This window comes from Hoylesella marshii DSM 16973 = JCM 13450 (assembly GCF_000146675.1).
GTDB classification, from domain to species: domain Bacteria; phylum Bacteroidota; class Bacteroidia; order Bacteroidales; family Bacteroidaceae; genus Prevotella; species Prevotella marshii.
In genome coordinates, this window is the sequence record NZ_GL397214.1 from 542234 (window position 1) to 599904 (window position 57671).

Here is a 57671-nt window from a genome sequence, read left to right on the forward strand (position 1 = left end):
CACTTCGATATCTCGATTTGTCGAACTATCGAATTATCGATAAAACAACAAAATAATAAAAGGAAAGAGCCGGCACCTCATCTCATTACCGCAATAACACAGATGGATCTCCTTTGGTCTTTTCTCTTGTTTTCTCTCTATTTCCCTGCTTTTCCTCATTTCTTGCAGCGGTGCTTCCGAGGGTTTACTTTTGCACTCGATAAGTACGGCAATGGACTGCATAACAGTTTGTTTGCCGAGTAACAATAAAGTAATCAAAACAAAATCAAGGCAATGAAACTCATTATCATCGACCGCAAAGCGTGGGAGCGACACCACTCCGAATTTGCAGACTTTATCCACAGTATCGAACAACTCATCGGCAATCCGCCCGAAACGGACGAATGGCTTGACAACGAAGCCGTGTGCAAGCGTTTGGGCATCAGCAAACGTACCCTGCAATCATACAGAGATACGGGGAAAATCCCTTTCTCAATGATTGGACACAAGTGCTATTACAAGGAGAGCGACATCACGGAGTTACTGAACGCAAACAATGAATGAACTATGACAGAGAACGAAATCATTACACAGCAAGCCCCTCAGATGCAGATGTTTGCACAACTGATGGAGGGCATCTTAAAGAAACTGGAGCGTTATTGCGCTACCGCCCGTCCGATGCTGGGCGGAGAGGTTTACCTCACTGGCGAGGAGGTTTGCAGCCAATTACGGCTCAGCACACGCACGCTCCAAGAGTACAGAAACTTAGGAACACTTCCTTTCTACAAAATCGGAGGGAAGATACTTTACAAACAGAGCGACATACAAACAATGCTTGAAAGGCATTATAACGCAATACCCAAGAAATTATGGCAAGAATAGATGAACAAAGGAAACAGCGTCTGGAACAAGCCCTTCGAGATATGGGCAATTATGGCGTTAAGCTCCGCAAGCCAGAAGAGTTGCCCGATTTTGATCAGCCCATAGATTATGAAGAGGAAAAGAAAAGATTTGAGCCTGTTAAAGTTGAGGAACAAAATGACAAGGAGAGTCACAAGGACTATTCTCAACCGTCCAATCAAGAAACAGAGTTGTCACCAAAGGAAAGGGCTACTTCTACTGAAGAGAATCATCAACGAATGGGAAAAACAAGGGACAGGAAGCAATTATCCGAGTTTCAGGGGAAATATCTCCAGCCCTTTCGCAACAGCCACCGCAAAGCCGTGTATGTATCAGAGGAAACTCAACGAAAGTTGGACTTCGTGGTGAGGAAAATCGGTGAACAGGGAGCAAGCGTTTCAGGATATGTGGAGCAGGTGCTTCGAGAACATCTCGACCAATACAAAGATGATGTGGAAAGATGGCGGAAACTCTGAAGTACTGCATTCCTCGAATGCAAGCCTACGCTGAGTTACTGTATTCAGTGAATGCAGTAACACGGCATGGGCTTATAATCCCATTTTCTACATCAGCAAGGTGTGTCTTTGTCCGACAAACTACCGTTTGTCCCACAAAAACCCTTGCCCCGAAGGGGATTAAATCACTCCAAAGTCGTGATTAGACAACAAACAAAACAAGTTAAGATTATGCCTAAATTAGAAATAGCCAACAACAACCGCTACGGTCATCGTAGGATAGAAGAAGTGCCACGCTGGGACAGATGGGACACCCGTATGCCAGATGTGAAAGACCAACTGCGAGCCATCGACCTGTACAACAAGTCGGGGGCAGTGAGCAAGTCCGATTTCGTTCGTGCCCGTATCCTTGGAGAGAGATTCAAGGTGATAATGGTGGATAAGTCCGCAGTTGAGTATTACCGCAAGCTCTCTGAACTCACAGCCCAAGTACATAAGATTGGCATAAACTATAATCAAGTCGTCCGCTTGATGCACCTTTATACGGCAGAGAAAAGTGTAAAAGCTTTGTTGCAGGAACTTATCCAACTAACAAAAGAACTCACTACCTTCCAAGAGAAAGCAGTGAGTTTAACCATTGACTATCGGGAGAGATAAGGAATGTGCGATGGAATTATATTCCCCCAAGCATTTTTTGCAGCAGATTGCCCGATGTTCGTGTTATTTGGAAGTCTATGGTTTGGTTTTCTACTGTTTTTATGTCGGCTGGCTTGAAACGACAAAGGGCTTCCTGACGCTCCAATGTGTCACGGACGGAAGAAAGGTCCTGTATCTGCCCTGCAAACGTTCCATAGGGAGATTGCAGATAAATCATTTGTCTGTTTACATTGTCGGGGCGTTTATTCTCGAACTTTAATAAGATGGTTATATCTGTGCTGTCCGCTGGTGTTGCGGTTGTTGCTCCGTGTACGGTAGCCGTTCCCGAATACACTTGTTTATAAGGCAGGAAATAGGCTACGGCTAACAGACAAAGCAAAACAGCTCCTATGGCAGTAATACCATAACGAACGAGAGATGAGGGTATCTGCCCCACGATGCTGCGTACTTTCTCGCTGCGGAGCTCAAAACTCCGTTCCTGTTTCTTTTCCTGGTTTTCCATATCAGTTACCCAATTCTAATTGATTCTTCACTAAGGCAAAATATTTACCACGTTTAGCAGTCAGATCCTCGTGTGTACCTACCTCTACAATTTTACCTTCATCCAAAACTACAATTTGGTCGGCATCGCGAACAGTGGAAAGGCGGTGTGCCACTACTACAACTGTTTTTCCCTTGTAGAACTCCGAGAGGTTTTCTGTAATGGCTCGTTCATTGTTGGCATCGAGGGCATTGGTCGCTTCATCCAGAAAGACAAACATTGGATTCTTATAGACTACCCTTGCTATCAAAATGCGTTGTCGTTGTCCCTGACTGATGCCCTGTCCGTCCTGTCCTATCATCGTGTTGTAAGCCAAAGGCAGGGCTTCGATGTAGTCAGCGATGTTTGCCACACGGGCAGCATGGCGGATACGTTCGATGTCGGGTTCATCATCCGATATGGCAATATTCCTCGCAATGGTATCGGAGAAGAGATACCCCTCCTGCATTACCGCACCGCATTGGCTTCGCCACCAGCCGAGATTATATTCATTCAGATTGGCACTGCCGACTTGAACGCTTCCTTTCAGAGGTTCATAGAACCCCAACAAGAGTTTAACGAGTGTGGTCTTTCCGCTTCCACTCGCCCCCACGATTGCGGTTACTTTGCCGTTAGGTATGGAGAGATTGATGTCTGAGAGAATATCTTTTGGGCTGTAGATGTCGTATTTGAAAGAGAGGTCTTTTATCTTGAGGGAATGTCCCTCAAGTGTTTCGTCAATGTAGGCATTCCGTGTTCTTTTCGCATTCTCCTCGTTAGTCTCTGTATGAATTTCGTTCATACGGTCAAGGCTGATGCTCACGTCTTGCCAAGAATAGATAAACTGAATGAGCTGTTCCACGGGGCTGTTGAGCTGTCCAATGATGTACTGCACTGCCAGCATCATACCAAGCGTCATATTGCCTTGTATGACAGAAGTTGCAGCAAAAACGGTAATCAAGATATTTTTTATCTCGTTGATGGTGATGCTTCCTGCCTGTTGTATTTGCTGAAGATTAAGACTTTGCAGATTGACCTTGAAAAGGTCGGCTTGCACGTCCTCCCATTCCCAACGCTTGCGCTGCTCACATCCCTGCAACTTGATTTCCTGCATACCACCTATGAGTTGGTAGGTAACGTTGCGGTTTCGCCCTGCCTGCTCGAAATATTTGTAGTCCAACTGCCTGCGCTTTTTGAGAAAAAGGATAATCCATCCGGCATAAAGCGATGTCCCCGAGAGGAATACAAGGAAGATGCCAAGATTATAGACTGCAAGGACGACACCGAAGACAAGGAAGGTGAAGAACGAGAATAGCAGGCTCAGACTGCTTGAGGTGAGGAACTGCTCCACACGTCGGTGGTCTTCAATACGTTGCAAGAGGTCGCCCATCAGTTTGGTGTCGAAGAACTTCATCGGTAGTTTCATCAATTTGATGAAGAAATCCGAGATGAGCGAGATATTGATACGTGTGGAGATGTGCAGGAGTATTTTGGAGCGGATAAAGTCGATGGCGGTACGGCTGAAAAGTAGCATCATTTCTGCCAAGAGCACTAACCATACAAAGCCTATATCCTTTCCTCCTATACCTGTATCAACGATGGCTTGAGTGAGGAAGGGGAAAATGAGTTGCAGGAGCGAGCCGAGCAACAGACCGAGAATGAGTTGCGTAAAGAATCTCTTGTACTTTTTGAGATAGTTCCAAAGGAACTTCGCGCGGCTTTGAGTCGGTGCTGTTTCTGTATCGTTTTGAGCATAGAACTGTTCTGTCGGTTCAAGAAGAAGGGCGACACCTTTCTCCTCACCGTTGGTCTTAGTACTTACCCAATGCTCGCAGAACTCCTCTTGGGTATAGGAAACAAGTCCTTTGCCAGGGTCGGCAACATATACGGTATATTTTCCTTTTTTGTGCTTTTTTATTTTATAGACAACAACAAAATGATTTTGATTCCAATGAACAATGCAGGGCAAAGGAACTTCAAATGCAAGTGTATCAAAACTTAATCGACCTCCAACAGTCTTGAAACCGATAGTTTCTGCAGCCTTACTGATACCAAGCAAAGAAACTCCCTCTCGATTTAATGAACAAACTGTTCTAATTGAATCAATATTAAAATCGCGACCATAATGCTTAACTATCATTGCTAAGCAAGAAGGTCCACAATCTTTTGCGTCACGTTGTCTAACTAAGGTGTACATTTATGATATATAAAACTATACTAAAAATACTATACTAAAGTAAATATTAAATTTGCAAAAATATTATCACTGCAAATTCAATCGTTTCTGATTGCTTTCATTGGTGTTCAATCTTCTAAATGTATCCTTAAATCCATTGAATGTATATTTAATGGTCAGTAAAAGAAAGCGACTATCGAAATCAGGAGTTGTTTGTACTTTGATATTATCTATGAATACATTTGTTTTTGATATAGATTTATGTAATAAATCGTTACCTCTCAAGATAATTTGTAAACGATTATCTTTGAAGAAATTTTGCCGTATCCAAAAAGATAAACCATACTTAGGTGATTCCAATACTCCCAAGAAACCATTTTTTGAAGAGTAAGATAAATCTATAGACGCCATCATTTGCTTAGTAATGTCAAATTGATTGACCAAGGTAAATGCAATATTTGGATTTCTAGGTGCATAAGTATCTAAGTATTTAATTTTTGTTGGAATATAACGAAATGAAGCATTATAAGCAAATCTATATATACCGAATTTATCTGAATAACTTGCATTAAACAACCATGTATTGTAATCTACATTGACGGGAGAATTCAATAGAGCTCCATTTAATTCAGAATTTTCGGTGAACTTCCACAAAACAGCATTAGCGTCATGTATGTATCTTCCCTGTAAGACAAATTTATTCTTCCATACCATAGATAAGGAATAAATGTATCTATCATTAGATTTAAGAGATGAATTACCTTTTTCATATAAATAAGGATTTATATAATGCAAAAGAGGGGAAATATCCCTAAACATTGGTCGTGAATTCTGAGTAATAATACTTCCAATGAATAGCAAATCGGGATTTATCTGCCATTGGGCTGTTATACGAGGAAAGAGTTTAAAGTATGTATCAGTAATACTATTTGTTTTATTTTGCTCATATTCAGAATGAAAAATGCTTCCTCTAACCCCTGCGGTGATAAAGAGTTTATTCCATTTTTGATTTATAGTTGCAAATAAACTGAGTTCATCATCTTGAAGATTACTCGTTATATTATAGAATGGAGTCGTAGTATTCTCAAAAATGTAATTTGAATAGCCTTTGTTCAGAATAGAATTTCCTTGAAAGCCCATATTTAGAGAGAAACCCTTTTTCGAGTTGTAGTCGTACTCTATCTTTGTATTAAATGCGTTATAGTCATTTTTACCATTTATCCAAGAACGGTTTTTACTGTTTGATACTAAATCTATCTCTGATTTTGTTTTAGCGTAGAAATAACCGCCAGAAACAGATAGTTGTTGCTTATCTGTCATTGTATAATTTACCAACAAATCGGCATTGGCAGAAATATTACGACTTCTTTCATCTTGATGAGTGTTGGAATATAGTGTATTCAGACCATATTCATAGTTATACTCATCTCCTTGGGTATTCGCTTTCTTATTGGAGATATTTATATCACCCTGAAATGTTATATTAAATTTTTGATTGGGTCTGTAACTGAAACTTTCGACAATATGGTGAGCAGGCTTGGAAAGAATTTCATTATTGTAAGAGATGGAAGACCGTTCCGTTTCCCTTTAGGGCTTAATACATCGTATTGATTGGTACCTGTGTTATCTTCATTGAGGTATGAAAAATTATAAGACAATAAATTATCCCATTTCTTTTTTGATAAAGAAATTCTCAATACATCCTCTTCTGTATACCGCCGTCCGAACAAAGAATTATGTTCCACCTGAGCAGAAAAGTAATCTGTTAATTGTTGGTTTGTTGTAATAGAAATAATACAACCATATTGAGCCGAATATTTAGCTGGTGGATAGTAATTAACATTTACCGTTTTTATTTGTTCAGGACGGAGCGTACCGATTCTATCGTATGATTTTTGTTCTACTCCATTCAATATATACAAAGGTGTGCCTCCTGATATAGGTACAACTCTTCCACCGGTCGCCAACATTCCTGGAAGAAAAGCAAGAACATCTGCAACTTCGGGTAATTTTTTTAACTCTGATTTTGAGACGTCTATTTCAAATGTTCCTTCTGAAACTTTATAGACTGCTCTTTTTCCTTTAACTATAACCTCTTGCAACGTGTTGGAATTCGGTTCTAACTGGATAACAGTTGGAAGAGGAATAGAGACTCGTGCTTGTTTATATCCCATAAATCTGACAGCAATAAATTTACCATCAGTTCCTTCTTTGCTTATATTGAACACCCCTTTTGAATCAGTTGTTGTACTTTTTAAAATTTCTCCTTCTTCTGTAATTAATAGTACGGTGGCATAGGGTAAAGGTTCTTGTACCTCATCAACTACGGTAGCTGATAACATCAATGTATCTTGAGGTACTATTGCTGCTTGAGATTGAAAACTGAAAACAGAAATTAAAATTAAAATTAAAACACGAAACATTACAACAAGAAAGTTATAGAGATATAAAGTTGTAAATAAAAATAAAATGTCTGACTATGAACGAAAGAGCATAGTCAGACACAGAAACTCTTAAGGCTTTGTTGTTACTCTGTCAATGATGACAGTCCCATCATCCTTAATCGTTGTTGTAATGGTGGTTGTTGAACCATCTGCATTGATAATGGTTTTAGTTGCAGTTACATCACCGCCACCATTGATAAAACCCATTTCGTCTTTTGAAAAGACTTCTAAAGCTAATGCTTTCATAACTAAATAGAATAAAGTTTATACTTGGCTCGGTATTCTCCGAACCGTTAATTAAAATTTGGATGTCAGAGTTTCGCACGATGTGCATATTAACAGACATTCAATTGCAATATTACGAAAAGAAAACGAGAAAAACAAATTTTTCGCCACGTTTTTTGCGATTTCCATTATTTTGTGTCGTTTTTCATAATGAAATGACTATCTTTGCAACTATAAATTAAGTGTTCATTGAAGCATTGCAAAATAAAGAAAGGGAAAGAAACTCGCTCGTTTCCATCTCGTAACCCATTTACCCTTTATTCATTCTTATTTTATTGATTATCTGAAAGATACAATATTCTTGAATCTTTTGCGCGCGTAATCAGTTGCAATCAGCATCTTTGCCTTTTCCTCACTCTCGCTCAACGGCGCACGCCCCAAAAGCGTGGCATCACCGTTTTTGGCAAACTCCATCAACTTGCCGATAAACTCCTCCTGTTCAGGTGTCGGCGGAATGTTATGGAGTATCTCGTTTTTTTCGGGACGATCGATGCCTATATCCTTTGCTGTGCGGAAATCGCAAATCTCCGCATAAAAGTAATAGAAGTGGATGTAACCTGCTGATTATAAAGGGAAAACATAATATAGAATAATAAAAGCTGAACGAGTTAGAAACGAGTGAGTTTCTTTCCCTTTCTTTATTCTGCAACGCCCCAAAGAACACTTAAATTGATAATGCAAAGATAATATTTTCTGATGAAAGCAGTGTGTTTTTACGGAAATAAATTGTAGGAGCACTTAAAATCATTACCAACTAATTTTAATGGAAGTAATTTGTCAGAATTTTTTAGCCTTATTGCCTAATCAGCAAAAATGAATAGAAACAACTATTTTTCTATTGCAAAATGCAAAAAAGAGAGAAATGAAACTTTTTGAAGAAAAATTCCCCGAAATATTTGGCGGATTGAAATAATTTGCATAATATTGCACTTACAAACACAGAACGAACGTTCTGTTTTGAATTTAGCAAGTATGAAATAATGGAAAAACAAACAGATAAAGAAAGCATAAGCAAAAGGGATATTATCCTTAATGAATCGTTCAGGCTATTTCTGAAAAAAGGTTATGCAGCAGTATCATTCGCAGACTTGGTCGAAGCAACCAACGTTTCTCGTGGAAATATGTTTCATCACTTCAAGAATAAAGAAGATATTTTCCATCATGCTGTTGATAGGTTTGTATTTCAATTCTTGACCAATGATGCTCCCGACCTTCTTGCGTTTACAAGTTCAATGCCATTAAAGGACTTCATCGACAATCGTATAAAAAATATCGGTCGCCGTATGAAATCATTTTTTATGATGACAAAAGGCACCGTTACTTGTAGTGTACTGAATAAGTTGACACTTTCTAAATCAAAAAAGGAGTAAAAATTTATGTCTCATTACAATGAATCAGAGAAAATACTGTTATTACATCAGTATGTAACAAGTGGCTTAACCTTGCATGAGTTCTCTTCTCGTCATGGTATCCCTTTAAGCACATTCCATCGTATTTATACCGAATATGGCTCACCCGACGTCTCGTCAGTAGCATATCTTATGAAAAAAGAAGATATCCCCGTTCAGCTCGAAGAGCTACAAGCGCAGCTATTACGCGAGCGCAAGGCTCATGAAAAAGAGATCAAACGTCTTGAAAAAGAATTGGCCGTTGAAAAACTTTATGGTTTGGCCAACAAGACGATGATCGACCTTGCTGAGAAGAAATACAACATCCGCATACGAAAAAACTCCGCTGCCAAGTAATCAAGACCTTGTCGCAGGGAAAAGAAAGACAGGAGCTAGTAAGTCATCCTGTCAGTTTACTCTGCGGTTATCTTGGCATAAGCAGACAAGGATATTATCGCCATGTGGATCGCTCTTTGGAGTTAGACGTCCTGCGCAGCAGCATCGTGTTCTATGCGCAGGAGCTTCGCACCTCTTTACCCAAGGCCGGCATACGCATCCTTTACGAGCTATGCCGTCGCAAGTATGCAGATAAGTTTACCATCGGGCGCGACCAATGCTATGAGCTCTTCCGCTCTAACGGTCTGTGCCTTCGCCGTCGCAAACGCCCAAGGACGACCAACTCCAATCACCACTACCACATCTATGAAGACCTTCTCAACACAACGCCCAAGCTACATCCCGCCCGCTTCGGCGAGCTGTGCGTTACGGATATCACCTACGTGGCAACCTCTTCAGGTTGGGCCTATCTCTCCTTAGTAACCGATGCCGCTTCACGTCTGATCGTGGGCTGGTGCCTGCATCCGACCCTTGAGAGACAAGGTCCGATGAAAGCCCTCTCTATGGCCATCGATTTCTACAGAAAGTATAATGTCGAACTCTCGCAACTCATACACCACTCCGACCGCGGCGTGCAATACTGCTGCAATGAGTACGTTGACAAACTCAAATCTCTTGGAATACAAATAAGCATGACACAAACCGGAGACCCATTGCACAACGCTCTGGCCGAGAGGATGAACAATACGCTCAAGAACGGTTGGCTCTTCAGTACAGAAGACAAAAGTCTGCAGCAGGTCAGGCGCCTTACAAAGAAAGCCATCGACCTGTACAACACGTTCAGACCGCATCAGAGCCTGCAGATGAGAACGCCAATGGAAGAAGTCGGAAGGTTGACGGCATAACTCTCTTGGTATACATTATTAAGTCAAACAATAAAAGAAGGAGGTAGAAACAACCGCAACAAGAAAATAAAAGAGTAATTTTGCAATTAGAAGACAACTGTCAACTAACTATGTAGTTAAGAAAAGAACACGACAAGCGTATTTGAACTTAGCAAATAAACTTGTCAAAGAAGAATGAAATTAAGAACCAAAGTTGTCAACTAATTCCAGGACATTGCACTCCTGCCAATTTCATGTCATTTATCCTGTATCTGAAAGACAACTACCCGGATTGGAAAGAGAAATTTCAAGAATATGAGAATAGAAAGAACCTTGAGTGGAAAGAGGTAATAGAACTTGCCAAACAGAAAGGAGAGATTACCCAAACGGTGGAAACAGAAAATATTATATCTTCCATTAGAAATATATATCTTGGATTGTCATACAGAAGTGCATTGAGCAGCCAACTTTCCATTTCCGAATTGAAAGAACAAATATACATAATATATAATTTAATAACCAAACAATATTCCTATGAAAAAAGCAGCATATATCAATAGCGTATCGGCATATCTTCCTAATTCTCCCATCGCCAATGAGGAAATGGAGGACTATATCGGGGAAATTGGTGGAAATCCGTCAAGGGTTCGTTCCATTGTCCTTAGACAAAATGGCATCAAAACGAGATATTACGGGTTGGACAAAAACCAAAACCTAACACACTCGAATGCAGAGTTGGCAAAGGAGGCCGTATGTGGGCTATTTGAGAATAGACAAATGGGACTATCCAGACCCTAGTTGTCCTCATGCTCCAAATGTCTACAATGATATTTATTTGTAATTTTATGTTTCGAATGAGAAGTTCTCGTATTTTCAAAAACATCTTCTCTATATTAAGTAGGGAGATGAAGTTTGTAAGCTTATTAGTTCTTGTTTTGTTGTCTATACAGAGTTCTTATGGACAGCAGGTTTCGGGAGTAGTACAGCATGACAACAATGCGATAGAGTATTGTAATGTGATGGTTAAAAATGTGGAAGATTCTGCATTCGTTTCCGGAACAGTAACAGACCAATTGGGAACCTTCGTGATTGACAAGATAGATGTTGGCAACTACTTCTTGGAAGTTTCATGTGTAGGCTATGAAAAACAGAGAATCCCCTTTACAATTACTTCCAACCAGAATATCCATTTGCGAGTAGAGCTTCTACGCAATGAAACTTTCTTGGACGAAGTTACAGTTACGGCTTCTCATAAAATTTGGAAGAGAACGAATAATTCATTAGCGATGAAAGTCGAGGGGACTCCGCTTGCCGATATGATTTCCGCTATTGATGTTTTAGCATATATGCCGGGAGTTATAGCTGATAATTCCGGCATAAAACTAATTGGCAAAGACAATCTGCTCATTTTGATAGATAATCGTGTAGTATCTTCATTTTCAGAAATAGAAAACCTAAATGTTAACTCTATTAAAACAGTTGCTCTTGAGAAAAATGCAGGCGTGCGATATAACAGCAAGTATAAATCTGTCTTGCGAATTACCACAAAGGAGCGCAGTGGTAATTCTGTGGAAATAAGCCAAAGGACGAAAGTAGGTAGGAAAATTTCCAATACAGAAAACGCCAACTTTTATCTCGCATCAAATAAAATAACACTTAATGGCGGAGTTATCACGAGTTTCCGTAACGATTTGAATTACTACACTGTGGAAACACAAAATGTAGAGAATAATGTCCAATACATTAGTCGGCAGTCAATACAAAACAAACGAAAAGGCTTTGATGCTTCGTTTGGACTTAAATATGAGTTCAGCAACAACCACTACTTGCAGCTATATGATGATTTCTATTATGCGGGAAACAAGCCGATTAACAAAAGTACTACAGAATATATTGAACCCGGCTTGCACGAACAGATATTCACAGAGATTGCACCAAATTACAATGAAAAGAATAATCGGTTGAACCTCTTCTATAATCTGCCGGTATTGAAAGATAGTCATTTAGAATTAAATCTTGACTACATATATCAATCTTCCGATGACAACCAAACAATCAAGAACTCCAACAAACAAAAAACAAATGAGTTTTGCATAATTTATAAAGGACGTTATAACGTTTATCTGGCTCAGCTAAACTATGTGGGCACACTTTGGCGTTCATTTGACGGAAATCTGGGCTTAGACTATATGAACTTGACGAACAATACCTTTTCCTATAATAACGCGGAAATGGCGAAAGCGATAAATAACGAGGGAGAACATAAAGAACAACAGATTGCATATTACATCAACCTGAAAAAGCAATTAAATAAATTTGGGCTTCAAGCAGGTATCAGATACGAAACGGTTTGGCTGAAATATAAAGATACGAAAGAATATGCCGAACAAACAAAACGAATTAGCAGTCTGTTCCCGTTTATGTCTTTGGAGGTAAATTTGTCTTCCAAATGGAACCTTTCCCTGACGTACGACAGAAAGATGAACCTTCCTTCTTATCAACAATTAAATCCCATCATAACCTATTACGACAAGTATAGTTATAGAATAGGAAATCCGAATTTGGAACCGGTTTACTTTAACAATTTCTCATTAAGTGCATTGTACGACAATATTTTGAACCTTTATGCGGAATACTCATTCATAAGGAACCAAATACAGGAAGTACCGATGACTGATGCTGCCAACCGACAAGTGATTAAAGTAATTCCTGTCAATATAGCGAAGAACCATCAAATAAGCATCGGAGCAAACCTGACGAAACGATTTGGAAAGCATCAGATAGGTTTCCACAGTGCACTGTTAGCGCAAAAAAATCAATTAGACAATTTACAGGTTGAAAAACATCGTTTTTTTACCTCTGTCTATGTGTCGGTTAATTATAACTATCGCTTACGGGATAATATAAACTATTACGTGAGAATGAATTATACCGGAAAGACAGAAGATACCGTCTTTAAACAGTATCCGGCATTCAGCACCAGCACTGGCATTACTTTCAGTTTCTTTGATAAGAGAATGCAACTGAATATTGCTTGCAACGACCTTTTTCGTACCGAAAACTCCGATTGGGAAGTCAAGTATTTAAACATTAACAACTTACAAAGAAACAACGCAGACTCGCGATATTTTTCTATTTACCTTAAATACAATGTCAACAAGACTTCTCGCAAGAATAAAGTAAAGAGTTTGGATAATATACTGAATAGGCTGTAGTGCAACATTAACTTTGCTTTTAACTCTATTGTATGATTTTTTATAGTTTTGCAAAACAATGTGATGCAATGGATTGTGGTCCCTCTTGTTTGGTAATGATTGCCAAGCACTATGGAACACACCCCAATATTGAAGCTATACGAAAGACTTGCGATCTCGGTAAGGGAGGTGTTTCTCTCCTCGGGATTAGTAAGGCGGCAGAGGAGATTGGCTTTAAAACTATCGGTGGTCGATTGAGTTTTGACACGCTTACGTCAGAAGTAGCCTTACCTTGCATCATTCATTGGAACCAGAACCACTTTGTGGTTGTTTATAAGATAAAGAAACGCAGAGGTAATCAATATGAAGTTTATGTGGCAGATCCTGGAAAAGGACTTATAACCTATACCAAGGAGGAATTCTGCGAGCATTGGGTGAGTACTAAGACCAACGGCGAGGAGAAAGGTATTGCCCTTCTTCTCGAACCGACAGAAAAGTTCTATGTACAAAATGATACTGAAACTATTCCGACTCAGAACCGCGTAAAATTTCTTTGGAAATACCTCAGGAAGTACAGACGCTTCTTCATTCAATTGATACTTGGCTTGTTGCTCGGTTCGCTCCTGCAACTCGTCTTTCCTTTCCTCACACAAGCCATTGTGGATACGGGTATCGGAGGAAAGGACATTGGGTTCGTGTGGCTGGTTTTATTGGCTCAAATGATGCTTCTTTTCAGTCGTACAGCCATTGACTTCATTCGCTCCAAAATACTCTTGCACATTTCCACGCGCATCAATATCTCGCTTATCTCGGATTTCTTTATTAAACTGATGAAGTTGCCGATGAAGTTCTTCGATACCAAATTGATGGGCGACCTATTGCAACGCATTGAAGACCACCGACGTGTAGAACAGTTCCTCACATCAAGCAGTCTAAGTTTATTATTCTCGTTTTTCACTTTCCTTGTGTTTGGCATTGTGCTTGCGGTCTATAATCTCGGAATATTCCTTGTCTTCCTATTTGGGACATCGCTTTACGCAGTCTGGATTATCCTCTTCCTCAAAAAGCGCAGGCAGCTCGACTATAAATATTTTGAGCAGGCAGGGCGAAACCGTAACGTTACCTACCAGCTCATCAATGGAATGCAGGAAATCAAGTTGCAGGGCTGTGAACAGCGCAAACGTTGAGAATGGGAGGACGTACAAGCCGATCTGTTCAAGGTCAATCTGCAATCCTTGAACCTGCAGCAGATACAACAGGCAGGAAGCATCACCATCAACGAGGTAAAAAACATTTTAATTACCGTTCTCGCTGCCACAGCCGTGATACATGGAAACATGACGCTCGGTATGATGCTGGCTGTACAGTATATTATCGGACAGCTCAACAGTCCTGTGGAACAACTTATTCAATTTATCTACTCATGGCAGGACGTAAGCATCAGCCTTGACCGTATGAACGAAATACATACTGAGACTAATGAGGAAAATGCAGAAAGAACACAAAATGCCTATACGGATGAAAAATCCGAAGGACATTCCCTCACGATAAAAAACCTATCCTTTAAATACGACATTTATAGTTCTAAAGATATTCTATCGAATATCAACCTTTCTATTCCCAACGGTAAGGTAACGGCAATCGTGGGTCCAAGTGGAAGTGGGAAAACCACTCTTATCAAACTTCTTCTAGGCTTTTATGAACCGTTGAATGGAAACATTCAGATAGGTAACGCCAACTTAAATGAATACAATCTCGAATGGTGGCGAAGCCAGTGTGGAACTGTAATGCAGGAGGGCTACTTGTTCTCCGATACCATTGCGAGAAACATTGCCATATCTGACGATGAGCCCGGCATCGAACGCATCCGCCATGCAGCCCGTGTGGCAAACATCGCCGACTACATCGAAGCCCTGCCTTTGACTTATATAACACGATGATAGGACAGGATGGGCAAGGTGTCAGTCAAGGGCAACGACAACGCATACTTATTGCGAGGGTAGTCTATAAGAATCCGACGTTCGTATTTTTGGACGAAGCTACCAATGCCCTCGATGCCAACAACGAGCGAGCCATAACAGAAAACCTCTCGGAGTTCTACAAGGGAAAAACCGTAGTCGTAGTGGCACATCGTCTTTCCACTGTCCGCAATGCCGACCAAATAGTAGTTTTGGATGAAGGTAAAATTGTAGAGGTAGGGACACACGAAGAACTGACCGCCAAACGTGGTAAATACTTTGCCTTAGTAAAGAATCAATTAGAACTTGGTAACTAATATGGAAGAAGAAAAGAAACAAGAACGGAGTTTTGAACTGCGTAGCGAGAAAGTCCGCAGTATCGTGGGACAGATACCCTCCTCACTTGTCCGTTATGGCATTACCACCATCGGAACGGTGTTGCTCTGCCTTTTTGCTGTAGCCTACTTCCTGCCCTACAAGCAGGTTTATTATGGAACGGCTACTGTGCGTGAAATAAATAACACTCCAACCGACAGCATAGAGATAGCCATCTTGCTTCGATTCGAGAACAAACATCTCGAAAATATAAACGGACAAATAATTTATCTGCAATCGCCCTATGGAACGTTCGCAGGGCAGCTACGAGACCTTTTTATCGTACGTGACACTTTGGAACGTCAGGAAGCTCTCTGTCGTTTTAAGTCAGCCGAAATAAAATCAGTGGAAAACCAAACTGTAGACTTTCAAATAGTACACTCATCTGGTAATCTCCTACAAAAAATGCTTGGGGAATTATAATGGAGTCGGACATTTATCATCCCTCTCTCGATAATCAATCGTCAAACTCACCGCCTTCTCTTGTAGGGCGGTGAGTTCTTTTGTCAAGCGGATAAGCTCCTGCAACAGGGTTTGTGTCGTTGTTTCCCTCTCGGTGATGTGGAGAAAGCGCACCACCTGATTATAGTTCACTCCAATTTTATGGACTTCGGCAGTGAGTTCGGAGAGCTTGCGGTAATACTCCACAGCGGACTTGTCCACCGTTATCACCTTAAAATGCTCTCCTAATAACCTTGCACGCACGAACTCTGACTTGGACTTTGAGCCTGACTTGTGATAGAGGTCTATCACCCGAAGTTGGTCTTTCGGGTCGGGCAGGCGGACGTGCCAGTCGTCCCACTTGTCGGGCATATCACCATACCTTTGGGGTACTCTTTTCCTTGAATTATCACTTGCCATATTCTCTTGTTTTCGTTTCTCTAATTACGACTTTGGAGTGATTTATTCCCCCTTTCGGGGCAAGGGCCTTTGTGGGACAAACGGCAGTTTGTGTCACAAAGACACACCTTGCTGCTGATGTAGAAAATGGGATTATAAGCCCCTGCCGTGTTACTGCATTCATTGAATACGGTAACTCTGCACAGGCTTGCATTCGAGGATTGCTGTTGTTCAGAGTTTTCTCCATCTTTCCACATCTTCCTTGTATTGGTCGAGGTGTTCCCGAAGCACTTGTTCCACATATCCCGAAACGCTCGCTTCCTGCTCACCGATTTTCCGCACCACGAAGTCCAACCTTCGTTGGGTTTCCTCTGACACATATACGGCTTTGCGATGGCTGTTGCGAAAGGGGCGGAGGTATCTCCCTAGAAATCGGGCTAAATCCTCTCCGTCCTTGCTTTTTGTCTTGTTCTTACTCCCTTGATGAGAAACTTCTTCCGTGTCCATTTTAATTCTCTCTGAGCTGATTACTTTTTCCTCCGAAGCATCTTCATCATCAGAAGGGTTAAACATTGCAGTGCGCCGTGATGGAATTCCTGTTGTTCCGTCGTCTGCCATCCACTTCTGTGCGTCTTTCAATATCCTTTTTTGCCTCTCTTCCGCTGTCAATGGCTCTTCGGACAAAGCATCTTCTTCATGCTCTTCATCCATTTTTATAGGCTCAAATCTTTTCTTTTCCTCTTCATAGTCAGAGGGCTGGTCAAAATCTGGCAAATCTTCGGGCTTGCGGAGCTTAACGCCATAATTTCCCATATCTCTGAGGGCTTGTTCTAAGACTGCCTTTCTCTTTCTATCCATAGTTATTGTAATTTCTTGGGTATCGGGTTATAGTGTCTTTCAAGCATGGCGTGTATGTCGCTCTGCTTATAGAGTATCTTCCCTCCGATTTTGTAAAAAGGAAGCGTTCCTGCGTTTCTGTACTCTTGGAGCGTGCGTGTGCTGAGCCGTAATTGACTGCACACTTCCTCGCCCGAAAGGTAAACCTCACCGTCCAGCATCGGACGGACAGTGGAACAATATCGCTCCATTTTCTTCAATGTACCTTCCATCAGTTGTGAAAACAACTGCATCTGAGGGTCTTCCTGCGTAATGATTTCATTCTCTGCCATGGTTCATTCATTCTTTGGGTTCATTACTTGACTGTATTCAGCATTTCACTGATGTCGGTCTGTTTGTAATAACACTTGTGTCCAATCATTGAGAAAGGGATTTTACCCGTGTCTCTGTATGATTGCAGGGTACGCTTGCTGATACCCAAACGCCTACACACGGCTTCATTGTCAAGCCATTGATCGGTCTCTGGAGGATTTCCGATGAGTTTTTCCACACGGTGGATAAAGTCTGCAAATTCGGAGCGGTGTCGCTCCCATGCTTTGCGGTCGATGATCATGAGTTTCATTGCCTTGATATTGTTTTGATTACTTTGTTGTTACTCGGCAAACGAACTGTTACGCAGTCCGTTGCCGTACTTCTCGGGTGCAAAAGTAAGTGCTCAAAAGCATCGCTGCAAGGAACGGGGAAAAGCAGGGAAATGTCAGGAAAACAAGAGAAAAAACAAAGGAAATGCGTCAGTGTTATTGCGGTAATGAGATGAGGGGCCGGCTCTTTCCTTTTTTGTTCGAGAATATAAGTGCTATATCAGTCGTCTGATTGGGAGAGTTCGCAAAACGGTGGATTACAGTTGGGAACTGCGCCTTGCGTCCAAAGAGCCTGAGTATGCCGTATTCTTGTCGTGCATATCTCTATACGGCAGTCCTGCCCTGCAAGGTTGGGAGAGATGAATACGACCGCACGGATATTGAGGATGACAGTACCGACTTGAAAAAGAAAAATCCTACGGTGGAGATTCTTCTCTCCATCCGCAGGACTTGACCTTGCAGGGCAGATCGGCTGCCGTTGTACCTTTGCACGATAAGAAACGGCATCAGGGACTTTGCGTGCGCCTTTGCTTACAACTACTTCGGACTTGCTTCCTCCGCCTGGCTGACCGTTGGTAGCCTATTGCTCTCGATGAGCAGCACTATCGTGCCTGTGAGTTCGGTGTAAAGACGGTCGTATTGTCTGTTTTCGGCAAATGTGTCCGTCAAACCGAACTTGTCGAACGTGGTTTGAACAGCCTTGTTCGACAACAATATGGGCGCGAGTTTCTCGGGGAGCGGAGCAGGGAGCTCCCTCTCAAACTCGTTCTCCAAAACTGAAACAAGGGTGTCATACTTTGAGAAGTGCAGTCCACTAAAAAGCACTTCACTTGCTATGCTTTCTGCTTCCACATGATTAAAACCTTGTGCCACGGCATCACAGTAGGCGGTCAGTGCCATATCGGTTCTTGCCTTGATAAAATCCGTATCACTCATTCTTTCGGGATGGTGTTCACTCATATAGTTTTCCAACTTCAATCGGAAGTAGGAAAGTTCCTTTTTATTCTTCTGCGTCATTGCTTTTTTGTTATAGGTTGGAATTCTTCGTTTTGTATCATTCGTTACGGCTGTTACCCCCCAATTAAGGGACTTGACTTTTTCGGTGGTCTTGACGGACACAGTCGTAAGGCTTTACGCAATTCCCTTGTACGCTCACTTCCCATCAGGGGTTGCATTTCCTTGGCAATCTTGCTCTTGGTTACCCGTGCATAAATCTCGGTCGTGGAGATAAAGCGATGTCCCAGCATCTTGCTTACCGTCTCTATCGGCAATCCGTTCTCCAAACAGATTGTCGTGGCAAAGGTGTGCCGTGCGGTGTGCGAGGTAGCTTGGGTATGCGGTGGCAGTCCTGCCTTGATGCTTATCTCCTGAATGGTTCTGTTGAAATTACTGTTGCAGGGAAACTCCCGAAAGAAAAGCCCCTCCCTTCGTCCGTGGCTCACAATTGCGAGTATTTCCTCAGCAATGGGCAGCAACGGGACAATACTTCTGTTCTGTGTCTTTGTTCGGCAGAGGGAGATATACCTGCGTCCATCACTGAGCGTATAGACATCATCCATTCTGAGTTTCTTCAAATCGGAGAACGCCAACCCCGTAAAACATCCCAAGAGGAAAATGAGCCTGCAATGGTTTTCTGTCGAGCGGTGCGGACGATAAGCCAAGAGTTTTTGCACATCGTCAGCCGTAAGTGCGTTGCGCTCGTAGGTAGGCGTTTCTATGTCAATGAGTTCAAAAGGGTCTTCCCGAACGTATCGTTCCTGCAATGCTTTGCGAATGACCTGATGCAAGTGGCGCAGGCGGTTTCCGACACTGCTTTCCTTGTTGCCCAAGTCCCGAAGCATAAAAAGGCGATAGTCCTCAAGCAAAGTCTTGTCCACCTCCGTGGGCATACAGTCCGTCCTGCCCCTTACTTGCAGGAAATGAACAAAACTCTTATGGCTGTCCTTAAAAGCCTTGACGGTCGCCTTGCTTAGTGTTCTGCCCTGCAATTCCTTCTTGGCTTCACAAACGGATTGATACAGCTCCGTAAGTGTAGGCATGGGGCGGCTTTGCTGCATATAACGCTCCTTGAGGTATTCCGCCGTGATATAGTTTTCTTCCCTTAATGTGCGTTCATAGAGTGAATGAAGGCACTCTTCGATTGAGTTCAGTTGCAGATTGATGCCACTTGAATTATCTGCTGTCGCCTTGATGCGCCCTTTTCGGGCAAGCCACTCATCGGGGGAAGTTTGCAACTGTGTGGAAAACGATGAAGACGTGCCGTTGCAGGTGATACGGCAGCGGATTACGCATAGTCCGTGTTCATTGGTCTTGCTTCTGTCCGTGTAGAATAGTATGGAAAATGTACTTTTCATTGTTCTGTGGTTTTAGTTGGTCAGTTGATAATATGCGAGTTGCGGAAGTATTTGCTCCACGTCCTGAAAGACACGCTCTGGAGAAGTCTCCGCATACACTTGCGTGGTTTTGATTTGGCTGTGTCCGAGCATTTTGGAAACGCTCTCGATGGATACGCCTTCCGACAATGTCATTTGCGATGCGAAGGTATGCCGTGCCATGTGATAGGTCAGCGTTTTCTGAATACCGCAAAGCCGTGCTATCTTTTTGAGATGTATGTTCACCGTGTCGCATCCAGGGATGGGAAGCAGATACCCCTTGGGCGGTTCGTGTCGGAAAGCCCTCGTGTGAATGCCCCGATAACGCTCAATGATGGCAGCAGCTTCGGGTAGTAGGGGGATGTGGCACACGTTGCCCGTCTTCACTCTCGGCTTGCGTATCCAAGTCATTCCCGCCTCGTGAAAGATGTGCTGCTCCGTCAAGTGATACACATCGGTATAAGCAAGTCCCGTCAGGCAGGAGAAAAGGAACATATCCCTCGACACTTTTTCATAGCCTTGCAGTTCGTCTTCTCCCAAGGCTGCGATACGTCTTACCTCCTCCCTCGTGATGTAACGTGGAGTACCCACTTCCCAACGGATGGAGTGATTGATGAAAGGATAGGTGTCAATGATACGCCGTTTATGCAGGTCTTTGAGCAAGGAAGCCAGTATGGAGAGATAACCGGCAGATGTATTGAGTTTGAATCCCTTTTCTTTGGCGAAGTAGTCTTCCAAGTCCTTGACAAGGACGGCATCGACTTTCTGTATGAGAATATCCTCCACACGGTAGCGGTACTTGACGAAGTTTGCCAGATGCTTGCGAAAGAGCAACAGACATTTTAGTCTGCGTTCGCTGCGGTCTATGCCCACACGCTCACGGAAACGGTCGATATACTCGTCCGTATGATGGAGCAGTCCCTGCGACTCGCTGTTCAGCCCAAACACAAGTTCCCGTACTCGCTCTGCCGTGATGGGAGCATCGGATTTACCCGAAAGAGACTCGTAAACCTTGTGAATACTCACCTGAAGGCGGTCAAGTTCCTTGTTTACCGATACGGCTTCGGCACTCTTGCCCAGCAGTCGGTTCTTGCGACTGTCCCACAAACGAGGAGTACACGAACATTTACAACTAAACTGTACCATAGAGCGCCCTGCGCTGATGCGTCCCATGATGGGACTTTTTCCGTTTTTGTCCTGCGTACCTCTCTTGAGATAGAAAAGCAGCTTGAATTTTTCTTTTTCCATTGTTTTTTGCTTGCAAAATTACACTTCTTCGAGGAACTTTGAGCGATGCAAAACATTGATAATGAAAGAGAAAACACCGTTTTAGTTACCATTTTCAGCTATCCTTTTCCTTTCATCGTTTGTCGAACGATTTGGTAACTGAACTCCCTCCTTTTCGCTCCATTTTCTGCCCATTTTCTATGATGCAACCCAATGAAGAAACAAGCAATACCCACTGTGTGTCAGTCAGATATGAGTTTTGTACCATTTTCTGCTTTCTACTCCCATACTTCCGCATAGAACGAGGCAAGTTCAGGCACTTTAATAAAGGTTCTGAAGCGTTCCTTCTGAATAATCTCATTGGTGATGGAAAACTCATAGTCAGTGGACTTCTTGGCAAAGACCGCAGCCCATGCGTCGAAACTGTTAATGCCCTGCTTCTCCAAGGCTTGCGGGCGCAAGTATTTGAAGAGCAAATATAATTCTGTTAGCGAATTACTGATAGTAGTTCCCGAAAGAAAAGTTGCTCCCAAGTCCTTGCCTGACCGCTCCTGTATGGTGCGAATGGCAAAGAGCATATTGAGCGCACGCTGTGAGCCATCCGGATTGCCCAAGCCCGACACTCTGTCGTGGCGAGTATTGAACATCAGGTTCTTGAATTGGTGGCTTTCATCTACAAAAAGGTGGTCAATACCCATCATCTTAAAGTCCACGGCATCGTCCTTGCGCTCGGCAATGCTGTCTTGAATGTCCTGTAACTTGGCTTCCAAGGTCTGCTTACGTTTTTCTAAGCCTTTGAGCATGGCACGGGAGATGTCCGCTCCCTGCATACGGAGCACTTCAAGATTTTCTTCTACAGAATCTTTTTCTTTCTGCAAAATCGCTTCTTGTATCTCCAATGCTTGCGGTATCATGCCGAACTGCTCATGCGTGAGGATAATGCAGTCCCAATCATTATTCTTGATGTCATTGAAGATGCGTTGGCGATTCTGCTTGCTGAAGTCATTCTTTCCCGGATAGAGTATCTTGGCATTGGGATAAGCCTTGCGAAAAGTGTCGGCAATATCGAATACATTTGCTTTGAGTCCAATAATCATCGGTTTGTTAGCCAATCCCAACCGCTTCATCTCGTAGGCTGCTGTACACATGATAAGCGTCTTACCTGCACCGACCTCGTGGTCGCAGATACCACCTCCATTGGTCTTCAGCATCCACACGGCATCTTTCTGACTCTTATAAAGGTCTTGTATGCCCAATCTTTTAAGGTCGAGGTCGGGAAACGACTGATGCGTACCGTCGAAGTTGGGACGCACAAAGCAGTTAAAAAGGCGGTTGTAACGGTCAGAGAGCTGCTCCTTGAACGTGTCGGGTGTCCGTCCGAGCCAATCTACAAAGCCTTGTCTGATTTCCTCAATCTTGGCATTTGCCATCTGTATGGCATGACCGTCACGAACCTTAATCGTCTTCTCATTACCCTCCGCATCAAGTATGGTCTTGCTTTTGTTAATGTCAGGAATGGTATTGTGAAGTGCGTGCTTCAATAAATTGAGTCCGTCATAGCGTCTAAACTCACCTTGTACAGCATATTTGTGCCAGATATTACCGTTCTTTTGGTCGCAGCCAATGGCATACTCGTCCATATTAGAATGATAACTCACCCTGATGTCCGTCTCGAAGAACTCCGAGGCGAACTTGCCATAGACTTTCGCGGGTATCCAGCGTTCACCGAGGTTGAAATCCAAATCAGCAAAGGGAATGGGCGTGGGAGTGGCGGCACGCAGGGCAGTCAGACTCTGTTTCGCTTCCTCATGCTCCGGATGATCCAAGAGCCACGACTCGATACGCTCCGCCTTTTCAATCACATTGCCAGAAATAAACTTGTCGGCTACCTCATAGCTGTCCTCTTCGGGATTGTAGAAGATGCGTCCTTCCAAAGCAGAAAGCATATCGCTCTCTTCCATATCGGGAAGCAAAGAACTCATATAGTCAAGCTCCACCGTGCCGTATTTGTTGAGTGATGCGCCCAATGCCTCCATCGGGTCTGAAGCTATGGACAGTTCGGAGGTGGAAAAAGCCGTCGGGTGGTCGAAGATGTCCGCCTTGATGTACTTGCCGTTCTCGGAGCGTTCCAAGAACAGCATTTCCACTCCGGTGGCATCCATCTTGATGACATCGGTGTTTGTCTTCTGGTTGAAGTACCCCCAACGACCTACATAGCCGTCATAAAGCCGATTGAGTTTCTCACGCTCTTCCTTGTCCTCCGCTTGGTTGTTCGCCTCATAATCATAGAGTCGGTGATAACTCTCCCTAATCTCAATATATGCTTTCAGCCGTGAGAGCTGAGCAAAGGGTAAGTCCATCGGGTTGAAGGTAGGATGTCGTTTCAAGTCAGACAGGAAACCTACCTGCCCATTCTGTACGACTATCGAGCCGTCACGCAAATGTGAGTCGGGAGAAGAAAGGAACGGACGCGGTGAAGCATCAAACTCTTTCTTAACCTCTGCTATGGGCTGTGGCTTGCGAGGTTCGGCTTCCTCCATAAAGTCAAAGAGCGAGGGCTCTCTGACGGGAGCAGATGCAGTTTTCTTGCTTCTGCGGGAACTGCTTGGCGTGCTTCTTGCCGGCTTGGGTTGCCTGCTCGCAGAAAGTGGTTGGTTATCGCTGACCTTCTTTTGTTGAGCAGCCTCTTTGATTTCATTATTTACACGGGCTACATCTTGTGTCCAAAGACTATATTCCTCTGGGGCAAACAAGAACTGTTCCATGGCTTCTGTCTCTATGGTGCTATCCATAATCGGATGATGGTCTTCATCAAAGAATACCGTCTGACCGTTCATCTCGCGTGGGGCTTCCACGTCTGTGCGAATTTCACGGCTTTCTTGTTCGTATTGTCTTTGAAGGGTAATTACGGGGACACCTTCTGGGGCTGGTTCGGTTTCAGGCTCTGTATGTAAAACTGGCGCAGCTTCTTCGACTTTCAAAACCTCCTCGACTTGTTCTACCATTGCTTGTGGTTGATTGTCTTCCTGTACAGGTTTCTGCACTTCCTGACGGCTTTCATCCTTGATTTCCTCAATGATGGGTTCTTTAGTGTATTGTCCTCTGACAATCTCTTCCAGTTCTGCTATCTCGTGCAATTTAGTGGGTTTGAAGTATAAGTCCCGTTCTATACCCAATCCGTGTATCTTGACTTCCTCCATTTCTTTGAGGGACATATACCCAAGTTCCCAACCATAGCCCATCGTAACGGCTCCGAAGCCGATGCGTTCCTTGGGGTCGTATTCCAGCATATAGGCGGTATAGGCTCCCATAGGGAAAAAGTAGCGAGCGTATGCTGTGCGGTCGCCGATGAGTTGCTTTTCTGTTGCATAGAGTTTGGGAAGTTGCTTCTTAGTGCTGTCGGGCATCAAATTGTAAGCATTTTCTTCTTCTTTTTCATCTTCCTTATCCTCTTTCTTTTCCTCCTTATCCTTGGATTCTTGTAACAGAGGTGGTTGTTCTGTTTTTAGACCTCCTTGCACTTTCTGCACCATCTTGTCCACGTGTACCTGCCATTCCTCCTCGGTCATGGGTATGCCGGTTTCGTAGAGCTTGCGGTCGAAACGCTGCTCCACTTCCAAGGATAGTTGTGTACACAGACTGTCAGCCATATCCTCGATACTGCCGTCAAACGTATATTCCCAAGCGGGCTTACCATAAGGGTCTGTACCCATCGTGCGCTCTGTGGCAATCGTGCGGTGGGAAATGTCCTTCCATTCGCCCTCAAAGAGGGAGTTATGGTTAAACGCAATAGAAAAGCCGTCGCCTTTGGGAACAGAGGCGGTTTGTACAAACTGCTGTTCGATGCCCTCACCAATTTCCTTGCCCGATTGTTTTTGCAGGACAATCAGGTCGCTGCCCACATCCGTACCTGCATTCTCGGAGAACATACCCGAAGGTAGGCGGATGGCGGAGATAAGACGGCTATTCTGCAAGAGGTAACGGCGGATGGCTTCATTCTTGGGGCTGTCCAATACACCCTGCGAGGTAATAAATGCAAGAAGTCCGCCCTCCTTGATAGTGTCCAGCCCTTTTACAAAGAAATAATTGTGAATGGTTCTGGTGGATTCCCGTTTAAGGATATTCTCTCCCTTGCTATAACTACGGTCATAAACCATAAAGTCGCCAAAGGGGATGTTGCTGGTAATCAGGTCGTACTTGTCCTTTTCTTCCAGTTCTCCGATGGCTTCAAAGGGTTCTTGCCGAACAAAGATATTATCCTTGCCGTAAGGATGAAGGGCTTGTGTGATGCGCGCCGTCAGTAGGTCTTTCTCCATCGCATCGACCATACCGGCACTTTTGGCAAAGGTTTCGGTAAAGGCTCCCATACCTGCTGAAGGGTCTAAGCACCTTCTTACTTGCACGTCGGCAGCACTAAGGGCTTCGGCAATGGCGGAGACGATACGGGTGTCGGTATAGAAGGAGGTCAGTACGCTTGCCTTGATACTCTCCCAATAGCGTTTGGCGGTGCTGGCATCGACGGCATCACGGTAAATCATCTGTTTGAGCCTTTGGGTAGGCGCGAACAGGTTTTGCTCCGATGCGCTCCAATAGCGGAGGTCATCGGGATTATCACAACGGTTCAACACGCATTTCAGACCACCGAAACCTTGATAACCTCTGAGCAGGACTTTCTCGGCTTCGGTGGCTTCACGTCGTTCTTTTTCTAATCGGAGGATTACACGGATGGCTTCCGTATTGCCCTCCAAGACTGCTTTCTTATTGTATGCCATAATTTTTCTGTTTAAGATGGAGAGGAAAAATTAGTCGGAAGATAATTTTTCCTATCTCCCAACTAATTTGTTTTATCTCTGAGTCTGTGGTAACTATCTCCCTCGTGCTTTTCCTTTCTTTCCTTCAAACTCAAAGGCGGTGGTGTGGTCTTCGCCCAAAACAAGACGTGCGTTGAACTTCTTGCCTGCCTTGCTCGTCAAGCCTTTGAGGATAGGCGTTCGCCCGGTAGTTATCAAATCACGGATATTGTCCTCGGAAAGGAACGTGCCGCAGATTTCACGGAAGATGTGAAAGTCGCAGCCCTCGTGCCTGCATTTCGCAATTTTGGCATAGATGCCCACACTCTCATTGCTGCATTTGGGGCAGTGGTAGGTGGGATAGGACTTTTGTACCTGTGGAGCAAGGGCAAGGAGTTCCTCGCAAATCGTCTCCACATAGGAGTTGATGCCTTGTGCGAACTTCTCGGGTGGCATTTGTCCAGCCTCGATGGCGGCAAGGGTCAGTTCCCACGAGCCTGTCATCTCTGCATTGGCAATTCGTTTATCCTTGACAATCTCATAGACTGCCAAGCCTTTCTCTGTCGGGACTACCGTTTTCTTTTCTCTTCGGATATAGTCTCGCAGAATCAATGTCTCGATGATATTGGCACGAGTGGCTGGTGTACCGATGCCGCACTCTGCCATTGCTCTTTTACTTTCTGCATCTGCGACCTCTTTCCCTGCGTTTTCCATAGCAGAAAGCAAAGTCGCTTCTGTATAGAGCGGTTTGGGCTTGGTCTTGTGCTCGGTAATTTCTGAAGAAAGCAGTGGTAACACCTCGTTTTCTATTAGATTGGGCAATACGGATAAAGTCTGTTCTTCTTCCTCTTTGCCTTTTTCATCGTTCGTGCCAGTACTATGCTGCACGGCTTTCCAGCCCAAGGAGATACTTCGGCACGCCTTCCAAATGTAGGTGTTTGTACCGTCTGTCAGTTCCGCCTGCATCCTCTCCTCCTCTGAATCGGGAGAAAAGGCTTCGATGAAACGATGGACTACCATTTGGTAGATGGTCGTTTCATCTGTCGATAGTCCCGATGTTGTTTCACCCGTAGGGATAATGGCGTGGTGATCAGTTACCTTGCCGTTGTCCACCGAGTGGCGGTTAAGTGGTGTCGGAAGTGCAGTGCCTATCTTGCCAAGTAAAGTGGGTACTTCCTCGAAAACGTCTTCACTGATGTATCGACTGCCGGTGCGGGGATAGGTCGTGATTTTCTTCTCATAGAGGCTTTGTGCGATTGAGAGGGTCTTATCTGCTGAAAAGCCGTGCTTTCGGTTGGCTTCCTTCTGTAGGGAGGTAAGGTCGAACAAGAGGGGTGGCGACGTATGTCCCACCTTTTTTGCGACCGAAGTCACGGTAAGCCGGCTCTGTTCGCGAAGCATGGCGAGAGCGGACTGTGCATCGGCTTCATTGTCAAATGCACTACTGCTCACAGCTTTCAGCGATACGCCCTCTTTCTCTGCTGCTACGGAGAGTTTCCAATAGGGGACGGAAGAAAAATCACGATTTTCTATGTACCGACGGCAGACCATAGCAAGAGCTGGGGTTTGTACCCGTCCCAAGGAATAGCCGCCTTTGCGGACGATGGACAATGCACGGCTGGCATTGATACCCACCAACCAGTCGGCTTCGCTTCTTGCTTTGGCGGAATAATAGAGATTGTCGTAACTGCTTCCTGGTTTGAGGTTGGAAAGTCCCTCACGGATGGCTTTATCGGTGAGGGAGGAAATCCACAAGCGGTCGAAAGGCTTATGGCAATTGAGATAGGAATAGATGTATCTGAAGATGAGTTCACCTTCACGTCCTGCATCGGTAGCAACGATGATGCGGTCTGCTTTGTCAAAGCTGGAGCGTATCACCTTGAGCTGTTTTAGTGCTGCTGGGTCTGATACATACTCCTTATCCTTACGTACTTGTCGTACCACTAACTGAAATGGATTGGGACGAATGGGCAGGTCTTCAGCTTTATAGGCAGAAAAACCGTAGGCTTCGGGCATGGCAAGGGCAATGAGGTGTCCCATTGCCCAAGTAACCATATAGCCGTTACCTTCTAAATATCCGTCTTGTCTGGTATTAGCCCCTACGATACGGGCTATATCTCTGGCTACCGAGGGTTTCTCGGCAATAATACAAGTAATCATAGTTGATAATAGAATTAAAGGTTACATCTTACGTCCACGGGACTTCTTCTGTTTGTTCTCGTCCTGCTTTTGCTTCTGCTCAGCAGTAGGCTGTGTCTGTCCCGTTTTGAGTGGTTCTTTCACATTTTTGGTGGCTTCGTTGGTCTTGCCGTGGTTATTGACCGCAACCTGTGTCTTGTGTTCCTCTGCTACGGCAACCACCTTTTCTTTGCCGGTTTCTTGCTTTTTGTCAGGATTCCACTTGTAAAAACGTGGGCGATTCTGTTCCTTGTCCATGCGAACATAGGCATTGAATGATTGTCCCTGTTTGTCCACCATATTCTTTAGATATAGTGTACGACCGCTATCCAATGCTTCACGCTGTTTATCTGATAACTCTAAACCGCAAAGCTTATGTGGGACACCTTGCTGCTGTGTCTGCTGCTGGCGTTCCTTAAAACCACGGTTATTGTCAAAGATGAACTCAATGCCTTTTCGCTCGGCATTAACCTGCAGGGTGGCGTTGAAAGACTTGCCGCTCTTGGCGGTCATACCCTCCACTTTCACGGCTTTGCCTTCCACAAGATCTTTGTACTGGACATCAGAGAGCGTTACACCCTTGATCTCCTTGGGAATGTTCACACGGTCGGCACGTAAGGCAACAATTTCGTTGGTCTGTGGATCGATGGAGACATAGGCAGAAAAAGGATTGCCGTTCTTGGGCGTTACTTCGATTGTCTTGCCAAGGTTGCCCGTAGCAAGGAGTTGCTCCTTTTCTTCGGGAGAGAACTTGTAACCCATATAGGGGAAGTCGAGCTGTGGCTCCTTGCGTAACGGGTGGATAGCCAAGCCGACATTGCCATTATCATCCGTGCGGAATGCAAGACGTGCTTCGGTGTAGATGGTCGTGTCACCAATAGGTACGGCAATAGTAATAAGGTTACTCTTCTGCCAAGAAAGCATCTTTTCTAACTCTCCACTTTGTTCCAGTCGTTCACGGGTAAGACCGAGGTCACCAAGTTGCTTCCAATCAATCTTCGACTCATCAATGGCTGTGGCGTTCTTCTTTTTCGGCAGATAATCGTCAAAGGATACTCCAATCTCTGTCAGTTGCTGTTTGCTTTCTGGCTTTTCACGACTTTGCAACATGGTGCGAAGATTGTCCACACCTTGTTCTACATTGTTTGCCAAAACCTTGTACAGTCCGAAACGAGTCGGGTTATTGAACTGTTTGAGGAAATTGGACATGAAGTTCTTTAGAAGTCCGTCCTTGTTGTTGAATTTCAAGAACGCAGCCTGATTGGCAGCGGCAGCCTCTGTGGTCTTGAGGTTGCCCTTGTCGTCGATACCCGATACTACGGAGATTTTTCCCGCTTCTTGCTCATTCTTCACTTCCGTGCGGTCTTCCAAGACCAGCACATAGTTGTCATTGTTGTTTGGTTCCATAAATATTACATTTTGATGAATATATAATGTTATATATTGGCAAAATTAAACGGATAAAACCAAACGTTCACACTGTGAGGAAATAGTGGGAAAAAGTGGGAAACAAAATGAGAGGAAGATTTGATGTACCAACAAAAAAAACTTCCCCTACAAGAGAAAGTCTATGGATGAGAAAGCACATCAACGATAAGTTTTTTGGTTTGCAGCTCGAATGTCAGCTACCAATAACCGTGACCGACGTCGGTCAGCGTCGTGAGTGACGACATCTGGAAGAATATTGGATGAAACACACAGGGGGGGGAGTTTTTTCTGAAAAGAAAAACTCCTCCCCCCTTGATGCCTCACGGCTGTCTGTGATTGCTGTCCTGTTTATAAAAGTTATCCTGATGATAGGTAGTATTTTATAAAGTTTATCGACGTCGGTCACGATCGTTACGATAGCAGGTGTCGCATGGCTCTTTCCTCTTGACGGATGCGAACTATTAGCAGGTAGCCGTAGAGGGGCAGACCTACGCATAACGTTGTCCAAGCATGGCAGAGTAGCGCCACACCTATCAGTTCTGGTATGATGTTGAGGAAATAGTTTGGGTGTCGCACCGTACGAAACAAGAAACTACGATTGATGCGATGGTTGGGTACGATGTAGAGTTTCACTGTCCAAACGTCACTCAGCTTGTAGATGACGTAAAACAGCATGATGTAGGCGAATGCCATGACTGCCACGCCGATGACAGAGGTCCTGTCAAACTCCATATTGCTGGTATATCCCTCATAGAGGGCACCAAAGTAGTAGGCTATATGGGCAAGCGTCAGCAGTAGGGAGTTGCGTTTTCCGTACTGTGTAGCTCCACATTTGATGAGACGTTTCTCGTTCCTTATTGAGAAAGCGAGGGAGAACAAGCGTAATACAAAGAAACTTGCGAAGATGATAATTGCATATAGCATGACTGTAATATGTTTTATGATGTTTAATAATCCGCTATGAAGCCGTGCCGACACGCGGGGGGGGGATTACGCACGGCTCGGCTGGTGTGTTGACTTGCCCCAACTTGTTACCACTGCTTGAGCGGCGGTGTGGCAGTATCGTTGAATTTGATGGCGATGTTGGTGAGTCCGTTGTCCCACCAGCCTGCAAAGTTGAAAAGCAGTATACCCGTTGTACGCAACTGATGGTCTCCCTTAAGAATATTTATCACATGCGGATCAACGTATCCTGTGACGGCATTGGGTGTGCCTATGCCGTTTGGACCCGTGTACGAGCAGAAGGTGATGAACCAGTCGGGTGCCGCACCACCGTACGCCTCACTGGCTTTTAGCAGGTTCTGGCGCACGAGATTCACCTTGTCGCCAGCAGCGCATCTGTAAGTGTCCTCCACATTCAGCGTGGTACGACTGTGATTGGTGGAGTAGATATTGGTAGAGAATTGTTTGTTATCATACCAGCGGTCTATCCACCCCGAGTTGGTGGAGTACCAGCCCTCACGGCTCAAGATGAGCATCTTGCCTCGTAGTTCTCCCATTGTAAGTGTCGGACTGAACGATCCTGCAATGTATGGTGTAACGTAGGGATCAGCCCTTAACACGTTACCCACTGCCGTACGGTACTTGTTACCTCCATCTTTGTCGTAGTCGTGGTCACGCTTGATGGTCATGATAACCGTTTCCGATGGGTGCTCCCGCAGAAAATCGGCGGTGGCACGCAATACATCCTTGTGGAACGTGCGGTCGAATACATTACTGGCGTGGCATAGCTTTAGCACACCATCTGCAAGCACCAAGCGTATGTCGAAGAAGCGTATGCCGCTCTCGAGCTGCCCCTTGATGTCCTTGTCTTGCGTCTTCACCCACCAGTTGCCTGACCATGCTCCTGTATCGTGTGTTCCGGGTATGGACATCTTGCACACCAGTCGGTCGTCCTCCATATCCTGCATCCAGTTGGCATAGGTAGTGGAGATTAGTTGCCGCAGTTTCAGTGAGAGCGTGTAGGTTCGACCTGCCACGGGGCCTTGCGCATTGCTTTTTCCTTCCAGTGGAGTGTGGTACAGCCACCATGGCGATCGATGTATCTTGGCTTCTTCTGCAGGTACGACGAAGTAATTGCCCGAATACCCTACGGATTTACCTATGGGCATACTCCAGAAGCCATACCAGGCTGATGTCTCGCCCGGTTTTAATGTGAGTGGTTGTGCGAGTGGACATTCGAAATCCTCTCCGCTTTTCTGCAAAACTGGAGAAACGACAGGCGCATCCCCTCGTTCATCAGTCTGCCACATTGCCTCCCACACGAATGGTGCTGCCTGCATGGAATCGTCAGTGGGGCGCATGCGCAGTGATGCCACGCTCATGTCATGTTTAGTATCATTTGTCAATCTCATGCGTATGAACGCTCCTTGCGGTTTGAAACTCACATGTGGCGAACGCAGGTGTAAACCGTCGCTCGTTTTCAAGGGCAACCAAGCTGACAGGTAAGGCATGTTCCATAGTTGCTCCTCATTTTGGCTTATGGGGCGTGCCAAACGCTCTACGCCCATTTTTATTTTGTGCGTCTTCTCATCGTAGGTTCCATGACCAAGTAGAAAACACGCCTGCCAATTACCAATTTTTTCATCGTGAGGAGCCTCCACGTCAGCATTGAGAGTGTCGCACCACAAGACACCATCATGCGTTTTCCATTTCACCTGTACTAATTTTATTGGTATCTTGGGGTTTTCGTTTCTGATAACACAAAGTCCCTCAGTTGTTTCGCCTTCTTTTAGCCGCATCTTCGGTGGGACCATATCTCCCTCAAAACCATAGGTGAAGGATCTTGTTGCTACCATCTTGGTGTTATCTACACCACCATTAGGGACTTCTATTGTAAGCCGTATCGTGGTTGATTGATGAGACGAACTTTCGCTATTCACTGTAGTGTCACCGTCGCATCCGTATAGAAGCATGGTGGATAACAGCGCATATATCACCGTCAAATTATAGATTGTTCTTTTACCCCATTGAAGGGCGATTTGTCCTGAAATCATAGTAAATCCTATGTATTTTTATTTTTTAAGGTGCAAAGATAGTGAATAATAGGCAACTTCCAAAACCTAACTATTGGCATTTATCGTACGCTTTGGAAAGAAATGGAATGATGTAACTTTGAGTTGCAGCGGTCTTCTTTTCAAAAGTCTATGTACACGCAAAATGCATCTCGTAGTCATCTATGGACTTCGAGATGCACAGCCTCGCAAAATTACATACCCAATCCGGGTTGTTAAATATTGTAAATAACGGGGGTAAGGAAGCTAAAAATATAAGTAGGGAAGCATAGAAGCCTACCACACACAGTGTTATGGATAAATTCACCAATAGGAACCAACATGTATTTGTTATTTTTAGCCATTCCTTAACATAAAATTATATACTATAGTGAGGGACACGCATTGTCCCTCACCTTAGATACTATTTGCGACGTATGAGTCGTTGCTCGTCCTTGTCTTTCTGCAACTGGCGTGGGGCGCGCTTGCCGAACTCGTCCACGTCTCTGTTTACCATGAGGCGAACGCCGTAGTGCAGGGTGGCATTATCGTTATGTCCACGGTCGAAGCCGTCTTTGGATAGCACACGGTAGCAGAATGTCTTGTTGCTGTGCTCGTTGTCCTTGTCGTAGGTGTCGTATTTCCAGCGTGTTCTTGACCAGTATGCCATGCGCCATGTAGCTCCGCCTTTTGGGAAGGGGTAGCCTACGCAGGGCAAAACACGATAACAGTCGGTACGATAGAGCGGGTTGCTGTCCGAACATTCTCCCCACCACTTGTCGTCCATGATGTCGCGCACGGTTACGTTGGCGTTGCCTATCCAACGGCTCTGTACCACGAGGCGCATGCCCTGTCCGTCGTTGGTGGCATCGGGACCGCCAGCGTCCATGAACCTCCAGCGATAGGCACAGCGATAGCGGTTGCCGTAGGGACGGCGGTCTTTGTGCGACTGTGCCTCCTTATTGTTGCCGTAGAAACGAATGGCGTAGAGTTCGAGCCGGCTCTTATCTTGCATAAAGTAGGAGTAGAAGATAGGTTTATTGTTCCAAAACCGCTCTTCTTGAATATCTGCCTTGTTGCTGTTGTGTGTTTCGCCAGCTGTGATGATGGGGCGCATGTCGTCTTCCTCTGGGTCGAACATTTCGAAGTAAGGGTTGGGAGCAGACTTGATGTTATTCCAGCCTGTAAGACCTATAGGCAAAGTACCATTATAGATGCTTGTAAGGATATTAGGCAAGGCGATTCCCCATTCTTCGCCAGTGGGAAGATGGTAATCTTGTGGCTTCATGGTGCCATTGTTAAGCGCAAAGCGCATTTTCATATCGGCACTTTTGAGCGACCAGTTGTTCACCCATCCGTAATCAGCCTCGTTGGGGTGTGGTGCGTTGGTGTCGTGGAAGCCCATCTCATCGGTCTTGCTGTTTGTTACCGCCAAGCGTTCCAAAGGGTTTGCCCACGGATAGGCAGGCTTACCGTCTCTCATCTCACTAAAACGTGGACGACACACACCTACTTCCGTGGAGAAGCCACAGCCTTTAACTTTTTTGCTTTTGAAATCGAGAACTTTGAACTCGCCCGACCATTCCTGAGGTTTTGACTGCCCAACCAACCATTCATCAGCGTACGGATAACGTGGGTTGCCTTTCTGTTTCCTACCCAGCATAAATCCTCCACGCTCGGCGGTAAGCATGGTTTGCCCGATGTAGTTGAGCTTAGGTATGGGCATACCCCACACGTAGAACTCGTCGTACTCGGCTTTCTCCTTTCCCTTGCGCATGGCAGAGGCATCGAAGGTGTAGCGATACTCGTAGAGTGGCGAACCGTAGTCTGCGCTCTCGTCGAGTGGGTTCACGTTGCCAGGATTGTTGAAATGTATCTGCCTGTCATTTTCGTACATCCAGTAGAAGTTGCTTTCAATGCTGTTCGTCCAAGGGCGCAACTCGCAATCGAGACCGAAAGAATGATCCATAGCAAGATCGGCATTGGAGCGGAACAGGCTGGGAGGCATCATCAGGAAACCGCCTCGGGCAGTGATTTGCGAGCTGGCAAAGGCATATTTATGTCCCTCTGGTTTTACCAAGTCGGTATTGCGCTTCACCTTGAAGCGTATCATTGTTCCCAATAACCTAAACTTCCATTTGTCAAAATTGATTTTTCCATCTTTCATCTGTAATTTCATCCAGCCTGTGGCATAAGGTACGGTAACTCGAATGTTTCCATTAGCATCAAGTTGGTTGTGGTATGGAGAGTGATTAGGGTCGAAGTCTACATAGAAATGATATAGCTTTTCTGCACGTCTCCTTGTCTTGTCGTCAAGACTCATATTTTTGCGTTCTCTGTCAAAGTCTGGGTTATATTCGCCTCCGATGATGCCACACACATACCATTCCTCATTTTGCTTTGGTGTAAATGCCTTGTCGTTGAGCCAATGAAACTCAACCATGTCGTTAGTTTTTACGTCAATAGAGCCATCGCTATTGTAGCTTACTTTGTCAAATTTTACCTCTCCAGCTCCAAGCACCACCTTGTTGCCGTCCATCGCCTCTTTGCCGTCAATCATCGTCTTGGCGTTTTTGTCTACACGTACGATAAAGATTCGTGCTTTGAGTTCGGTGCCTTCTATCACTGGAAGATACTTTGAATTTACAGAAACGGCACGTGTGGTTGTAGTATTTCCATCCAATGAGGAGGATACATCAGCCAGCTCTACACAGGCATTACCCGAAATGCCAATTCTTGAAGTTTCACCAATGTTTTTCTCTGTAGTCTGCTTAACATCTGTGCTATTAAGCATTGTTTCATCAGCGCATGAAACAAGAAATGAGAGCACTATCACGCAGGATAAGAGCCATTTCATCTTACTCGTTTTTGGTGTAAAGAATGTATTCATTGCTATTGATAATATATTGTAGGTTAGTCTTCTATTAAATTATCCCCGTCGCCAGCGTCACCTGCACCAATATTTATATTTTGGCCGCTTGCAGCCAGCAGCGTACACTCTGCCTGCATGGGTATCATCGTGATTTCTGGACGAACGTACTGTTTTTTCTCTCTCGTTGTTTCTTGAGTGTCAATTATCTCTGTCATAATTCTTAAAATTTATGTTATTAATACTAATTGGTTAAAATCTCGTGTATTGTTGCCTGCCCAAGTTTGTTTGTGAGTGACGTCGGTCAGTGTTGTGAGTGACCTTTTATTGCACTTCGTTTTGGAACTTGCAGACCTTTTCGCTCTTTTCCTCCATAAGCGTGTTCGTTTTTCGGTTACATAGTCTTTTATTGTCTTAATCTCTATCAGTGCTACACGACTATAGGTTGTTTTCATAGTTTTTTGTTGTAGCGTTTCCTGCTTTTGCTATTTCGTACATACGAGTACTGTGCGCAAGTCACACGACACTCATGGGTATGGCGATACTCCTCTCATACCTTTTCTTGCGATGAAAAAAGGCGGAGAGAGAGTAGTGCGCGGCGAACCAATAAAAAGTGTTAAAAATTCGGGGGGGGGTAATAAAAGATGTTAATAAACATGCAGAGTGCAACATTCTTTCGCACTCTTTGCTAAAGGCGGAAGAAGAAGTTGGCAGGCAGCCGAAATTGCGAGTCGCATATTTATACATACATCATCAAAAATAGTTATTACCTTTATTTTTGTTGCTCCTGAATATATCCAATATGGGAGCGCTATTGTTCTTAACTGTATTTATAACCATAGAACAACCAAAACTAATCAGAAATATCCGAGTGTAAATCTTTAATTACCAGCATATTCTAAAATTTAACACTTTTCGGTTGCCATTTGTCGCTTCCCAAATTTCCACATATTTTTGAGACGTATTTCTGACGTGGAGAATTTGCGGGGCTTGTTTTTTGTCACACCGTGCAGACAGTTGACAAGGGTTTACAACCGTTTACGACAAGCGACAATAACCGCCCCGATATGCGGAAACAGTCACACTGTGTAGAAAAGCGACAATGGTTGACTTCCGTTCACATCCGTTTACCATTTCAGAGATATAGGATTGAAGAAATGAACCATTAAACGATAAAACGGTATGAAAGCAACCAGAAAATGCAGTTTTTGCGGCAAGTCCTTTGTAACCCGAAGCGGTATGCAAAGATATTGCAGTGAGGCTTGTCAGGCAGAAGCCAAACGAGCCAGAGTGATGCAGAAGAACAACCTCTTCAAAGTCGCCCAACCCTTGATGGAGATACAGCATCAGGAGTATCTCACCTTTTCCAAAGCAGCCATCCTCATGGGCTGTTCCCGACAGTACATTTACAAACTTGTAGCCATCGGCAAGCTGAAAGCCTCACGCATCAGCAACCGCATGGCATTCATCCGCAGAGCCGACATCGAGCAGATGTTGGAGGGCAATCCCTATCACCGCATCCTGCCCGGCAACACCTCCACACCAAGGAAATCATCTTCATCTTCCTTACCTGCCAAAAGAGAAAAAAGGGAAAAGGAAAGCGAAGAAGTGTTGGACTTCTATTCGGGCGAGGAGGTGATGTCCCTTTTTAAGGTAAAGCAGTCATGGCTTTACACTTCCGCCAAGCGTAACCATATCCCCATCTGCCGTATCGCAGGAAAGAACTATTACAGCAAGAAGCATATTGACGAGTTTTTCGGTGTGGCAGTTGATATTAGCGAAATTACCGACTGGCTACTGACCGAGGAGGTGGAGGAACTGTTCGGCATGAAGCCGACCGCACTCCGTGCCTACACCTATCGCCATAAGATACCCACTAAAAGAGAGTACGGGCGTACCTATTACTCCAAATCACATTTGAACGAACTCCGCAGAACTGACCTTGTGAACGATGAACGCTACTATACCGTTGAGCAGGTGCAGCAAATCTATGGTCTTTCGTCAGCCAACATCTGCCATATCGTCAAGGTGAAGCACATCGAAAAGATAAAGGTGGGTGTGAAAAACCTGCTTTTGCGCTCAGATGTGGAGCGTGTCATGGCTGAAAGGAACAAATAACCGTGAAAAATCGGGATTATCGAAAATTATTTCAAAATGATGTATCGTGGAGGTATTCACGGATATTTCACGTTGTTCCTTTGCCATCGGAAACATGGATACAACTCCAAAATGTATACAACCAATTAAAACATAATTATTATGAGTAAATGCAAAACAGTTACCTTGCGTAAGCGCAAGATTAAGAACGGGACACAGTATTCACTATGCCTTGACTACTATCCCGGCTACCGTGACAATGTCACCATGAGAGTGATTACACGTGAAGCCTTAGGAATTTACATCTTCGCCAAACCTGCAAACCAGCAGGAACGGGACTTCAACGCACGCATGATGAAGAAAGCGGTCATCCTGCGCAACCAGCGCTACGAAGCCATTTTCAATGAAAACAACGGCTTTTTTGACAAGACCAAGATGAAGGGCGATTTCCTTGCCTATTTCAAAGGACTGGCTGACCGCAAGAATATCAAGTGGCAGCACGTATACAAGCATTTCCAGCGGTTCGTGAACGGCAAATGCACCTTTGAGGAGGTGGATGTGGATTTGTGCCGCAAGTTCATGGAATACCTGCTTGATGCACCCCAATCCATCCACACCAACCAAAAGCTGCACATCAACTCCGCAGCAGGCTATTGGTCAACTTTCCGTGCCGTGCTGCACACCGCCTACCGTGACAGGAAGATAAAGGAGAACCCAAACGGCTTCTTAGACCGCATCGAGTGCATTCCCACCATCAGGGAGCATTTGAGCCAAGAGGAACTGATACGGCTTGCCGAAACACCCTGTGAGGAGGAGGTCTTGAAAAAAGCTTTTCTTTTCGCCTGTCTTACGGGACTGAGAAAGAGCGACATCAGACAGCTCACGTGGCAGCAGATACAACCATACACCAACGGCAGGATGTTCGTTACCACCCGTATGCAGAAAACCAAAGAAATAGTGCATAACCCCATCAGTGATGAAGCCTATGGACTGCTGGGAGAACGGGGCGAGGGACTTATCTTTGAGGATTTCAAGGACAAGATGCTGCAAGGACCACTCCAACGGTGGCTCACGGCAGCAGGGATAACCAAGAAAATCACCTTTCACTGTACCCGCCACAGCTTCGGAAGCCTGCACGTGGAAATGGGAACGGACATGGCTGTCATCCAAGCCTATCTCGGACATAAGAACATTACCACCACACAAATCTATTCCAAGATAGCAGCGCAGCAGATGTGTCAGGTGGTGGACAAGATAACCTTGAAGCGCAAGGAGGCATAAATGTCTCACATTGACAGGTATTCAGAGGGGCGGTTATGGCTACAAGGCTATAATCGCCCCTCTATGTTTTTGGCTTGATGCCACCATTTATAAGCCCCTCAGAGTATGAAACAGAGTATGATATGATGACATTTCGTGAAATACATTGAAAAAGACCTGACATTCCTTTCCAACCATATCAAGGACTTCAAAAAAGAAGATATAGCCTTCTACAAGGCTCGTATCCATAATTTCTTTCATAAATAACCCATTAAAACATTTTTCAAATGGCAAAGAAAAAAGACGAAAAGGACGTGCTGGTAGTCCGTGACGAGAAGACGGGCGAGATCAGCGTGGTAGCCGGGCTGAATGCAGACGACACACCCAAGCGTACCCCTGCGAAAGCTGAGAACGCGCAGAGTTTCCTGCAATTCGACCGACACGGCGACGTGCTGGACAACTTCTTCAAGAACTTCTTCCGGCAGTGCAAGGAACCCAGCCGCTTCGGTTTCTACCGCATCGCGGCAGACCAAGTGGATTCCATGCTTGGCGTGATGAAAGACCTGCTTCAGCATCCGTACCAGAACAAACAAATCCTTGCACCGCACAAAATCGACACCTTCCCTTATCAACAGCAGGTGCAGGAAGAGATGGCGGCACAAAAGACAGAGAAACAAGAACCTCAAAAACAGGAAAACATGGAACAACAGAAAGAACAGCAGGAAAGCCCGCAACAGACGCAGGGCAGACAGGGCTACCAACCCATCAACGAGAGCAAAATCAACTGGCAGGAGCTGGAGGACAGATGGGGCGTGAAGCGTGACGACCTTGAAAAGTCCGGAGACCTTACGAAGATGCTCCACTACGGCAAGTCCGACTTGGTAAAGGTCAAGCCCACCTTCGGCGGCGAATCATTCGAGCTGGACGCCCGCCTCTCCTTCAAGAAGGACGGCGAGGGAAATGTCAGCCTCGTGCCGCACTTCATCCGCAAGGAGCAGAAGTTAGATGAGTACAAGGAACACAAATTCTCCGACGATGACCGGAAGAACCTGCGCGAAACGGGCAACCTCGGCAGGGTCGTGGACATTGTGGACAGGGAAACGGGCGAAATCATCCCCTCCTACATCAGCATCGACCGCAAGACGAATGAAATCACGGACATTCCGGCAAACAAGGTGCGCATCCCGGAGCGCATCGGCAAGACGGAAATCACCAAACAGGAGCAGGACATGCTCCGCGCCGGACTGCCCGTGCGCGACAAGCTCATCGAGCGCAACGACGGCAGGAAGTTCGTCACCACCCTTCAAGTGAACGTGGAGCAGCGCGGCGTGGAGTTCGTGCCGGGAACCGGAAGGTCGCCCCGTACCGCACAGACGCAGGAAGCCAAAGGTGACACCTCGAAAAGTCAGGCGCAAGGCGGGGAAAATGCCGCACAGACCAAGAAGGAGCAACGCCGCAACACGTGGATGAACGAGGACGGCAGCATCCGCCCCATCAGCAAATGGAGCGGCGTGAACTTCACCGACAAGCAGAAAGCCGACTACGTGGCGGGTAAAGCCGTGAAACTGGAGAACGTGACCGACAAGCAGGGCTTCCATGCCACGATGTATATCAAGTTCAACCCGGAGAAGGGCCGCCCGTACCGCTACGAAACGAACCCCGACAACGCCCAGCAGGTCGCCCCGTCCAACGAGAGCCGCACACAGGTGGCGGTGAACAACGAGGGCAAAACCAACGAGGCGACAAAGAACCTGAAAGAGCCTTTGCAGAAAGGTCAGACCGCCCCAAAGGACGACCGCCAGCAACAGCAGCAGGAGAAGCCGAAAAAGAAGAACAACAAAGGCATGAAAATGTAATCCCGTGTCCGCCACTGAATCCAAAATAAAATCCAAAGTATCAACAAAAAAGCAAGAAAACATGAAGACAATCATTGCAGAAAAGCCCTCCGTGGCACGTGAAATCGCCCGCATCGTGGGCGCGACAAAGAGAGAGGAAGGATATTTCGAAGGAGGCGGCTATGCCGTGACATGGGCATTCGGACACCTCGTTCAGCTTGCCATGCCCGACGGCTACGGCGTGCGCGGATTTGTCCGTGACAACCTCCCGATTATTCCCGACACATTCACGCTCGTCCCCCGTCAGGTCAGGACGGAGAAAGGTTACAAGCCCGACAGCGGCGTGGTGTCGCAGATAAAAGTCATCAAAAGACTGTTCGACACAAGCGAACAAATCATCGTGGCGACCGATGCCGGACGCGAGGGAGAGCTTATCTTCCGCTACCTCTACCACTATACGGGTTGCACCACTCCTTTCGTGCGTCTGTGGATCAGCTCGCTCACCGACAAGGCTATCCGTGAGGGACTGCGCAACCTCGAAGACGGCAGCAGGTACGACAACCTATACCTCGCCGCCAAAGCGCGGAGCGAATCCGACTGGCTCGTGGGCATCAACGGCACTCAGGCGTTATCCATAGCCGCCGGACATGGCACGTATTCGGTGGGGCGTGTGCAGACACCCACGCTGGCGATGGTGTGTGAACGCTATTGGGAGAACCGCCGTTTTACGTCCGAAGCATTCTGGCAGCTCCATATCGCAACAGACGGTTGCGACGGCGAGGTCGTGAAACTCTCATCCTCCGAGAAATGGAAGTCGAAAGAACCGGCAACGGAGCTATATAATAAGGTAAAGGCGGCAGGCAGCGCAACGGTAACGAAAGCAGAGCGTAAGGAGAAGACGGAGGAAACTCCCTTGCTGTACGACCTGACCACGCTCCAAAAAGAAGCCAACGCCAAGCACGGCTTCACGGCGGAACAGACGCTTGAAATCGCGCAGAAGCTCTACGAGAAGAAGTTGATAACCTATCCGAGAACGGGAAGCCGCTACATCCCCGAAGACGTGTTCGCTGAAATCCCCAAGCTACTCGCCTTTATCGGCACGCAGCCCGAATGGAAAGACAAGGTGCGGGCAAAAGCCATCCCGACACGCCGTAGCGTGGATGACGGCAAGGTAACAGACCACCATGCCCTGCTCGTCACGGGAGAGAAACCGCTCTTCCTCTCCAAAGAGGACAGCACCATTTATCAGATGATTGCCGGACGAATGATAGAGGCATTCTCCGAAAAATGCGTCAAGGACGTGACTGCTGTCACGGCAGAATGTGCCGGAGTGGAGTTCACCGTGAAAGGCAGTGTCGTGAAGCAAGCCGGATGGCGTGCCGTCTATGGCGAGGAAAAGGAGGAAACTACCATCCCCGGCTGGCAGGATGGCGACACGCTCACGCTGAAAGCCACCTCCATCACCGAAGGAAAGACCAAACCCAAGCCGCTGCATACCGAAGCCACCCTGCTCTCGGCAATGGAAACAGCGGGCAAGGAAATTGAGGACGACGCGCTGCGGCAGGCGATGAAGGACTGCGGCATCGGCACTCCCGCCACACGAGCGTCCATCATCGAAACGCTTTTCAAGCGCGGTTACATGGAACGCTGCAAGAAGTCGCTTGTTCCCACCGAAAAGGGACTCGCCCTCAATTCCGTGGTGAAGACGATGCGCATCGCCGATGTAGCCATGACGGGCGAATGGGAAAAGGAACTGGCACGTATCGAGCGCGGGGAACTGCCCGCCGACACTTTCCGCAAGGAGATAGAGGCGTACACACGGGAAATCACCTCCGAACTGCTCTCGTGCGACAAGCTCTTCGGCAGCCGTGATTCCGGCTGCGCGTGTCCCAAGTGCGGCACGGGCAGGATGCGGTTCTACGGCAAGGTGGTACGTTGCGACAACACGGAGTGCGGACTGCCCGTGTTCCGGCAGAAAGCGGGACGCACCCTGTCCGACGACGAAATCAAAGACCTGCTCACCGACGGGCACACCAAGCCGCTCAAAGGCTTCAAGAGCAAGCAGGGCAAGAACTTCGATGCCATAGTCGCCTTTGACGGGGAATATAACACGACGTTCGTGTTCCCGGAAAAGAAATGCAAGTCTTCCTATCCGAAAAAAAGGAAATAATCACTAACTTTTGATAAGTTAGGCTGCATCTCAACAATAGAAACAAACAAGTTTTTTTCGTATTGTCTTCGATTTGCACTAACTTTGCCACTTGTTCAGAGTAATGAATTGTTCTTCGATACCGGATTACACTCATACTTTGGATTTAGTGGTGGCACTCGGAGGGATACCGAGTGCCTTTTTCTTCCTTTTTCCAATCAATTATCCCGTTAAATATCAATCCACTAAACTCCAAAGTAATGAACAACAAGAAGAAAAACGAGGGTCAGACCGACTTTTCCTATTACGGTCTGTACCTGCTGGACTACCTCCGCACGAACAAGTTTGAACAGGCGACTGACACCGCTTTCATACGGGAACGGGCCGACCGTGCCGCCGAAACGTATGAAAAGGCGCGGCTCGAAGGCTATCCCGCCGATGGCGCGCAAGAGCAGGCGATGGACACGCTGCTGCGCGGGCTGCGCTATTCCCGGTACGCCATTCTCCGTGAAGTCGTGGAGAGCGAGTTTTTCGACGAAGTGCCGGAAGAGAAACAAGAAGCCTTTATTCTGAAACTCATGCCGCTTGTCGGCAACGTGTTCTCCGTCTATGACCTTTCGGACGACAACTTCGCCCTGTCTTCCGATTACGACCTGCTCTACACGGAGCTGACGGGGGCAACCGTCCTTTACATCGGGGAATATGGCGTTTAACCGCAAACAGAAACTGCGGGACAACATCGAGGCGATACGGACGGCATTCATCCTTGACAGGGAAAACAGGACAGCGACAACCGAAGAGCGTGCCATACTTCAAAGGTACTGCGGTTTCGGCGGTCTGAAATGTATCCTCAACCCTGCAAAGGAACTGACGGATGCCGTCCGGTGGGCGAAATCCGACCTCGAACTGTTCGCCCCGACAGTGGAGTTGCACAGGCTTATCCGTGAGAACAGCAAGGACGAAACAGAGTACAAGCGGTTTGTGGATTCGCTGAAAGCGTCCGTGCTGACCGCTTTCTACACCCCCAAAGAGATAACCGACACCATCGCGGACGTGCTGGCAGATTACAGCGTCCGCCCCGCCCGTATGCTCGAACCGTCGGCGGGGGTTGGCGTGTTCGTGGATTCCATGCTGCGGCACAACCCCAATGCGGATGTGATGGCTTTCGAGAAGGATCTGCTCACGGGTACAATCCTGAGGCATCTCTATCCCGGCAAGAAAACGCGCACCTGCGGTTTTGAGAAAATCGAAAGACCGTTCAACAATTATTTCGACTTGGCGGTGTCCAACATTCCGTTCGGAGACATAGCCGTGTTCGACCCTGAGTTTCAGCGGAGCGACTCATTCGGCAGACGCTCCGCCCAGAAAGCCATCCACAACTATTTCTTTCTCAAAGGACTGGATGCCGTGCGTGACGGCGGTATCGTGGCGTTCATCACCTCGCAAGGGGTATTGAACAGCACCAAGACCTCCGTGCGTAACGAGCTGTTCAGTAAGGCTGATCTGGTATCCGCGATACGCCTGCCCAACAACCTGTTCACGGACAACGCGGGGACAGAAGTGGGCAGTGACCTGATTGTCCTGCAAAAGAACCTCAGCAAGAAGGAAATGTCGCAGGACGAGCGGCTGATGACCGTAATACAGACGGACACGAAAACCGACCTGACCGACAACGCCTATTTCATCCACCACCCGGAACGCATCGTGCATACGACGGCGAAACTTGACACCGACCCATACGGGAAGCCCGCTATGGTCTATCTGCACGAGGGCAAGGCAGCAGGCATCGCCGGGGATTTGCACCGTATGCTCGACGAGGATTTCCATTACAGGCTCGCCATGCGTCTGTATTCGGGTTCAATCCGGCAGTCGGGAACGGAAGAAAAAGTTACCGTTCAAAAGGAGGTGGAGCGTACTGCCATAAAGATGGAAACAACATCTTCGATGCAGGCGGTGGAAACTCCGACGGAGAAACCGCAACCCACAGAGGAAAAGCCGGAGATAGAGCCACGTCCGAAATATTCTGACGGTGTGCAGCTATCCTTGCTCGATCTCTGGGGGATGACGGAAGAAGTCAGCCAACAACCGAAAACCGCCAAAAAGAAAAAGGAGGCGAAAAAGGAAAGCTCGGCAAGGCGCGTTCTACCCAAGCCACAGGTGCATGTCACACAAAATGTTACGGCTGTGCCGACGGCTACCACCCCTAAGACTGTAACAGAGAACAAGGAGGCTAAAACGGAGAACACCGCCAAGCCTGCCGACCCGGACGACATCTATGCCACGTTGGACTGGGATACCAATCCTCCCATCAACGGCTTCTACGAGATGATGATGGATTTGACGCCGGAACGCAGGAAGGAACTTCGGGAACTGGCAAGGCAGCATAACGAGAAACAAGCGGCGGCGGAAAAGATGGAAGTGAAAGCCGTGCCGGACACTCCCCGTGAGCAACCACGGCAGGAGGAAACACAGCCGGAAGCAGTCACCGCACCTGCCGTTACAGATACCCCACCGGAAGCGGTGGCGACCTCCCTTTTCCCCGACATCGAAGCGGAGAAGCCGAAGGAAGAAGTCGTGGACCTTTCGCCGCGTGCCTACCACCGCACGCCGGAGATGCACCTGCGCGAAGGGTCGCTGGTGGCTGACAGGGGGCGTCATAACATCGGCTACCTGAAGGACATCACGCCATACGGGGCGACATTCCAGCCGCTCGACCTGAAAGGCTACCAGAAGGAGAAGGCGTTACAGTATGTTTTACTCCGTGACGCCTACGAGCGGCTGTACCGCTATGAATCGAACCTGCATGAAGCAAATGTCCCGTGGCGAGAGCATCTAAACACCTGTTACGATGAGTTTGTCATGCGCTACGGCAACCTCAACGCCAAGCAGAACGTGAAGTTAGTGATGATGGACGCGGGCGGGCGTGACATCCTTTCGCTGGAACGGGCGGAGAACGGGAAGTTTGTCAAGGCGGACATCTTCGAGCGTCCCGTTTCCTTCTCCGTGGAGAGCCATGCCAACGTCGGCTCACCCGAAGAAGCACTGTCCGCGTCGCTCAACAAGTTCGGCACTGTCGATCTCGACTATATGCGGGAGATAACCGACAGTACGGCGGAGGATTTGCTCACAGCCCTGCAAGGGCGCATCTATTACAATCCGCTCGTAACCGGTTACGAGATTAAGGACCGCTTTATTGCCGGAAACGTGATAGAGAAAGCGGAACGCATAGAGGCTTGGATGGGCGAAAACCCCGAAAGTGAACGTATGCCGGAGGTGAAGCAGGCGTTGGAGGCTCTGAAAGATGCCGAACCGCCGCGCATCGCTTTTGAAGACCTTGATTTCAATTTCGGGGAACGCTGGATTCCGACGGGTGTCTATGCCGCCTACATGAGCCGGCTGTTCGACACGGAGGTGAAAATCGCCTACTCTGCAAGCATGGACGAGTTTTCGGTGGCGTGCGGCTACCGCACCATGAAAATCACGGACGAGTTTCTGGTGAAGGGGTATTACCGTAACTATGACGGCATGCACCTTCTGAAACACGCCCTGCACAACACCTGTCCCGACATGATGAAGTCCATCGGCAGGGACGAGCATGGCAACGACATCAAGGTGCGCGACAGCGAGGGAATACAGCTCGCCAACGCCAAGATTGACGAGATACGAAACGGCTTCTCCGAATGGCTCGAAGAGCAGTCGCCACAGTTCAAGGAGCGGCTGACGACGATGTATAACCGCAAGTTCAACTGTTTCGTGCGCCCGAAGTATGACGGCTCGCATCAGACTTTTCCCGACCTCAATCTGAAAGGGCTGGCAAGCCGGGGCATCAGGAGCGTCTATCCCTCGCAGATGGATTGCGTCTGGATGCTGAAACAGAACGGCGGCGGAATTTGTGACCACGAGGTTGGAACCGGCAAGACGCTGATAATGTGCATCGCCGCGCATGAAATGAAGCGTCTGAACTTGGCGCACAAGCCGATGATTATCGGGCTGAAAGCCAATGTTGCGGAGATTGCCGCCACCTATCAAGCGGCATATCCCAACGCGAGGATTCTGTACGCTTCGGAGAAAGACTTTTCGACCGCCAACCGCGTGCGTTTCTTCAACAACATCAAGAACAACGACTACGATTGTGTCATTATGTCGCACGACCAGTTCGGCAAGATACCGCAGTCGCCGGAGTTGCAGCAGCGCATCCTGCAAGCGGAGCTTGACACGGTGGAGGAAAACCTCGAAGTGCTGCGCCAGCAGGGAAAGAACGTATCGCGGGCGATGCTGAAAGGTCTGGAGAAGCGCAAGCATAACCTTGAAGCGAAATTGGAGAAGGTGGAACACGCCATAAAGTCACGCACGGACGACGTGGTGGACTTCAAGCAGATGGGCATCGACCACATTTTCATTGATGAATCGCACCAGTTCAAGAATCTGACTTTCAACACGCGCCACGACCGTGTGGCGGGATTGGGGAACAGCGAGGGAAGCCAGAAGGCACTGAACATGCTCTTTGCTATCCGCACCATACAGGAGCGCACGGGCAAGGACTTGGGGGCGACCTTCCTCTCCGGCACGACTATCAGCAACTCGCTGACTGAGCTGTACCTGCTGTTCAAGTACCTGCGCCCGAAGGAGCTGGAACGGCAGGACATTCGATGTTTTGATGCGTGGTCGGCGATATTTGCCAAGAAGACAACGGATTTTGAGTTCAACGTGACGAACAACGTGGTGCAGAAGGAGCGTTTCCGCTACTTCATCAAAGTGCCGGAGCTTGCCGCCTTCTATAATGAAATCACGGACTACCGCACGGCGGAGGATGTGGGCGTGGACCGTCCCAACAAAAACGAGATACTGCACCACATACCGCCCACGCCGGAGCAGGAGGACTTCATACAGAAGCTGATGCAATTCGCCAAGACGGGCGACGCCACCCTGTTGGGCAGACTGCCGCTTTCGGAAACGGAGGAAAAGGCGAAGATGCTTATCGCCACGGACTATGCCCGGAAGATGGCACTCGACATGCGCATGATAGACCCGCATTACGAAGACCACCCCGACAACAAGGCGAGCCACTGTGCCAAAATAATCGCGGAGTATTATCAAAAATACGACGCGCAGAAAGGCACGCAGTTCGTTTTCTCTGACTTGGGGACTTACCAGCCGGGCGATGGGTGGAACGTCTATTCGGAAATCAAGCGCAAACTGACGGAGGACTACGGCATACCGCCAAGCGAGGTGCGCTTCATTCAGGAGTGCAAGACCGACAAGGCTCGGAAGGCGGTGATAGATGCCATGAACGCCGGGACGGTGCGTGTGCTGTTCGGCTCCACCTCCATGCTCGGAACGGGTGTGAACGCACAGAAACGGTGTGTGGCAATTCATCATCTTGATACGCCGTGGCGACCGTCCGACCTGCAACAGCGTGACGGACGGGGAGTTAGAGCAGGCAACGAGATAGCCAAGCATTTCGCCGGGAACAACGTGGACGTAATAATCTACGCGGTGGAAAAATCACTGGACAGTTACAAGTTCAACCTCCTGCACTGCAAGCAGACTTTCATCAGCCAGCTTAAAAGCGGTGCTATGGAAGCGCGTACCATCGACGAGGGGGCAATGGACGAGAAATCGGGCATGAACTTCTCGGAATATATGGCGTTGCTATCCGGCAACACCGACCTGCTGGACAAGGCGAAACTGGAAAAACGTATCGCCTCGCTCGAAGGGGAACGCAAGTCGTTCAACAAGGGCAAGCGTGATTCGGAGTTCAAGCTGGAATCGAAGACCCGCGAGCTGGGCAACAACACAGCTTTCATAGATGCCATGACGGAGGACTGGAACCGCTTCCTCTCTGTGGTGCAGACCGACAAGGAGGGCAATCACCTTAATATAATAAAGGTGGACGGAGTGGATTCCGCCGATGAGAAAGTCATCGGAAAGCGTTTGCAGGAGATAGCCAAGAATGCCACGACCGGAGGGTTGTACACGCAGGTTGGAGAGTTTTACGGTTTCCCGATAAAGGTGGTCAGCGAAAGGATACTCAAAGAGGGATTGGAGTTTACCGACAACCGCTTCGTGGTCGAGGGGAACTACAAGTACACCTACAACAACGGGCATCTGGCGCTGGCTGACCCGTTGGCCGCCGCCCGCAACTTCCTCAACGCGATTGAGAGAATCCCCTCCATCATCGACCAGTATAAAGCGAAGAATGAGGTCTTGGAACGTGAGATACCGCAGTTGCAGGAGATAGCAGGCAAGGTGTGGAAGAAGGAGGAAGAACTGAAACAGTTGAAGTCCGAACTTGCCGCCCTTGACCGCAAGATACAGCTGGAACTTGCGCCGCCTACACCCGAAATCACCGAAAAGGAGCATGAAGGGCAACAGGTCAAACCGGAAGCGAAAGGTGTGCGAAACGGTATCAGGCAATATCCCGAAGATACATCACCGCAAATACGCAATCCATCGGAAAGTATTATCGCCAATCACACCATAACTGGGCATCCGGGGCTGTATGCCAAGGAGGAAACCCGGTCCAAAGGATTGAAAATATAACCTTAGGAATTTTATCTGAAGTATTAATAAGGGCTATCCCAAAAGGTCTAAAAGTAAATTTTATCCTTTCTGCAAGTATCTGTAGGATGGCAACTGCATTTTTTTTCTTTTTGGGCAGCCCTTATTAAAATTTATTCTTATTTTAGGTTATATACATTCATGTCCATTTATGTAAAAAATCCTGCTGACCTTGTTTATGTCTTGTCAGTCACCATTTGCAAAACCATATTTGACCCTCAAAGAGGCTGAATTTGATAAGCAACTTGCTACATACTCATAATAAGGAGCTAAATAGAACACGAATGGGAAATACTCAAATGCCAAACTAAAGAAGATATTGGCCAAAATAAACGTTATACCGAGAGAGAAACTTGATTTTTTTCAACTTCCTAAAACGTTGTTGTTCAAACATTTCTACTTATTTGTACTTACCAGTTGAACCTACGCTTCCCTAATAAAATGTCTATGGTAAAAAGTTAAAAAATCCTCCCACTTTTGTTAGATATATTTTTTTGTGTAATTTTGTAATCGTTATGCGGCAGTAATAATATACATATTAATACGAGTTAGTAATCCTGTAGTTCTCACATGCTACGAGGAGGTATTAAAAGGTGCGTTTCGACAATGCATCTATTGTAGTATATTATTGCTTAATCCAAATGAATATTATAAATTTAGGAATTCTTGCTCACATTGATGCAGGAAAAACTTCCGTAACCGAGAATCTGCTGTTTGCCAGTGGAGCAACGGAAAAGTGCGGCCGTGTGGATAATGGTGACACCATAACAGACTCTATGGATATAGAGAAACGTAGAGGAATTACTGTTCGGGCTTCTACGACATCTATTATCTGGAATGGAGTGAAATGCAATATCATTGACACTCCGGGACACATGGATTTTATTGCGGAAGTGGAGCGGACATTCAAAATGCTTGATGGAGCAGTCCTCATCTTATCCGCAAAGGAAGGCATACAAGCGCAAACAAAGTTGCTGTTCAATACTTTACAAAAACTGCAAATCCCGACAATTATATTTATCAATAAAATTGACCGTGACGGTGTGAATTTAGAGCGTTTGTATCTGGATATAAAAACAAATCTGTCTCAAGATGTCCTGTTTATGCAAACTGTTGTCGATGGATTGGTTTATCCGATTTGCTCCCAAACATATATAAAGGAAGAATACAAAGAATTTGTATGCAACCATGACGACAATATATTAGAACGATATTTGGCGGATAGCGAAATTTCACCGGCTGATTATTGGAATACGATAATCGATCTTGTGGCAAAAGCCAAAGTCTATCCGGTACTACATGGATCAGCAATGTTCAATATCGGTATCAATGAGTTGTTGGACGCCATCTCTTCTTTTATACTTCCTCCAGAATCAGTCTCAAACAGACTTTCAGCTTATCTCTATAAGATAGAGCATGACCCCAAAGGACATAAAAGAAGTTTTCTAAAAATAATTGACGGAAGTCTGAGACTTCGAGACATTGTAAGAATCAACGATTCGGAAAAATTCATCAAGATTAAAAATCTAAAGACTATTTATCAGGGCAGAGAGATAAATGTTGATGAAGTGGGGGCCAATGATATCGCGATTGTAGAAGATATGGAAGATTTTCGAATCGGAGATTATTTAGGTACTAAACCTTGTTTGATTCAAGGGTTATCTCATCAGCATCCCGCTCTCAAATCCTCCGTCCGGCCAGACAGGTCCGAAGAGAGAAGCAAGGTGATATCCGCTCTGAATACATTGTGGATTGAAGACCCGTCTTTGTCCTTTTCCATAAACTCATATAGTGATGAATTGGAAATCTCGTTATATGGTTTGACACAAAAGGAAATCATACAGACATTGCTGGAAGAACGATTTTCCGTAAAGGTCCATTTTGATGAGATCAAGACTATCTACAAAGAACGACCTGTAAAAAAGGTCAATAAGATTATTCAGATCGAAGTGCCACCCAACCCTTACTGGGCCACAATAGGGCTGACGCTTGAACCCTTGCCGTTAGGGACAGGGTTGCAAATCGAAAGTGACATCTCCTATGGTTATCTGAACCATTCTTTTCAAAATGCCGTTTTTGAAGGGATTCGTATGTCTTGCCAATCTGGTTTACATGGATGGGAAGTGACTGATCTGAAAGTAACTTTTACTCAAGCCGAGTATTATAGCCCGGTAAGTACACCTGCTGATTTCAGACAGCTGACCCCTTATGTCTTCAGGCTGGCCTTGCAACAGTCAGGTGTGGACATTCTCGAACCGATGCTCTATTTTGAGTTGCAGATACCCCAAGCGGCAAGTTCCAAAGCTATTACAGATTTGCAAAAAATGATGTCTGAGATTGAAGACATCAGTTGCAATAATGAGTGGTGTCATATTAAAGGGAAAGTTCCATTAAATACAAGTAAAGACTACGCCTCAGAAGTAAGTTCATACACTAAGGGCTTAGGCGTTTTTATGGTCAAGCCATGCGGGTATCAAATAACAAAAGGCGATTATTCTGATAATATCCGCATGAACGAAAAAGATAAACTTTTATTCATGTTCCAAAAATCAATGTCATCAAAATAATGGAGCGGTCAGGAAATTTCTATAAGGCAATACAGTTGGGATATATACTTATCTCCATTCTTATCGGATGTATGGCATATAATAGCCTCTATGAATGGCAGGAGATAGAAGCATTAGAACTTGGCAATAAAAAAATAGACGAGCTCCGAAAAGAAATAAACAATATCAATATTCAAATGATAAAATTTTCTCTATTGGGTGAAACAATACTGGAATGGAACGATAAAGATATCGAGCATTACCATGCACGGCGTATGGCAATGGACAGTATGCTCTGCCGTTTCAAGGCCACCTATCCAGCAGAGCGCATCGATAGTGTGCGCAGTCTTTTAGAGGATAAGGAACGACAGATGTTCCAGATAGTCCGGTTAATGGATGAACAACAATCTATTAACAAGAAGATAGCCAATCAAATTCCGGTTATTGTGCAGAAAAGTGTGCAGGAACAGTCCAAAAAGCCAAAACGAAAAGGTTTCTTGGGCATCTTTGGCAAAAAAGAGGGAACGAAGCCAACGACAACAACGACTACGCTCCGTTCATCCAATAGAAACATGGTCAACGAACAGAAAGCGCAGAGCCGTCGATTGTCAGAACAAGCCGATAGTCTTGCTGCCCGTAATGCAGAACTTAACAGACAACTGCAAGGATTGATTTGCCAAATCGAAAAGAAGGTACAATCTGATTTACAAAATAGAGAAAGCGAGATAACAGCGATGCGTAAAAAATCATTTATGCAGATAGGCGGCTTGATGGGATTTGTTCTTTTGCTGTTGGTCATTTCCTATATCATCATACACCGTGATGCAAAGAACATTAAACGATACAAACGCAAGACAACGGATTTGATCGAGCAATTGGAACAGTCCGTGCAACAAAATGAGGTACTCATAACCTCCCGAAAGAAAGCGGTACATACTATTACCCATGAGTTGCGTACACCACTGACGGCAATAACTGGCTATACCGAACTTTTGCGGAAAGAATGCAATAGCGGTAATAATGGGCAATATATCCGAAATATACTGCAATCCTCCGACCGTATGCGGGATATGCTCAACACTTTGCTTGACTTCTTCCGCCTGGACAACGGCAAGGAACAGCCCCGTCTGTCACCCTTGGAAAAGCCACACTAATTTGACCCACCCTGGCAAGTATTTTAGACCCAGTAAGGTTAAAATAATGAGACCCACCTCACCAAAATAAGAATGACCCTTTGAAACGCTAGTTTTTTAGGGTCATTTTGTAGTTTTGTGTTACTGCCCTGGCCGGCATTAAAAACATAAAACTATTATTTATATGACAAAATTAAAGAATTTATTGCGCTGTTACGCATCTGGTATGGGAATAAGAAGTATTTCTAGTACTTTCCATATATCTCGTAACACCCTCCGCAAGTATGTCCGTAAATTCCAAGAAAGTGGCTTGTCCATGGAGCAAATTCTGTCGCTTTCAGATGATAAGCTGGCGGACTTGTTTTCAGATGGGCATTCTCGTAACCGTCCGCCTTCTGCTCGCAAGTTGGAGTTAGAGGCACTTGTTCCTGATTATGTGAAACGGCTTAGCAAGAAGGGTGTTTCTATCTTATCTCTTCACACGGAGTATCTCAAAACTCATCCTAATGGTTACCAGTATTCTACTTTCAAACACGCAATCCATGCCTACAGATGTCAAACACGAGCCGTAGGACATGTAGAGCACCTTGCTGGCGATCAGATGTATATTGATTATGCAGGTGATAAGCTAGAGATAGTCGAAGAACAGACGGGTGAGGTGCGGAAGGTAGAGGTTTTTGTGGCTACCCTTCCATGCAGTCATTACACCTATTGCGAGGCAGTGTGGTCGCAGAAGAAGGAAGACCTTATCGTTGCTTGCGAGAATGCTCTTCATTTCTTTGGTGGTGTACCCAAGGCTGTTGTGCCTGACAACTTAAAATCAGCCGTTATCCGCAGTGATCGTAATGAGCCTGTTATCAATGACGACTTCGCTGCTATGGCTGAATTTTATGACATGGCTGTTTATCCAGCTAGGGTGCGCCGTCCCAAGGACAAGGCACTGGTTGAGAATGCTGTAAAGCTAATGTATCGGTCGGTATATGTAGATATTGAAGGGCAAATTTTCCATAATCTAGAATCACTTAATGTTGCTATACGCACATCTTTAGAAGCATTTAACAGCCGTAGATTGAGTGGGCGTAAGGAATCCCGTCAAGAACTATTTGAGGAAATGGAAAAAGATTTTCTTCGTCCTCTTCCTACCGCTCGCTATCAGATGAAGTCTAGAAAGTCTGCTACTGTCATGGCTAATAGCTTCGTTATGCTAAGAAAGCATAGTTATAGTGTTCCAACAGAGTATATCGGCAAACGTATGGAGCTTATTTACGATAATGACAATGTTCAAATCTACTATGGGTTAAAGTTAGTTACCATCCATCAGCGAGATGATACTCCCTATACCTACTCACAGAAAGATGCACATAATCTTCCTGGTCATCATGGTAGCTTTGAAAAGGATTTGGAGGAAATATATCAACGGGCAGGGCAAATAGACAACATCCTTCTGCTTTATCTCAAGGAAGTCGCTACGCAGATGAAATATCCACCAAAAGCCTTCCGCTCTTGCCGTGGTATCATGTCGCTGGAGAAGAAGTATGGCATGGCTCGTCTAGTAGCAGCTTGTAACTGTGCCTCGGAAGGACGACGCTATGGCTATAATGAGATAAAGGATATACTACAGAAGGGTGATGATGCTCCCTATATATCTATGGATGAAGATAATATGGAGCTATCTCCTGAATATAAACCAAAAACTCATAAGAACATACGAGGCAAGGATTATTTCTCAAAGCAATTATCCAATAATAGCAAACAATTAAAGTAAACAACTATGGAACTAAATAATAATAAGACAGCACCTATTGTGCAAGAAATGGATAAGAATCAGTTATCTCTTGATTTAATGCATAGAATGAGGCTTACGGGTATGGCAACTGCCTTTGAAGAAAGTCTAACAACTACAATTGCAGATACGATGACACCAGATGCCTTTTTATCTTGGCTCTTATCTCGAGAATGGGACTATCGTTCTGCAGCAGCCATTGAAAGACTCATAAAATCAGCAGGGTTTAGATATAAAACCTATCCTGAGCAAATAGATTATAATATCAATCGCAACCTTAGCCAAAACAAAATGGAGAGAATACTCTCACTTGATTTTATCAAGCAAGGACGCAATATATTTATTACTGGTTCATCAGGAACTGGTAAAAGTTTTATCGCTACAGCTATAGGCTATCATGCTTGTAAAAATGGTATTAGAACGATGTATGCTAACATGTCAAAGCTGCTGGGGACACTTAAGGTTGCCAAGAACAAAGGAACGTTAGAAACAGAGCTAAAGAAGATAGAGCGATGTCGCTTGTTAATCCTCGATGATGCCTTCCTTGTACCTGTAGATGCAAAAGAGCGTCCTATATTACTTGATATTATAGAAGATAGGCATGAAAGGAAGTCGATTATCATATCTTCTCAACTTCCTGTAGACAACTGGTATGATGCAATAGGCGACCCTACCGTGGCAGATGCTGTACTAGATAGAATTGTGCATACCTCATATCAAATAGAACTAACTGGAGAGAGTCTTAGAAAGATAAAAGCAAAGAATATTACCAAGTAATAGCGAAATAAAATGACCCACCCGACCAGGGCATTTAGTGGGTCAATAATAAATCGTTTTACTGGGTCTAAAATACTTTGACAGGGTGGGTCAAATTAGTGTGGCTTTTCCAAGACCGTTCTAACCGCAAATAACGGGCAGTAATTGGGAAAAATAGCATTAACTTTGCACAAAATAATACAGGAACATTCAATCTCTCAACGAAATATGGAATCATCAATCAAGGACAAATACATCATCTTGGGCTTTGTCGGCTTCGCCATCGTCCTAATATCTTCCATTGCCACGCTGGTAATAGCGGACAGCTTCAACCAAGACAACTTTGTCAGGTGGATAGTATTCGTATGCTGTAACCTGTTGGGATGGTTGCTCTATCTCTCCTTTCAGACACTTATCTTTGATACATACGAAATCTACAAAATCAAGTTCGGCAAGAAAGAAACGATTGCCGAAGCCATAGAGGTGCAGGAAGAACTGTCACAAAATACACTTGAAGAAGCCACATCTGTGCCTGGACCTACATCAGTCCCTGAGCCTGTACCCGAATCATCCCCGACAAAAGAAGAGACACTTATCCAAACACAACCGATAGAGCTTACTATCGCCCCGGATCTTCACGAAAAGAACCGTGCCAATTACGCCAAGCAGAGAGCAACGGGAAAAGGAAGAGCGCATCCGCATGGTCATGGAGTATTGCCATTATTACCTGCCTCGCATTGCCGACCAAGAAACCGTGAACCACATCTGTACTGAGGTGGACAAATGGATGAATCTTAACACTTATACCCCGAAGCCCATACAAAGACCGTTTACCAAAGACATCAACAACATTCCACTCCGTCACTTCGTATGGAATATCTCTGAGCGTTTCCTGTACAAGAGATACTACAATGGGGATAACCGTGCCAAGTTCATCAAAGCCCTTTTCCCGAAATCGTTTGCTGATACAGACTTATCAACCATCAAGAATTTCAAGGTAGAGCCGTTAAAGACGGAAATTCCCATTGATGAACCCGAAAACGGCAAACTTGATTTCCACTATCCCGAGGATTATGTGCGGAATTAGGATAATCACGACACCAACGACAACCATCCGGTAACTCATAACCGCCTGTTTTACATCGTTTCCCGAGTAATTTTACCCGTCATTTATGGCTGGGCTTAATTATTCGGGAATTATTTTGCAATGACGTGTCGTGGAGATATTCACGGATATATCATTTCAGTCCTTTGCGCCAAGTCTTACAAAAGAGACGAGTACGCGAATGGAAAAATCAATTCTTACCTTCAACGACCTCCCCGAGGTTGTCGCTCAGCTTCGAGACGAAGTGATGAGCCTGAAAAGCCTGCTCGCCGAGCAGCGCAGTGTGAACAATGCCAAAACGGTGGACACCCACGTGCCCATGTCTGTGGACGAGGCAGCAGAGTATTTAGGTATCCCTAAGGGTACGCTCTACATGAAACTGTCAGAAGGGACAATCCCTGCCACCAAGCCCGGCAAACGCTATTGCCTTTACCGTGACGAACTGGACAAGTGGCTGGAAACCGCCCGAAAGAATCCCATACCGTTGTCAGACGAGGAACTGAACAAGTCCTTATCCTCTTCCCACCGTCGCAAGCCCAACCCACGTAACTGGTGAATGATATGGAAGAGGATAAGAACTATATCAACCTGATACGTGGCGACCTCACAAAAGCATCCCAAGCGCATAACGGTATGCCCGACAGTGTAGGCATGATGAATATCAAGACGGCAAACCAAACCATTCTTGAAGCATCGTTATTGCCTACGCCCCGTGCGCTG

The 57671-nt window shown here is 45.9% G+C and carries 39 protein-coding genes and 8 pseudogenes (1 of these 47 cut by a window edge); 27 read left to right on the plus strand and 20 right to left on the minus strand.

What is annotated here, in order from left to right; genetic code table 11:
• Positions 1 to 273: 273 nt before the first annotated feature.
• The 4 genes from HMPREF0658_RS02305 to HMPREF0658_RS02320 all read left to right on the plus strand — a co-directional run bounded on the left by HMPREF0658_RS02305 (position 274) and on the right by HMPREF0658_RS02320 (position 1991).
• Complete coding sequence (locus tag HMPREF0658_RS02305; protein ID WP_004364877.1) at positions 274 to 543, plus strand: helix-turn-helix domain-containing protein; 270 nt, start codon at positions 274 to 276, stop codon at positions 541 to 543.
• A 3-nt stretch (positions 544 to 546) separates the two neighbouring features.
• A complete protein-coding gene (locus HMPREF0658_RS02310; RefSeq protein WP_004364876.1) occupies positions 547 to 861 on the plus strand; it encodes a helix-turn-helix domain-containing protein in 315 nt (104 codons plus the stop codon).
• Positions 849 to 1355, plus strand: a complete 507-nt coding sequence (locus tag HMPREF0658_RS02315) for a DUF3408 domain-containing protein (RefSeq protein WP_004364875.1) — start codon at positions 849 to 851, stop codon at positions 1353 to 1355. Before HMPREF0658_RS02310 ends, HMPREF0658_RS02315 begins: the two co-directional genes overlap by 13 nt.
• A gap of 210 nt (positions 1356 to 1565) precedes the next feature.
• Positions 1566 to 1991 (plus strand): plasmid mobilization protein, encoded by a 426-nt coding sequence (locus tag HMPREF0658_RS02320; RefSeq protein WP_004364874.1) that lies wholly within the window; start codon positions 1566 to 1568, stop codon positions 1989 to 1991.
• Between the two features lie 16 nt (positions 1992 to 2007).
• On the opposite strand, the gene HMPREF0658_RS02325 is transcribed toward HMPREF0658_RS02320, so the two are convergent.
• The 6 genes and pseudogenes from HMPREF0658_RS02325 to HMPREF0658_RS12015 all read right to left on the minus strand — a co-directional run.
• The gene (locus tag HMPREF0658_RS02325; protein ID WP_004364872.1) at positions 2008 to 2493 is read right to left on the minus strand and encodes a hypothetical protein; all 486 of its coding nucleotides are present in this window, start codon (positions 2491 to 2493) and stop codon (positions 2008 to 2010) included.
• Position 2494: 1 nt separating this feature from the next.
• Positions 2495 to 4708: a peptidase domain-containing ABC transporter gene (locus tag HMPREF0658_RS02330; RefSeq protein WP_004364871.1), complete on the minus strand. Its 2214-nt coding sequence runs from the start codon at positions 4706 to 4708 to the stop codon at positions 2495 to 2497.
• A gap of 66 nt (positions 4709 to 4774) precedes the next feature.
• Positions 4775 to 6007 carry an outer membrane beta-barrel protein gene (locus HMPREF0658_RS11800; RefSeq protein ID WP_006948308.1) on the minus strand — a complete coding sequence of 411 codons (1233 nt, stop codon included), beginning with the start codon at positions 6005 to 6007 and terminating at the stop codon, positions 4775 to 4777.
• Positions 6008 to 6165: 158 nt separating this feature from the next.
• The gene (locus HMPREF0658_RS11805; protein ID WP_006948309.1) at positions 6166 to 7110 is read right to left on the minus strand and encodes a carboxypeptidase-like regulatory domain-containing protein; all 945 of its coding nucleotides are present in this window, start codon (positions 7108 to 7110) and stop codon (positions 6166 to 6168) included.
• Between the two features lie 90 nt (positions 7111 to 7200).
• Entirely contained in the window at positions 7201 to 7377 is a 177-nt protein-coding gene (locus tag HMPREF0658_RS11590) for a hypothetical protein (protein WP_006948310.1), read from the minus strand.
• Between the two features lie 318 nt (positions 7378 to 7695).
• A pseudogene (locus tag HMPREF0658_RS12015) lies at positions 7696 to 7953 on the minus strand (helicase); the annotation flags it as partial.
• Between the two features lie 443 nt (positions 7954 to 8396).
• Here HMPREF0658_RS12015 and HMPREF0658_RS02345 point away from each other — a divergent pair.
• From HMPREF0658_RS02345 to HMPREF0658_RS02380, 8 genes and pseudogenes are all read left to right on the plus strand, one after another.
• Positions 8397 to 8738: pseudogene (locus HMPREF0658_RS02345) on the plus strand (TetR/AcrR family transcriptional regulator); the annotation flags it as partial.
• Between the two features lie 219 nt (positions 8739 to 8957).
• The gene (locus HMPREF0658_RS11810; protein WP_006255059.1) at positions 8958 to 9161 is read left to right on the plus strand and encodes a hypothetical protein; all 204 of its coding nucleotides are present in this window, start codon (positions 8958 to 8960) and stop codon (positions 9159 to 9161) included.
• An 8-nt stretch (positions 9162 to 9169) separates the two neighbouring features.
• On the plus strand, positions 9170 to 10045 hold the full coding sequence (locus HMPREF0658_RS02355) for an IS3 family transposase (RefSeq protein ID WP_006948317.1): 876 nt from the start codon (positions 9170 to 9172) through the stop codon (positions 10043 to 10045).
• A gap of 209 nt (positions 10046 to 10254) precedes the next feature.
• A pseudogene (locus tag HMPREF0658_RS11960) lies at positions 10255 to 10584 on the plus strand (hypothetical protein); the annotation flags it as partial.
• A pseudogene (locus HMPREF0658_RS02365) lies at positions 10559 to 10804 on the plus strand (3-oxoacyl-ACP synthase); the annotation flags it as partial. The pseudogenes HMPREF0658_RS11960 and HMPREF0658_RS02365, both read left to right, overlap by 26 nt.
• A 125-nt stretch (positions 10805 to 10929) precedes the next feature.
• Positions 10930 to 13239: an outer membrane beta-barrel protein gene (locus HMPREF0658_RS02370; RefSeq protein ID WP_232510388.1), complete on the plus strand. Its 2310-nt coding sequence runs from the start codon at positions 10930 to 10932 to the stop codon at positions 13237 to 13239.
• Positions 13240 to 13307: 68 nt separating this feature from the next.
• Positions 13308 to 15493, plus strand: a pseudogene (locus HMPREF0658_RS11905) (peptidase domain-containing ABC transporter).
• A 1-nt stretch (position 15494) separates the two neighbouring features.
• Positions 15495 to 15974: a hypothetical protein gene (locus tag HMPREF0658_RS02380; RefSeq protein WP_006948328.1), complete on the plus strand. Its 480-nt coding sequence runs from the start codon at positions 15495 to 15497 to the stop codon at positions 15972 to 15974.
• Here HMPREF0658_RS02380 and HMPREF0658_RS02385 read toward each other — a convergent pair.
• From HMPREF0658_RS02385 to HMPREF0658_RS02400, 4 genes are all read right to left on the minus strand, one after another.
• On the minus strand, positions 15969 to 16412 hold the full coding sequence (locus HMPREF0658_RS02385; protein WP_006948330.1) for a plasmid mobilization protein: 444 nt from the start codon (positions 16410 to 16412) through the stop codon (positions 15969 to 15971). The genes HMPREF0658_RS02380 and HMPREF0658_RS02385 overlap by 6 nt on opposite strands.
• 210 nt (positions 16413 to 16622) lie before the next feature.
• Entirely contained in the window at positions 16623 to 17249 is a 627-nt protein-coding gene (locus HMPREF0658_RS02390; protein ID WP_006948332.1) for a DUF3408 domain-containing protein, read from the minus strand.
• A gap of 2 nt (positions 17250 to 17251) precedes the next feature.
• Positions 17252 to 17560 carry a helix-turn-helix domain-containing protein gene (locus HMPREF0658_RS02395; protein ID WP_006948333.1) on the minus strand — a complete coding sequence of 103 codons (309 nt, stop codon included), beginning with the start codon at positions 17558 to 17560 and terminating at the stop codon, positions 17252 to 17254.
• 23 nt (positions 17561 to 17583) lie between these two features.
• Positions 17584 to 17850: a helix-turn-helix domain-containing protein gene (locus HMPREF0658_RS02400; protein WP_006948337.1), complete on the minus strand. Its 267-nt coding sequence runs from the start codon at positions 17848 to 17850 to the stop codon at positions 17584 to 17586.
• A gap of 317 nt (positions 17851 to 18167) precedes the next feature.
• On the opposite strand from HMPREF0658_RS02400, the gene HMPREF0658_RS11600 reads away from it, so the two are divergent.
• The gene (locus HMPREF0658_RS11600) at positions 18168 to 18323 is read left to right on the plus strand and encodes a hypothetical protein (protein ID WP_006948338.1); all 156 of its coding nucleotides are present in this window, start codon (positions 18168 to 18170) and stop codon (positions 18321 to 18323) included.
• An 83-nt stretch (positions 18324 to 18406) separates the two neighbouring features.
• On the opposite strand, the gene HMPREF0658_RS02405 is transcribed toward HMPREF0658_RS11600, so the two are convergent.
• From HMPREF0658_RS02405 to HMPREF0658_RS11605, 10 genes are all read right to left on the minus strand, one after another.
• Positions 18407 to 18886 (minus strand): DUF1896 domain-containing protein, encoded by a 480-nt coding sequence (locus HMPREF0658_RS02405; protein WP_006948339.1) that lies wholly within the window; start codon positions 18884 to 18886, stop codon positions 18407 to 18409.
• Positions 18887 to 18939: 53 nt separating this feature from the next.
• A complete protein-coding gene (locus HMPREF0658_RS02410; RefSeq protein ID WP_024990780.1) occupies positions 18940 to 20223 on the minus strand; it encodes a site-specific integrase in 1284 nt (427 codons plus the stop codon).
• Positions 20224 to 20235: 12 nt separating this feature from the next.
• Positions 20236 to 21489 carry a site-specific integrase gene (locus HMPREF0658_RS02415; RefSeq protein WP_006948341.1) on the minus strand — a complete coding sequence of 418 codons (1254 nt, stop codon included), beginning with the start codon at positions 21487 to 21489 and terminating at the stop codon, positions 20236 to 20238.
• A 257-nt stretch (positions 21490 to 21746) separates the two neighbouring features.
• Positions 21747 to 26240, minus strand: a complete 4494-nt coding sequence (locus tag HMPREF0658_RS02420) for a DUF2958 domain-containing protein (protein WP_006948343.1) — start codon at positions 26238 to 26240, stop codon at positions 21747 to 21749.
• A 93-nt stretch (positions 26241 to 26333) separates the two neighbouring features.
• Positions 26334 to 28418, minus strand: coding sequence for a type IA DNA topoisomerase (locus tag HMPREF0658_RS02425; protein ID WP_004338303.1), 2085 nt, complete (start codon positions 28416 to 28418; stop codon positions 26334 to 26336).
• Between the two features lie 21 nt (positions 28419 to 28439).
• On the minus strand, positions 28440 to 29843 hold the full coding sequence (locus tag HMPREF0658_RS02430; RefSeq protein WP_004338306.1) for a DUF3945 domain-containing protein: 1404 nt from the start codon (positions 29841 to 29843) through the stop codon (positions 28440 to 28442).
• Between the two features lie 432 nt (positions 29844 to 30275).
• Entirely contained in the window at positions 30276 to 30788 is a 513-nt protein-coding gene (locus tag HMPREF0658_RS02435; protein WP_004338308.1) for an isoprenylcysteine carboxyl methyltransferase family protein, read from the minus strand.
• 107 nt (positions 30789 to 30895) lie between these two features.
• Positions 30896 to 32860 (minus strand): phosphatidylinositol-specific phospholipase C, encoded by a 1965-nt coding sequence (locus HMPREF0658_RS02440; RefSeq protein WP_004338310.1) that lies wholly within the window; start codon positions 32858 to 32860, stop codon positions 30896 to 30898.
• A gap of 421 nt (positions 32861 to 33281) precedes the next feature.
• Positions 33282 to 35714 (minus strand): hypothetical protein, encoded by a 2433-nt coding sequence (locus tag HMPREF0658_RS02445; RefSeq protein WP_004339689.1) that lies wholly within the window; start codon positions 35712 to 35714, stop codon positions 33282 to 33284.
• 56 nt (positions 35715 to 35770) lie between these two features.
• Positions 35771 to 35944 carry a hypothetical protein gene (locus HMPREF0658_RS11605; RefSeq protein ID WP_004339688.1) on the minus strand — a complete coding sequence of 58 codons (174 nt, stop codon included), beginning with the start codon at positions 35942 to 35944 and terminating at the stop codon, positions 35771 to 35773.
• 964 nt (positions 35945 to 36908) lie between these two features.
• Here HMPREF0658_RS11605 and tnpA point away from each other — a divergent pair.
• The 14 genes and pseudogenes from tnpA to HMPREF0658_RS02510 form a co-directional block, all read left to right on the plus strand.
• Positions 36909 to 37844: a transposon Tn4555 protein TnpA gene (gene tnpA / locus HMPREF0658_RS02450; RefSeq protein WP_004292844.1), complete on the plus strand. Its 936-nt coding sequence runs from the start codon at positions 36909 to 36911 to the stop codon at positions 37842 to 37844.
• A gap of 141 nt (positions 37845 to 37985) precedes the next feature.
• Positions 37986 to 39104 (plus strand): tyrosine-type recombinase/integrase, encoded by a 1119-nt coding sequence (locus HMPREF0658_RS02455; RefSeq protein ID WP_004338318.1) that lies wholly within the window; start codon positions 37986 to 37988, stop codon positions 39102 to 39104.
• Between the two features lie 141 nt (positions 39105 to 39245).
• A pseudogene (locus HMPREF0658_RS10840) lies at positions 39246 to 39350 on the plus strand (helix-turn-helix domain-containing protein); the annotation flags it as partial.
• 20 nt (positions 39351 to 39370) lie between these two features.
• The gene (locus tag HMPREF0658_RS02460) at positions 39371 to 40939 is read left to right on the plus strand and encodes a DUF3945 domain-containing protein (protein ID WP_002561002.1); all 1569 of its coding nucleotides are present in this window, start codon (positions 39371 to 39373) and stop codon (positions 40937 to 40939) included.
• A gap of 61 nt (positions 40940 to 41000) precedes the next feature.
• Complete coding sequence (locus tag HMPREF0658_RS02465; protein WP_002561001.1) at positions 41001 to 43088, plus strand: type IA DNA topoisomerase; 2088 nt, start codon at positions 41001 to 41003, stop codon at positions 43086 to 43088.
• 239 nt (positions 43089 to 43327) lie between these two features.
• The gene (locus HMPREF0658_RS02470; protein WP_002561000.1) at positions 43328 to 43780 is read left to right on the plus strand and encodes a DUF1896 domain-containing protein; all 453 of its coding nucleotides are present in this window, start codon (positions 43328 to 43330) and stop codon (positions 43778 to 43780) included.
• Positions 43770 to 49610 carry an N-6 DNA methylase gene (locus HMPREF0658_RS02475; RefSeq protein WP_002560999.1) on the plus strand — a complete coding sequence of 1947 codons (5841 nt, stop codon included), beginning with the start codon at positions 43770 to 43772 and terminating at the stop codon, positions 49608 to 49610. The genes HMPREF0658_RS02470 and HMPREF0658_RS02475 overlap by 11 nt, the downstream gene beginning before the upstream one ends.
• 659 nt (positions 49611 to 50269) lie before the next feature.
• Positions 50270 to 52195 carry a tetracycline resistance ribosomal protection protein Tet(Q) gene (gene tet(Q) / locus HMPREF0658_RS02480; protein ID WP_002560998.1) on the plus strand — a complete coding sequence of 642 codons (1926 nt, stop codon included), beginning with the start codon at positions 50270 to 50272 and terminating at the stop codon, positions 52193 to 52195.
• Positions 52195 to 53310: pseudogene (locus HMPREF0658_RS02485) on the plus strand (sensor histidine kinase); the annotation flags it as partial. The gene tet(Q) and the pseudogene HMPREF0658_RS02485, both read left to right, overlap by 1 nt.
• A gap of 181 nt (positions 53311 to 53491) precedes the next feature.
• Entirely contained in the window at positions 53492 to 55072 is a 1581-nt protein-coding gene (gene istA, locus HMPREF0658_RS02490) for an IS21 family transposase (protein WP_004353653.1), read from the plus strand.
• A gap of 6 nt (positions 55073 to 55078) precedes the next feature.
• Complete coding sequence (istB, locus tag HMPREF0658_RS02495; protein WP_004353655.1) at positions 55079 to 55867, plus strand: IS21-like element helper ATPase IstB; 789 nt, start codon at positions 55079 to 55081, stop codon at positions 55865 to 55867.
• A gap of 207 nt (positions 55868 to 56074) precedes the next feature.
• Positions 56075 to 56933, plus strand: a pseudogene (gene tnpC / locus HMPREF0658_RS02500) (transposon Tn4555 protein TnpC).
• Between the two features lie 199 nt (positions 56934 to 57132).
• A complete protein-coding gene (locus HMPREF0658_RS02505) occupies positions 57133 to 57507 on the plus strand; it encodes an excisionase family DNA-binding protein (RefSeq protein WP_004338328.1) in 375 nt (124 codons plus the stop codon).
• Positions 57508 to 57512: 5 nt separating this feature from the next.
• Positions 57513 to 57671, plus strand: partial view of an AAA family ATPase gene (locus HMPREF0658_RS02510; protein ID WP_004348225.1) — the start only. It continues 939 nt past the right edge of the window; only the first 159 of its 1098 coding nucleotides appear in the window; it begins with the start codon at positions 57513 to 57515; its stop codon lies beyond the right edge, outside the window.

Coding starts and splice junctions, on each gene's coding strand:
- HMPREF0658_RS02305 (WP_004364877.1), top strand. CDS start 274: ATGAAACTCATTATCATCGACCGCAAAGCGTGGGAGCGACACCACTCC.
- HMPREF0658_RS02310 (WP_004364876.1), top strand. CDS start 547: ATGACAGAGAACGAAATCATTACACAGCAAGCCCCTCAGATGCAGATG.
- HMPREF0658_RS02315 (WP_004364875.1), top strand. CDS start 849: ATGGCAAGAATAGATGAACAAAGGAAACAGCGTCTGGAACAAGCCCTT.
- HMPREF0658_RS02320 (WP_004364874.1), top strand. CDS start 1,566: ATGCCTAAATTAGAAATAGCCAACAACAACCGCTACGGTCATCGTAGG.
- HMPREF0658_RS02325 (WP_004364872.1), bottom strand. CDS start 2,493: ATGGAAAACCAGGAAAAGAAACAGGAACGGAGTTTTGAGCTCCGCAGC.
- HMPREF0658_RS02330 (WP_004364871.1), bottom strand. CDS start 4,708: ATGTACACCTTAGTTAGACAACGTGACGCAAAAGATTGTGGACCTTCT.
- HMPREF0658_RS11800 (WP_006948308.1), bottom strand. CDS start 6,007: ATGACAGATAAGCAACAACTATCTGTTTCTGGCGGTTATTTCTACGCT.
- HMPREF0658_RS11805 (WP_006948309.1), bottom strand. CDS start 7,110: ATGTTTCGTGTTTTAATTTTAATTTTAATTTCTGTTTTCAGTTTTCAA.
- HMPREF0658_RS11590 (WP_006948310.1), bottom strand. CDS start 7,377: ATGAAAGCATTAGCTTTAGAAGTCTTTTCAAAAGACGAAATGGGTTTT.
- HMPREF0658_RS11810 (WP_006255059.1), top strand. CDS start 8,958: ATGAAAAAAGAAGATATCCCCGTTCAGCTCGAAGAGCTACAAGCGCAG.
- HMPREF0658_RS02370 (WP_232510388.1), top strand. CDS start 10,930: ATGAAGTTTGTAAGCTTATTAGTTCTTGTTTTGTTGTCTATACAGAGT.
- HMPREF0658_RS02380 (WP_006948328.1), top strand. CDS start 15,495: ATGGAAGAAGAAAAGAAACAAGAACGGAGTTTTGAACTGCGTAGCGAG.
- HMPREF0658_RS02385 (WP_006948330.1), bottom strand. CDS start 16,412: ATGGCAAGTGATAATTCAAGGAAAAGAGTACCCCAAAGGTATGGTGAT.
- HMPREF0658_RS02390 (WP_006948332.1), bottom strand. CDS start 17,249: ATGGATAGAAAGAGAAAGGCAGTCTTAGAACAAGCCCTCAGAGATATG.
- HMPREF0658_RS02395 (WP_006948333.1), bottom strand. CDS start 17,560: ATGGCAGAGAATGAAATCATTACGCAGGAAGACCCTCAGATGCAGTTG.
- HMPREF0658_RS02400 (WP_006948337.1), bottom strand. CDS start 17,850: ATGAAACTCATGATCATCGACCGCAAAGCATGGGAGCGACACCGCTCC.
- HMPREF0658_RS11600 (WP_006948338.1), top strand. CDS start 18,168: ATGCCGTATTCTTGTCGTGCATATCTCTATACGGCAGTCCTGCCCTGC.
- HMPREF0658_RS02405 (WP_006948339.1), bottom strand. CDS start 18,886: ATGACGCAGAAGAATAAAAAGGAACTTTCCTACTTCCGATTGAAGTTG.
- HMPREF0658_RS02410 (WP_024990780.1), bottom strand. CDS start 20,223: ATGAAAAGTACATTTTCCATACTATTCTACACGGACAGAAGCAAGACC.
- HMPREF0658_RS02415 (WP_006948341.1), bottom strand. CDS start 21,489: ATGGAAAAAGAAAAATTCAAGCTGCTTTTCTATCTCAAGAGAGGTACG.
- HMPREF0658_RS02420 (WP_006948343.1), bottom strand. CDS start 26,240: ATGGCATACAATAAGAAAGCAGTCTTGGAGGGCAATACGGAAGCCATC.
- HMPREF0658_RS02425 (WP_004338303.1), bottom strand. CDS start 28,418: ATGATTACTTGTATTATTGCCGAGAAACCCTCGGTAGCCAGAGATATA.
- HMPREF0658_RS02430 (WP_004338306.1), bottom strand. CDS start 29,843: ATGGAACCAAACAACAATGACAACTATGTGCTGGTCTTGGAAGACCGC.
- HMPREF0658_RS02435 (WP_004338308.1), bottom strand. CDS start 30,788: ATGCTATATGCAATTATCATCTTCGCAAGTTTCTTTGTATTACGCTTG.
- HMPREF0658_RS02440 (WP_004338310.1), bottom strand. CDS start 32,860: ATGATTTCAGGACAAATCGCCCTTCAATGGGGTAAAAGAACAATCTAT.
- HMPREF0658_RS02445 (WP_004339689.1), bottom strand. CDS start 35,714: ATGAAATGGCTCTTATCCTGCGTGATAGTGCTCTCATTTCTTGTTTCA.
- HMPREF0658_RS11605 (WP_004339688.1), bottom strand. CDS start 35,944: ATGACAGAGATAATTGACACTCAAGAAACAACGAGAGAGAAAAAACAG.
- tnpA (WP_004292844.1), top strand. CDS start 36,909: ATGAAAGCAACCAGAAAATGCAGTTTTTGCGGCAAGTCCTTTGTAACC.
- HMPREF0658_RS02455 (WP_004338318.1), top strand. CDS start 37,986: ATGAGTAAATGCAAAACAGTTACCTTGCGTAAGCGCAAGATTAAGAAC.
- HMPREF0658_RS02460 (WP_002561002.1), top strand. CDS start 39,371: ATGGCAAAGAAAAAAGACGAAAAGGACGTGCTGGTAGTCCGTGACGAG.
- HMPREF0658_RS02465 (WP_002561001.1), top strand. CDS start 41,001: ATGAAGACAATCATTGCAGAAAAGCCCTCCGTGGCACGTGAAATCGCC.
- HMPREF0658_RS02470 (WP_002561000.1), top strand. CDS start 43,328: ATGAACAACAAGAAGAAAAACGAGGGTCAGACCGACTTTTCCTATTAC.
- HMPREF0658_RS02475 (WP_002560999.1), top strand. CDS start 43,770: ATGGCGTTTAACCGCAAACAGAAACTGCGGGACAACATCGAGGCGATA.
- istA (WP_004353653.1), top strand. CDS start 53,492: ATGACAAAATTAAAGAATTTATTGCGCTGTTACGCATCTGGTATGGGA.
- istB (WP_004353655.1), top strand. CDS start 55,079: ATGGAACTAAATAATAATAAGACAGCACCTATTGTGCAAGAAATGGAT.
- HMPREF0658_RS02505 (WP_004338328.1), top strand. CDS start 57,133: ATGGAAAAATCAATTCTTACCTTCAACGACCTCCCCGAGGTTGTCGCT.